The 57,671-nt window shown below is 42.7% G+C and carries 40 protein-coding genes (1 of these 40 cut by a window edge); 18 read left to right on the top strand and 22 right to left on the bottom strand.

The window, feature by feature from the left end:
• Positions 1–40: 40 nt before the first annotated feature.
• The 10 genes from BUC07_RS01140 to BUC07_RS01095 form a co-directional block, all read right to left on the bottom strand.
• The gene (locus tag BUC07_RS01140) at positions 41–2,173 is read right to left on the bottom strand and encodes a copper-translocating P-type ATPase (protein ID WP_073164270.1); all 2,133 of its coding nucleotides are present in this window, start codon (positions 2,171–2,173) and stop codon (positions 41–43) included.
• 31 nt (positions 2,174–2,204) lie between these two features.
• Positions 2,205–2,411, bottom strand: a complete 207-nt coding sequence (locus tag BUC07_RS01135) for a hypothetical protein (RefSeq protein WP_073164267.1) — start codon at positions 2,409–2,411, stop codon at positions 2,205–2,207.
• An 18-nt stretch (positions 2,412–2,429) separates the two neighbouring features.
• Complete coding sequence (locus BUC07_RS01130; RefSeq protein ID WP_073164264.1) at positions 2,430–4,205, bottom strand: efflux RND transporter periplasmic adaptor subunit; 1,776 nt, start codon at positions 4,203–4,205, stop codon at positions 2,430–2,432.
• Positions 4,192–5,439, bottom strand: coding sequence for a TolC family protein (locus tag BUC07_RS01125; protein WP_073164262.1), 1,248 nt, complete (start codon positions 5,437–5,439; stop codon positions 4,192–4,194). The genes BUC07_RS01130 and BUC07_RS01125 overlap by 14 nt, the downstream gene beginning before the upstream one ends.
• Positions 5,436–9,260: an efflux RND transporter permease subunit gene (locus BUC07_RS01120; RefSeq protein WP_073164259.1), complete on the bottom strand. Its 3,825-nt coding sequence runs from the start codon at positions 9,258–9,260 to the stop codon at positions 5,436–5,438. The genes BUC07_RS01125 and BUC07_RS01120 overlap by 4 nt, the downstream gene beginning before the upstream one ends.
• A gap of 83 nt (positions 9,261–9,343) precedes the next feature.
• Entirely contained in the window at positions 9,344–9,718 is a 375-nt protein-coding gene (locus tag BUC07_RS01115) for an HYC_CC_PP family protein (RefSeq protein WP_073164256.1), read from the bottom strand.
• A 62-nt stretch (positions 9,719–9,780) separates the two neighbouring features.
• On the bottom strand, positions 9,781–10,209 hold the full coding sequence (locus BUC07_RS01110) for an RrF2 family transcriptional regulator (RefSeq protein WP_073164253.1): 429 nt from the start codon (positions 10,207–10,209) through the stop codon (positions 9,781–9,783).
• Positions 10,210–10,211: 2 nt separating this feature from the next.
• The gene (locus BUC07_RS01105) at positions 10,212–10,817 is read right to left on the bottom strand and encodes a hypothetical protein (protein WP_139279429.1); all 606 of its coding nucleotides are present in this window, start codon (positions 10,815–10,817) and stop codon (positions 10,212–10,214) included.
• A 76-nt stretch (positions 10,818–10,893) separates the two neighbouring features.
• Positions 10,894–12,063, bottom strand: a complete 1,170-nt coding sequence (locus tag BUC07_RS01100; RefSeq protein WP_073164248.1) for a hypothetical protein — start codon at positions 12,061–12,063, stop codon at positions 10,894–10,896.
• 51 nt (positions 12,064–12,114) lie between these two features.
• Entirely contained in the window at positions 12,115–12,726 is a 612-nt protein-coding gene (locus BUC07_RS01095) for a YceI family protein (RefSeq protein WP_083578029.1), read from the bottom strand.
• Between the two features lie 414 nt (positions 12,727–13,140).
• Between BUC07_RS01095 and BUC07_RS01090 the strand changes: the two genes are divergently transcribed.
• The 12 genes from BUC07_RS01090 to BUC07_RS01035 all read left to right on the top strand — a co-directional run bounded on the left by BUC07_RS01090 (position 13,141) and on the right by BUC07_RS01035 (position 34,081).
• Positions 13,141–16,014, top strand: coding sequence for a triple tyrosine motif-containing protein (locus BUC07_RS01090; protein WP_073164243.1), 2,874 nt, complete (start codon positions 13,141–13,143; stop codon positions 16,012–16,014).
• A 248-nt stretch (positions 16,015–16,262) separates the two neighbouring features.
• Positions 16,263–19,427: a SusC/RagA family TonB-linked outer membrane protein gene (locus BUC07_RS01085; RefSeq protein WP_073164240.1), complete on the top strand. Its 3,165-nt coding sequence runs from the start codon at positions 16,263–16,265 to the stop codon at positions 19,425–19,427.
• A 21-nt stretch (positions 19,428–19,448) separates the two neighbouring features.
• Positions 19,449–20,975 (top strand): RagB/SusD family nutrient uptake outer membrane protein, encoded by a 1,527-nt coding sequence (locus BUC07_RS01080; protein WP_073164380.1) that lies wholly within the window; start codon positions 19,449–19,451, stop codon positions 20,973–20,975.
• Positions 20,976–21,002: 27 nt separating this feature from the next.
• On the top strand, positions 21,003–22,463 hold the full coding sequence (locus tag BUC07_RS01075) for a PKD domain-containing protein (RefSeq protein WP_073164238.1): 1,461 nt from the start codon (positions 21,003–21,005) through the stop codon (positions 22,461–22,463).
• 136 nt (positions 22,464–22,599) lie between these two features.
• Complete coding sequence (locus BUC07_RS01070; protein WP_245792596.1) at positions 22,600–24,867, top strand: glycoside hydrolase family 3 N-terminal domain-containing protein; 2,268 nt, start codon at positions 22,600–22,602, stop codon at positions 24,865–24,867.
• Positions 24,868–24,989: 122 nt separating this feature from the next.
• Positions 24,990–26,765, top strand: coding sequence for a family 16 glycosylhydrolase (locus tag BUC07_RS01065; RefSeq protein ID WP_073164233.1), 1,776 nt, complete (start codon positions 24,990–24,992; stop codon positions 26,763–26,765).
• A 194-nt stretch (positions 26,766–26,959) separates the two neighbouring features.
• The gene (locus BUC07_RS01060; RefSeq protein WP_083578028.1) at positions 26,960–27,694 is read left to right on the top strand and encodes a protein-L-isoaspartate(D-aspartate) O-methyltransferase; all 735 of its coding nucleotides are present in this window, start codon (positions 26,960–26,962) and stop codon (positions 27,692–27,694) included.
• A gap of 83 nt (positions 27,695–27,777) precedes the next feature.
• The gene (locus BUC07_RS01055) at positions 27,778–30,165 is read left to right on the top strand and encodes an efflux RND transporter permease subunit (RefSeq protein ID WP_073164230.1); all 2,388 of its coding nucleotides are present in this window, start codon (positions 27,778–27,780) and stop codon (positions 30,163–30,165) included.
• 10 nt (positions 30,166–30,175) lie between these two features.
• Positions 30,176–31,159: a polyprenyl synthetase family protein gene (locus BUC07_RS01050; protein ID WP_073164227.1), complete on the top strand. Its 984-nt coding sequence runs from the start codon at positions 30,176–30,178 to the stop codon at positions 31,157–31,159.
• 104 nt (positions 31,160–31,263) lie between these two features.
• Positions 31,264–32,769, top strand: a complete 1,506-nt coding sequence (gene atpD, locus BUC07_RS01045) for a F0F1 ATP synthase subunit beta (protein ID WP_073164224.1) — start codon at positions 31,264–31,266, stop codon at positions 32,767–32,769.
• A gap of 17 nt (positions 32,770–32,786) precedes the next feature.
• The gene (gene atpC / locus BUC07_RS01040) at positions 32,787–33,029 is read left to right on the top strand and encodes an ATP synthase F1 subunit epsilon (protein ID WP_073164222.1); all 243 of its coding nucleotides are present in this window, start codon (positions 32,787–32,789) and stop codon (positions 33,027–33,029) included.
• 62 nt (positions 33,030–33,091) lie between these two features.
• A complete protein-coding gene (locus BUC07_RS01035; RefSeq protein ID WP_073164219.1) occupies positions 33,092–34,081 on the top strand; it encodes a glycosyltransferase family 9 protein in 990 nt (329 codons plus the stop codon).
• On the opposite strand, the gene BUC07_RS01030 is transcribed toward BUC07_RS01035, so the two are convergent.
• Positions 34,078–34,362: an encapsulin-associated ferritin-like protein gene (locus tag BUC07_RS01030; RefSeq protein ID WP_073164216.1), complete on the bottom strand. Its 285-nt coding sequence runs from the start codon at positions 34,360–34,362 to the stop codon at positions 34,078–34,080. The two genes, BUC07_RS01035 and BUC07_RS01030, sit on opposite strands and share 4 nt — an antisense overlap.
• Positions 34,363–34,598: 236 nt before the next feature.
• On the opposite strand from BUC07_RS01030, the gene BUC07_RS01025 reads away from it, so the two are divergent.
• Entirely contained in the window at positions 34,599–35,417 is an 819-nt protein-coding gene (locus BUC07_RS01025; protein ID WP_073164375.1) for an SDR family NAD(P)-dependent oxidoreductase, read from the top strand.
• Between the two features lie 21 nt (positions 35,418–35,438).
• Entirely contained in the window at positions 35,439–36,425 is a 987-nt protein-coding gene (locus BUC07_RS01020) for an NAD-dependent epimerase/dehydratase family protein (RefSeq protein ID WP_073164213.1), read from the top strand.
• A gap of 4 nt (positions 36,426–36,429) precedes the next feature.
• Here the strand turns inward: BUC07_RS01020 and BUC07_RS01015 are convergent, their stop codons facing one another.
• Positions 36,430–37,605, bottom strand: a complete 1,176-nt coding sequence (locus BUC07_RS01015; protein WP_073164210.1) for a MalY/PatB family protein — start codon at positions 37,603–37,605, stop codon at positions 36,430–36,432.
• On the bottom strand, positions 37,605–38,321 hold the full coding sequence (locus BUC07_RS01010) for a 2-phosphosulfolactate phosphatase (RefSeq protein ID WP_073164207.1): 717 nt from the start codon (positions 38,319–38,321) through the stop codon (positions 37,605–37,607). Before BUC07_RS01010 ends, BUC07_RS01015 begins: the two co-directional genes overlap by 1 nt.
• A 255-nt stretch (positions 38,322–38,576) precedes the next feature.
• On the opposite strand from BUC07_RS01010, the gene BUC07_RS01005 reads away from it, so the two are divergent.
• Positions 38,577–39,161, top strand: a complete 585-nt coding sequence (locus BUC07_RS01005; RefSeq protein ID WP_073164204.1) for a T9SS type A sorting domain-containing protein — start codon at positions 38,577–38,579, stop codon at positions 39,159–39,161.
• 118 nt (positions 39,162–39,279) lie between these two features.
• Here the strand turns inward: BUC07_RS01005 and BUC07_RS01000 are convergent, their stop codons facing one another.
• Both BUC07_RS01000 and BUC07_RS00995 read right to left on the bottom strand, forming a co-directional pair.
• Entirely contained in the window at positions 39,280–39,777 is a 498-nt protein-coding gene (locus BUC07_RS01000) for a response regulator (protein ID WP_073164201.1), read from the bottom strand.
• A gap of 230 nt (positions 39,778–40,007) precedes the next feature.
• Positions 40,008–41,978, bottom strand: a complete 1,971-nt coding sequence (locus BUC07_RS00995; protein ID WP_073164198.1) for an Ig-like domain-containing protein — start codon at positions 41,976–41,978, stop codon at positions 40,008–40,010.
• A gap of 164 nt (positions 41,979–42,142) precedes the next feature.
• On the opposite strand from BUC07_RS00995, the gene rnr reads away from it, so the two are divergent.
• Together rnr and BUC07_RS00985 are read left to right on the top strand one after the other, a co-directional pair.
• Positions 42,143–44,320: a ribonuclease R gene (gene rnr / locus BUC07_RS00990; RefSeq protein WP_073164193.1), complete on the top strand. Its 2,178-nt coding sequence runs from the start codon at positions 42,143–42,145 to the stop codon at positions 44,318–44,320.
• A 142-nt stretch (positions 44,321–44,462) separates the two neighbouring features.
• Positions 44,463–45,065 (top strand): TetR/AcrR family transcriptional regulator, encoded by a 603-nt coding sequence (locus BUC07_RS00985; protein ID WP_073164190.1) that lies wholly within the window; start codon positions 44,463–44,465, stop codon positions 45,063–45,065.
• A 211-nt stretch (positions 45,066–45,276) separates the two neighbouring features.
• Here the strand turns inward: BUC07_RS00985 and BUC07_RS00980 are convergent, their stop codons facing one another.
• From BUC07_RS00980 to BUC07_RS00950, 7 genes are all read right to left on the bottom strand, one after another.
• Positions 45,277–46,494 (bottom strand): glycosyltransferase WbsX family protein, encoded by a 1,218-nt coding sequence (locus BUC07_RS00980; RefSeq protein ID WP_073164187.1) that lies wholly within the window; start codon positions 46,492–46,494, stop codon positions 45,277–45,279.
• Positions 46,495–46,496: 2 nt separating this feature from the next.
• Entirely contained in the window at positions 46,497–47,651 is a 1,155-nt protein-coding gene (locus tag BUC07_RS00975) for an ATP-binding protein (RefSeq protein WP_073164185.1), read from the bottom strand.
• Positions 47,652–47,776: 125 nt separating this feature from the next.
• Positions 47,777–49,621, bottom strand: a complete 1,845-nt coding sequence (locus BUC07_RS00970) for a glycoside hydrolase family 13 protein (protein ID WP_073164182.1) — start codon at positions 49,619–49,621, stop codon at positions 47,777–47,779.
• Position 49,622: 1 nt separating this feature from the next.
• The gene (locus BUC07_RS00965; protein WP_073164180.1) at positions 49,623–51,938 is read right to left on the bottom strand and encodes a family 65 glycosyl hydrolase domain-containing protein; all 2,316 of its coding nucleotides are present in this window, start codon (positions 51,936–51,938) and stop codon (positions 49,623–49,625) included.
• 54 nt (positions 51,939–51,992) lie between these two features.
• The gene (locus BUC07_RS00960; protein WP_073164177.1) at positions 51,993–53,507 is read right to left on the bottom strand and encodes an MFS transporter; all 1,515 of its coding nucleotides are present in this window, start codon (positions 53,505–53,507) and stop codon (positions 51,993–51,995) included.
• A 223-nt stretch (positions 53,508–53,730) separates the two neighbouring features.
• Positions 53,731–54,744: a LacI family DNA-binding transcriptional regulator gene (locus tag BUC07_RS00955; RefSeq protein ID WP_073164174.1), complete on the bottom strand. Its 1,014-nt coding sequence runs from the start codon at positions 54,742–54,744 to the stop codon at positions 53,731–53,733.
• 79 nt (positions 54,745–54,823) lie between these two features.
• Positions 54,824–55,777, bottom strand: a complete 954-nt coding sequence (locus BUC07_RS00950; RefSeq protein ID WP_073164171.1) for a DNA adenine methylase — start codon at positions 55,775–55,777, stop codon at positions 54,824–54,826.
• A gap of 312 nt (positions 55,778–56,089) precedes the next feature.
• Between BUC07_RS00950 and BUC07_RS00945 the strand changes: the two genes are divergently transcribed.
• Positions 56,090–57,671: the 5' portion of a SusC/RagA family TonB-linked outer membrane protein gene (locus BUC07_RS00945; protein ID WP_073164169.1), read on the top strand. 1,382 nt of this gene lie beyond the right edge of the window; only the first 1,582 of its 2,964 coding nucleotides appear in the window; it begins with the start codon at positions 56,090–56,092; its stop codon lies off the right edge, out of view.

The following is a 57,671-nucleotide window of genomic DNA, read 5'->3' as shown; positions in this document are numbered from 1 at the left end:
TAATACTTTAATTTGATAATTTTCTGTTTTGTTCACTATTTCAGGCTATTTTTCGTTTTAAAAGTTGTGCGTTAATGGCCACAATAATGGTACTCAGGCTCATTAAGATGGCGCCTACTGCAGGGCTGATGACAATTCCGGCACTGATTAAAACTCCGGCAGCAAGCGGAATGGCCACAATATTGTAACCTGTAGCCCAGATGAAATTCTGAATCATTTTTTGGTAGGTAGCTTTTCCAAATTTTACCAACGAAGCAATATCGCGCGGATTGCTGTTCACCAAAACAATGTCGGCCGTTTCGGCAGCCACATCGGTACCGCTTCCCACTGCAATTCCTACATTGGCTGTGGCAAGGGCAGGGGCATCGTTAATGCCGTCGCCGGTCATTGCAACAAACTCTCCCTGCTGCTGGAATTCCTTAATTTTCTCCAGCTTTTCATCGGGCAAAATGCCTGCAAAATACCCATCGAGGCCAAGTTCATCGCTCACGCTTTTCGCCACTTTTTCGTTGTCGCCGGTCATCATAAAAACTTTCATGCCGCTCTTTTTGAGCATTTTTACTGCATCGTAAGATTCTGGTCGAATTTCATCGGCCATAGCGATAAAACCTGCCAACATGTTGTCAACCAACACAAAAACAACGGTATCCTGCTGGTTGTCAAAAGCTTTTTCAGGAATATCGATTTTTTGCTCTTTCAGATACCCCGGGCTCACTACTTTCACATTTTTATTTTCAACTTCTGCTTCAATTCCTTTTCCGGTGATGGCATTGAAATTTTTAGCGTCAGGAATTTCAATCTTTTCATCTTTAATTTTTTCCATTATTCCAATCGCCAGTGGATGTTCTGATTTTGCTTCGAGCGCTCCGGCCAGCCTCAAAACCTGTTTTTTCTTGAAATCTTCATGAAGTGTTTCATAAAGCGAAACCCCGAAATTGCCTTTGGTCAGCGTTCCGGTTTTGTCGAAAGCAAACAAGGTGATTTTCCGGGCATTTTCGAAAGCGGTCCGGTTGCGGATAAGCAGCCCTTTTTGGGCAGAAACCGATGTGGAGATGGCCGCCACTAAAGGCACTGCAAGACCCAACGCGTGCGGGCAGGTAATTACCATTACAGTAGCCATACGCTCCAGCGCAAACACAAACGGTTTCCCCAAAACCAGCCAGGTGGCCAGCGTGCCAAATCCAATGGTCAGCGCTGTAATTGTCAACCAGAATGCAATGCGGTCGGCCAGGTTCTGGGTTTTCGATTTTTTGCCCTGGGCCTCGCGCACCATGTTAATTACTTTGCTCAGGTAAGCATCGTCGCCGATTTGTTTGACCACGATGGTAAGCGAGCCATTCCCGTTGATGGTTCCGCCAATCACCTTTTCGCCCTTGGTTTTTTGTACAGGTTTCGATTCGCCGGTTACCATCGACTCGTTTACGTTGCTTTTGCCATCAGTAATTTCCCCATCCACCGGAATTTTTTCGCCCGGACGCACCAAAACGGTATTGTCCTTCTGAAGTTTATCCACTTTTACATCGCTGGTTTCGCCATCTTTTAACAAATGGGCCTCTGACGGCATCATTTCCACCAGTTTTTGCAGCGATCGCGAAGCGCCCAAAACCGATTTCATTTCAATCCAGTGTCCCAGCAGCATGATGTCGATGAGGGTAACCAGTTCCCAGAAAAATGTACTGCCTTTTACGCCAAAGGTTGTTGCTGAGCTGTATCCCCAGGCAACGGAAATGGCCACGGCAATCAGGGTCATCATCCCCGGTTGTTTTTTCTTCAGCTCATCGGCCAGTCCGGTTAAAAATGGCCAGCCTCCGTAGAAAAATACTACCGTTGACAGACCAAACAGAATATACGGATCGTACTCAGGGAAAAGGGCGAATTCGAAACCCAGCAATTGCTGAATCATAGGCGACAACACCAGAACCGGCAAGGTGAGAACCAGTGAAATCCAGAACCGTTTCCGGAAATCTTGTATCATCATGGCATGGTGTTCTGAATGATCATGGGAACTGTGGTCGTGTTCATCATGATGATTTCCATGGTGTTGATTTTCATGTTTTTCATGATGGCTGTGCCCTTGATTTTCATGATGGTGTGAATCATGCCTTTCCTTTTTACCATCCCTTTCTGAATGGTTGTGCTGGTGTTCTTTATGATGTTTATTCTTATTATTCATTGTTTCAACTTTTGATTACATCCAAAATAGTTTACTTGATTGCCGTGTCTGCATCATAAACTGACGGAGATTCAGTTCCGCAATTGCAGCAGCTTCCCTCGTGTTCCGGGTCATTGTTTTCAGGATTACACGAGTGAACAGTGAATTTTGCATCTTTGTTGAACAGAAGTTTTATTCCTAGTGCCAGCATCACGATGGCAACCAAAACAATTGATATAAGAAGCAATTTAATAAACATGATTTCAATTTGTTTTAATTAATGATTGTGTCCTGCTGACTGTGTGTTTTGATTTTCAGCAGTTTTAAAAATTCGCTGCCCTTTGCGGTAAGTTTGTTTTACTTCGCCGCAACGCAGCATCATATCGCCGAAGTATGGGTTCAGCACTTCGTCTGATTCGCTCAGCCAGAACGCGCCTTCGTCGTCGAAAGCCATGGGGCAGAACTGCCGGTAAGTCCGGTCGATTTCGAGCCCGAACGATTCGGTTGTTTCGAGCATGGCTTCGGAAAGCGTGTTGAAATGCTCCCGCTGTTTTTCAATATCAGCAGTTTCTGAAATCATTTTAGAAGCATCTTCCAGTTGTTTTTGCAAAGCCATCCAGTGATGGTGCGCATCTCCTTCCAGTAAGTTCATTTCAACATTTTCAAGAGCTCCGGAAACTTTGCCGGCTGCTTTTTGGGCCGTTCCGGCATCGTCGTTCACAAGGGCATTTTTTACTTCGAAATAGGCATTGGCCACGGCGGTGATTTGTTCGCGGAACGCCTGCGGTGTTTCCATGGTTTTGCTTTCGGGCGGAGTCATCATGCTGGATTTTCCGGCCAGTTGAGCGGCTGCGTCGATGCTGAACGTTCCGCTCACTGCGATTTCTTCGCCTTCGTCCAGCCCGCTTTCAACCAGGTAGCTGTCGCCGAGCGCGGGGCCGAGGGTAACTTCGCGCATCATAAAGTTCACTCCCGTTTCAGTTTCTGCTTTTACATAGACCAGCGAGCGTTTTCCAGTCCACATCACTGCTGTTTTGGGCACTGAAATATTACCGGCTTTTGCCGGGAAACTGGCTTCAACAGTTCCCGAAGCAAACATTTCGGGTTTCAGCTTTAACCCGCTGTTTGCCACCTCTACACGAGCTTTGGCCACCCGGGTTTTAGGGTCGATGACCGGATCGAGAAAAGATATTCTCCCCTCAAACGTTTCGCCCGGAACGGATGCCACCGAAAAGCTTATTTTATCGCCTTTTTTTACCCACGGCATGTCCTGCTCATACACATCGAACAGCACCCACACCCGCGACAAATCGGCCATTTTGTAAATGGCCTGTCCGCGCGAAATGTAGTCGCCAACATTTACATTTCGGCTGGTTACATAACCTGAAATATCAGCTTGAATATCAAATAGTTCTTCAGGTTTGCCCGACTGTAAAATTTGTTCAATCTGGCTTTCTGTCAGTTTCCAGTTTTTCAGTTTTTCTTTTGCGGCATTGAAAAGTTGCGGCTGGGAATCCTTTATTTTTTCCGCTTCAAACAACTCTTCCTGGGCCGTGACCAAATCGGGCGAATACACCGAGGCAATTACTTGTCCTTTTTGAACAAATTCACCCGTGAAACTCACCATCAGTTCTTCAATCCGGCCTGGAATGTGTGACGACTGACTGGCAATCCGCCGCTCGTCGGTTTCCACCTTGCCGTTTAATCGCAGTGTTTTAACCGGCTCGGTTGCTTTCACTTTTTCTGTGCGTATGCTGGCCAGTTGCATGGCCGTTTTCGACATTTTTACCGCCATCGGGTCGGTGTCTTCGTCCTGTTCGTCATCCAGCGGAATCAAATCCATTCCGCAAATGGGGCAGTCGCCGGGTTCCGGTTGCCTGATTTGCGGGTGCATGGAGCAAGTCCAGGTTTCTGCCTCTCCCGCTACTTCTTCCGCATGGTCATGTCCTTCGTGGCTCTCTTCGGTTGAACCGCCGAAAACGAACCAGCCAATCAACAACCCAAATAAAAGGGTTGCCAGCGCGATTATAATTGTTGATTTATTTGTTTTCATTATTATATGTTTTTGCCGTTAAATAATTGATTTTTGCCTGGGCAATATGGAATTCAGCAGTTGCCGTGGCTTTTAGTTTTTCGTATTTCAGCAATTGTTGCTGAAGGCGCAAAACCTCTTCAAATTCTTCTCCCGAATTACTGTAGGAAGTAAAAAGCAGGTTGAGCGTTTGCCGGCTGGTTTCAATCTGTTGTTTGTATTTTTGAATGAGTTTTTGCGTTTGCCGGATGTTGAACCAAACGTTGTCGTATTCAGCCGACAATGTATTGATGTAGTCATTTTTCTGAAGCGCAAATTGTTCCTGTTCCAGTTGGGCCTGTTTTTGTGCAGCGTCGTATTTTTTCCTGAAAATCGGGATACTGACTGAAACCATCGGCATAACGATATCTTTTCCGTTATCCGGCAATGAAACATCGGGACGTTCACTCACCACTGCGTAATCGAGGCCAACTCCAAGGTTGGGCATTCCCTGTTTTTTTGCCACTTCTTCTGCCGCTTCACCGGCTTTAATTTTCGTGTCGAATGCATTCAATGCCGGATTGTTCGCCAGCAGTGAATCACTGCGGTATTGTTCCGGCAGTGGTGAAATTGTCAGCGAATCGGCAATTGCCACTTCGGCGTCTTCATCCCGGTTTAAAAGATGATTAAAAGCGGACAAAAGCGGCTTCTCTTTTTCGTTGAGAATTTCGAGGGTGGTTGTTGCATCATCGAGCATGATGTCCACGCGCAACACATTCGTCATGGCACCTTTGCCATTTTCAAAATTTTTCTCCGCAATGTTTTTATACGATTTCAAAATTTCGATATTCTCTCGTTCAGCTTTTTTCAGCCGGTTGAGTTCGTATAGCGGATAATACGCTGCAGCCACCTGATAAAATAGCTTGTTGCGCGCATCTAAAAATGCCTGGTATTTGGCTTCGGCCCGCAACGAAGCCGCATCATCTTTGGCTTTCAGGGTGCCGAACCACGGGAACATTTGTGTGAGCGAAAACTTTGCCCGCTGCGGCCCAACCCGCGTTTCCACCGGAGAAATAAATGCACCGAATGACAATGTGGGGTCGGGCAGTGCGTTCACCTGCGGAATTTCCTGCAGCGCAGCTTCAAACTCAATGTATCTGGCTTTCAGCCCGGTGTTGTTTTCGGCTGCCTCCCTGAAATAATCTTCCAGGGTTTGGGCATTTACCGACAACGTGCCCAGGAACAGAAGCAATATTATATTTATGAATTGTTTCATGATTTTCGGGTTTTAAATTTGCGTTCTTCCCGCAGCGAATAGAGCGTGGGAACGATAAAATAAGTAATGGCGGCGAACACCATTCCACCAAATGCCGGGATGGCCATGGGGATCATAATATCGGCACCGCGCCCGGTGGAAGTCAGGATAGGCAACAAGGCAATTATGGTAGTTGCCGAGGTCATCACGGCCGGTTTGATCCGGCGCTGGCCGGCTTCCACTACGGCATCGCGCACGCCTTTCAGGTCTTCGGGTTTATTCCGTTTGAAACTTTGGTCGAGGTAAGTTCCCATTACCACTCCGTCGTCGGTAGCCAGTCCGAACAGGGCAATGAACCCTACCCAAACGGCCACACTCAGGTTAACCGGATCCATCTGGAACAGGTCGCGCATGTTGGTGCCGAAAACTGAAAAGTCGGCAAACCAGCCTTGACCGTAGAACCAGAGCATGGCAAACCCACCGCTGAAAGCCATGGCAATTCCGCTGAAAATCATCAGCGAGGTTGTTACCGATTTGAACTGGAAATAGAGAATCAGAAAAACAATAACCAGCACCAGCGGAACAATAATGGAAAGGCGTTTTTCGGCCCTGACCTGGTTTTCGTAGTTCCCTGAAAAATTATAGCTGACACCTGCCGGAACGGTTAATTCGCCGGAATCGATTTGTGCCTGAATGGCTTCCTGTGCGTCATTCACCACATCAACTTCGGCAAAACCGTCGCGTTTGTCGAAAAGCACGTACCCCACCAAAAATGTTTCTTCGCTTTTTATGGCTTGCGGACCCCGTACATATTCAATATCTACCACCTGTTCAAGTGGAATCTGGGCGCCGGTTGGTGTTGGTATTAAAATTTTTGCCAGTGTTTCAGGATCATCGCGCAACTCTCGTGGGTACCTCACCCGCACCGGGAAACGTTCGCGGCCTTCCACCGTGGAGGTAATTCGCATACCGCCAATGGCTGTTTCAATGGTTTGCTGCACGTCTTCCACGTTGAGGCCGTAACGGGCAATTTCATCCCGGTCGATATTCAGGTGGATGTATGGTTTGCCCACAATACGGTCGGCAAAAACGGCTTCCTCTTTTACCGAAGGCACATTTTTCAGAATATCTTCCAGCTTCATTCCAAAATTTTCAATAGTGGCCAAATCGGGGCCGTAAACTTTCACGCCCATTGGCGCCCGCATTCCGGTTTGAAGCATCACCAGCCGTGTTTCAATGGGTTGCAGTTTTGGCGCCGATGTAATACCGGGTATTTTTGTCACCTTAACGATTTCATTCCAAATGTCATCGGGGGTTTTGATGTGTGAACGCCAGTTGCGGAAATAGCTTCCCCAGCGGTCAGGAATCAAATCCTCGCGTGAAATTCCCTGTTCAAGTGCCTCTTCGTTGGTGAGCGAATCGCCCGAAACAGTAATAAACCGATCTTCATTATCCACTTTGAAACGGACACGATGCCCGCGTTCGTCAAGCATGAATTCCGGTTTGTAGTTGATTACATTTTCGAACATGGAGATGGGCGCCGGATCCAGCGCAGATTCAACGCGACCCAGTTTCCCCACGGTCAGTTCCACTTCGGGGATGCTGGTAACCAGCATATCGAGCTGCCCCACAATTTTGCTGTTGTATTCCATTCCGGAATGTGGCATGGAAGTAGGCATCAGCAGGAAACTTCCTTCATCGAGCGAAGGCATGAATTCCTTTCCGATTCCCGGGAAAGCATGGGTTAATCCAGACCACACTTTCGTAGTGCGCACGTTCAAGTTCAGTTTATCGAATCCTTTTGCAGCAAAACCAAATATTGTGTTGAAACCCAGCCATATAACTGCCCCGAATAGAATCAAAAATGAAGGGATTGTCAGAAAAAGGGTTTTGTGACTGAGGCTCCAGTTCAGAATGAGTTTGTAATAGTATTCCAGTAATGTAAAAGCGCCCAGTATAAAGCTGACCAAAATAGCCACAAAAATGGTGTTCAGGAAAAGGCTTCTACCTGCACCGAGCGGCATCCAGTAATTTGCCAGCAGCCAGATTACCCCCAAAACGGCAATGATAAGCTCTGCATTTGCAAGCAAACGGTTGTACCATTTCTTTTTATTCTCCTCTTTTGTGGGAAACCAAATTTTCACTGAACCCACAATTCCGAATAACAGCAAAATGGCACCACCCCAGTACAAGCCTGCAAAAAGTGCGATTATTCCGATAATTACCAGTGCGCCATTCACCCATTTGGCAACCGGTTTGTTTTTGATTCTAAAACCAAAAAACCAGTGCGCCAGTGTGGGAAGTATTAACAACGACACCAGCAAAGCAGCAATCAGGGCAAAGGTTTTGGTGAATGCCAGCGGGCCAAAGAGTTTTCCTTCGGCAGCCTGCATGGTAAATACAGGGATGAAGCTCACTATGGTTGTGGAAACGGCAGTTAAAATTGCCGACGAAACTTCGGAAGCACCTTTGTAAATAGTGTCGATGAGTTTCTGCCCCGGCGCCGCTTCATCAAGGTGTTTAATAATATTTTCGGAAAGAATAATCCCCAAATCGACCATGGTTCCGATGGCGATGGCAATGCCCGACAACGCCACAATATTGGCATCAACTCCTGCGTAGCGCATGGCAATAAAAACCATGAGCACTGCAATGGGCAACAAGCTTGATATGAGGAATGAAGCACGGAGATTATATACCATTACAATAATTACCAGGATAGTAATCAGGACCTGCAGCGAGAGTGCCTCTTCCAGGGTTCCCAGTGTTTCGTAAATCAGTTCGGTACGGTCGTAAAATGGCACAATAGTGAGCTGGCTTTCGGTTCCGTCTGCCAACGTTTTTTTTGGCAGTCCGGGTGAAATTTCCTCAATTTTATCTTTTACATTGTTGATGACTTCCAGCGGATTAGCGCCGTAACGGGCAACCACAACTCCGCCAACCACTTCGGCACCATCTTTATCGAGCGCACCCCGGCGGATGGACGGTCCCAGGGATACTACGGCAACATCTTTAATGCGCACCGGAACATTGTCGGATACTGCGACTACGGCTTTTTCAATGTCCTCGGTACTTTTTATATATCCCAGGCCACGAACCAGGTATTCGGCCTGGTTGATTTCAATGGTTTTGGCACCCACATCGCGATTGGATTTCTGAACTGCCATCATCACTTTATGGAGTGGAATATCGTAGGCTTTGAGTGCATCCGGGTTTACATCAATCTGATACTCCTGCACAAATCCGCCAACCGATGCCACCTCAGAAACCCCTTCGGCTGCATTCAGTCCGTACTTTACGTAATAATCCTGCACGGTGCGTATTTCGTGCAAGTCCCAACCGCCGGTCGGGTTTCCTTCCGGGTCACGGCCTTCGATGGTGTACCAGTAAACCTGGCCGAGCGCGGTGGCATCGGGGCCGAGCGCCGGCTGAACCCCATCAGGCAGCAAGCCCGATGGCAGAGAATTCAGCTTTTCAAGAATCCGGGAACGCGACCAGTAAAATTCCACATCTTCTTCAAAAATGATGTAAATGCTGGAAAACCCGAAGATGGATGAACTCCGGATAGATTTCACACCGGGAATTCCGAGCAGGGATGTGGTGAGTGGATAGGAAATCTGGTCCTCGATGTCCTGGGGCGAGCGTCCCGGCCATTCAGTAAAAACAATTTGCTGGTTTTCGCCAATGTCGGGGATAGCATCTACCGGCACCGGGTCTTTGGGTAATATTCCGGTATCCCAGCCAAAAGGTGAGGTAATGATTCCCCAACTTATAAAAAGTACCAGTACCAAAAAGGTAACCAGTTTATTTTCAAGAAAAAAACGAATGATTCGATTTAACATGCAACTTCATTTATGATTTTTAAAATGATTAATAATACCGACAGCCCTGGATTTAGAGTGCCTTTTTGCTAATCATAATAAATTCACAAACGATATACCTGTATTAGTGAAAGTGCTTTGAGTGTAGTGAGTGGCGGTGGGGATTCAAATAAGATAAATGCCTTTTTAATAGCTGGTTTGGGAAGTTGCCAACTGGTATTAAATGAAAAGTTTTCAAAAACACTGAGCTGATTGAATGCCGGTATTTTTGAAATTAGTGGTGTCGAAAAATCTTCGTCCAACTGATAGAAGCTGGACTCGTTGTGGCAGCATTCACCGGAATCGCAGCAGGGGTCGGCTTCGCCGAAAAGCGAGGTAGAAACCAGAAAATCGCCACAGTAATGCTGAGATACAGCCATCCCTGTTGTTACAAGCAGCAACAAGAAACTAAAAAGTATGTGGCTTATTTTTCGTAGCATTACAATTATTTTTTCACAAATATCAACAACCGATGCAAAAGGAATGTTTAAAACCGGAAAATCTAAACGGCAATATCATCGAGTTTGACCTGTTCTTGCATTAAATTTTTAATGGTTGTCGATTTAAAATATTCGATAATCTGGTTGTTCAGTTGTCCCCAAAATCCTTTCAGTGCGCAGTTATTTTCGCGATTGCATTCAAAATCAGGGGCAATGCAGTCAATCACGCAAATGCCCGGTTCAAAAGCATTGTGTATGTCGTAAACTGTAATTTCAGATGGTTTTCGCGTTAATACATACCCACTTTTGCGGCCGTGTGCTTTTGTTACAATTCCTGTGGCTTTGAGTGAGCTTAAAATATGGTCGAGGTATTTGTATGAAATGTCCTGATTTTTTGCAATGTCTTTCTGGTAAATGCCTTTTTCATTGGCGTTTAATGCAATTTCAAGAACTGCTCTTATTCCATATCTTGTTTTTGTGCTAAATTTCAAAGCTACATTTTTTCAGTTAAAATTTCTTCGGTTTCGAAATTGAAAACAAAGTTAATAAAAACCTTATTCTTAACCTGTACCAGTCCCATAAGTTTCTGTGGCGGGTCAATTTCAAAATCGGTGAGTTTTAAAGAGAAACTTCCATCGAGCAGATATCCACCGTCAAGTTTTGATTCAACGCGGCAGGGGACAACGTATTTTTGCGCTACTCCGGCAATTGAAATTTTCGTTTTAAAATTGGTTAACCCGGTGGTTTCGTCGAAATCGGCCAGCTCTTTTTGTTCAATAAAAATAGTAATGAAAGGATAGTTGCCGGCATCCACCATCTCTTTAAAATCATCCACCATTCGGTCATTTGGTCCTGAAAAATCATCCACTGCTATCTGAATTTTCCGGAAAGTTCCACTGTTTGTGACAGCTTCAGATGCTTGGCTGATTGACGGACTGATATTTGTTAATTCAAACTCATTTACATTTGATGAACCCTTTATTGAAATGTAATTTTCATATTCGGTTTTCCCATCGGTATCAGTTCTGCCTGATGCAAAACTTGAGGATTGTATTGATGCAAAAATTGCAAGCAGGAAATAATATGTTATAAATTTCAATTTCAAAATAATTGTTCTGGTAAATTAAATGGGGTGCCCGTTGATTTTACGGGCAACCCTTCAATTTTTTATATTTTTAGAATGAGATGGCTGCTTCGAGTACCAACCCATTGAATTTTCCTCCGTCGATGTTGCCATGTGCAGCACCTTCGTATTCCTGGTTCACGTAATCGAGTTTCACCAACACATTATTTACCATGTACCAGCCGCCACCAATATTAAACCGGTTTACTGATGAATCGTTATTGTCTGATACCTTGTTGAGGCGTGTGCCAACATAAAAACTTCCCAATCTGTAGATAGCCTGCAGGGCTGTTTGGGTAAAGTGCTGGTCGTTTCCACCCCGAACTCCTTTCATGGTTTCGTAAATTCCAAATACTTCGAGCCCGTGGAATTGCAGAAATAAGTTGGCCATGTAACTGTTCATTTCGGTTTGTCCGCTTCCGGGTGACCATCTTCCAGAACGGAAATTGTCTCCCTCGGCATCTGCCGTTTGCATTACATTGTAATAGCGCGCACCGGCACGGTCGCCACCCCACAGGTATGAACCACTGTGGCCTTCGCCAACATGGTAGCCCGATAGTGTTGCTCTGAGCCTGAGGTTGTCGGTAACATAATCGTCATATCCCAGCTTCCAGTTAAATACCAGGTCTTCGCCAATGTCATTCCCGCGTCCGTAATTCATGCGCCCGTTGTTGGTGCCTACCAGTGCGAGAAAACCGTTTTTGCGAAACAGGATTTCGAGACCGGGGTTTGTTGTGTAAGAATCCATAATCCAGTTGCCTACAAACGGATTATTGATTACAAAAGCATTGTTGCTCCTGTAAAAGTGGGCATCGCCGTAGTTAGGCATCATCACTCCAGCTCTTATAGTAAAATCTTTCATCAGATTGTCGGCCGACGGTAAAAACGGAAATTTGTCGATGGTGAGGTAACCGCCCTCAACCCATGCTTCGTTGTGGTGTCGCGACGACATGTAGTTGTTCATAAACAGTTGAATACCTGGAGCCAAATCGGCAGTGATGTTTAAGTTGGCTGTGGGCAAATTGAAGTTGTTTTTCAAATCAATTAGCTCCACTGGTGCTTCGTGGTCGAGCATTTGCAGTTGCAATGCAAAGTCACCACCTACTTTTACCTTCAGTTTGTCAAATTCATGGTCATCTATTTGAGGTTGCTCAAATTGTTGTGCAAATGTGCCAAAGCCGAACAAAACAGCCAGGCTGAATAAAATCATTTTCCTTTTCATCTTTCTTTTTTTTGATTTTAGAGATTTGTACTAATTCAGTCTTTTAAAATTTTATTTGTTTGTTGCAGAAAGTTCATCTCTGCTTTTGTTGAATTTGAAGCTGTACTTTACAGTGATTTTATCGTCGGTTTCCACAGCCCCAAACATTGCTGATGGTGGTTCAATACCAAAGTCAGTCATTTTTAATGGTATTTCTCCGCTCACTATCAGTTTATTAGTCCCCTCTGGCTGGTAATTTGAGGTGATGTTTATTTTTTTCGATTTTCCGGCAATGGTTAGTGTCCCGGTTAAATCAATTTTATCATCCGATAGTTTCACGGCATCGCCCGAATTCAGCTTAAACTTAATTTCCGGATGTTTTTTTTCCTGTAATGCGTCGTGCGCTTTGTTGTTCATAATCCTTTTGTCGCTGGTAATGTCTGACACCACGCAGGTAAAATCTACCGACGAAACTTCTTCAATGGTTCCATCATTCATTTTAAGGCTTGTTTCACCACTAAATGTTTCAGCTTCCATTTCCCAGTCGTGAAGGTTTGATGTGCCCGAAACAGTCAATTTGCTGTTCTCTTTGTCTAAAACAAAATCTTGCTGAGCCGTTGCCACAACAGAAAATGTTGCTGCTAAAATGCTCAATGCGAGATATCTAAATACATGCTTTTTCATTTTTTTTAATTTTAATTATCAACTAGTCCTATGCGTCCTATTGCAATGGTAGGATAAAATAACAAAAATTATTCCACGCTTAATGAATTTTGTAAATGTTCTAAAACAGATTTATTAAACTATTAACATTGGAAATTTGTTATCGTTTTGTTTATCAAAGCCTTGTAAGGCAAAGCAATGTGTCTGGAGTTTAGTTCAATATAAATTACAAGGAATTTAGTTTCAAAAAAATAGAATAGAGATGAGCGAAATTCCGGGATTTTTGTTCAGACTATTGTATAGTTATCTTAGGTAAATTTAAGTTTGTATCTTTATTGTAGTCTGTTAATTTATAGCAGGCATTATGTGACACATTTTGATGGCACGGACTGTAATATTAAGAATTAATTAAGCGATAATAAAGAATAATTTTAGGTGCAGAGAGCAATTATAATACTATTTTTTTTTCTATCATTTAAAACGGTTGCCCAGGTAAAATCCACTGGCACACCCTACATTGTTAATTACAATAAAACTGAGTACAGCGCAGGTACCCAAAATTGGGGAATTGCGCAGGACGAAAATGGATTTATGTATTTTGCCAATAATGACGGCATTTTGCGTTTCGACGGGTTTCACTGGGATTTAATTGAAATTTCCCGGTCTGCCCCGGTAAGATCAATTGCTGTTGATAAAGCAAACCGCGTGTTTGCAGGCCTGAATAACGATTTTGGCGTATTGCAGCAAAACGGTACAAATCCGCCTTCTTTTCGAAGCCTCCGGCACTTGCTGCCCAACCCGGAAATTGAATTTGGAGAAATTTGGAAAATTCATGAAATTCCGCAAGGAATTGTCTTCCAATCTTTCGATTACCTGTTTTTACTCAACAATAATCAAATTGAAGTAATTGAACCCCAAAGCAGATTTCATTTTTCATTTAATGTCAACGATCGGCTTTTTTTACACGAACCAGAAATTGGTTTGTTTGAATACATAAACGGAAGTATCAATAAGGTACCATGGGCCGGCGAATTAAAAAATACGGAAGTCTGGTCGATTTTGGAAATTAAAGATAACCACCTTTTAATAGGAACAAGAAATAGCGGAATTTTCAGGTTTGAAAATGGGGTGCTTAGCAGATGGGATACCCCGGCCAATGATTTAATAACAAAAAACAAATTATTCAGCGCTGCGAAAATAATGGATCGCCAGTTTGTGTTTGGTACCATTTTGAACGGCATTGTTATAACCGATATTGATGGTAATATTTTGCAGCACATTAATAGCGGCAGAGGGCTGCAAAAAAACACGGTTCTTAGTGTATTTTCCGACCGGAAAAATAATGTATGGCTTGGGCTCGATAATGGAATTGATTATATTGAAATTAATTCGCCACTGAGTTTTATTACCGAAAATGAAGGCCTGGGAACTGGCTATTGCAGCCAGGTTTTTCAGGATAAGCTCTATTTGGGTACAAACCAGGGATTATATGTAAAGTCGTTTACTAATTTTTCGGAAAGTGAAGAAACTTTTAAATTGGTGGAAAATACTGCAGGACAGGTGTGGTCGCTCGATGTTTTTGACGGTCAGTTAATTTGTGGCCACAACTCAGGTACTTTTCTCATTCAAGACGACCGTGCTGTAAATATTAGTGAAGACGAAGGGGCATGGAAATACATCAGGCTAAAAGAAAACCCTGATTTGTTACTGGGAGGCCATTATAACGGGCTTGTGTTGCTGCAAAAAACATCAGATGGCTGGGCTTTTTACAAAAAAGTGAAAGGTTTTAATGAATCGAGCCGGTTTCTTTTCGAGGATGACAAGGGAAATATTTGGATCAGTCATGGCGGGAAAGGTGTATTCAAGGTTCGGCTGAATGAATCAACTGACAGTGTTATTCAATACAGCATTTATACCGAACCCGACGGCCTGCCATCAAACGAAAATAATATTTTATTTTCCCTGAATAATGAATTTTTCATTTCTGGTATTGATGGTATTTATAGCTACCAGGAATCTTCTGACTCTTTTAAAATATATGATCAGTTTAATGAGTTATCTTCCCTCGATGGTCAGTTGCTAACTTTAAAAACCGACGAATCGGAAAATATATGGTTTATCGCCCAGAATGAATCGGGTGTGCTGCGCCGCAACGAGGACCTGAATTATACTAAAATAACGGCTCCTTTTAAGCCGCTGAACGACAAATATGTGAACGGATTTGAGTTTGTATATCCGTATAGCAGCGACCATGTCTTTTGGGGGTTGGACAATGGATTTGCACACTACTCGTCAAAAATTTTTAAATCCTATTCCGAAGAATTTCAGTGCTTCATTACAAAAGTGGAAATGCCCTCAATCGATTCTACAATTTACTTTAATCCGAACCATCCTAACACCGGAATTGAAGTTCCTTTTAGAAGAAATGCATTCCGTTTTCATTATGCAGCTCCTTTTTATGAGAATTTGGACAACCTGCAATTCAGCTATTATCTCGACAATTATTCTGAAGAGTGGTCTGGCTGGACTTCAGACCACTACCGCGATTTTACCAACCTGCCCGAAGGAAATTATTCCCTGCGGGTAAAAGCCAAAAATATATATGGTATTGAAAGTGAGGTGGCAGTCTTTAATTTCACCATTTTGCCTCCATGGTACCGTTCGCAAATAGCCTGGTTTGCCTACTTGGTTCTTAGTGTTTTACTGATTTTTTTTATCGTTAAGTTCGTTCTGCACCGCATTGAATTGTCACGGAGGAGGGAAATCCTCAAACACGAAGCCGAGCTGAAGAAAAAGGAAGAAAAGTACCAGCATCAGGCATTGGTAGCCGAAAAAGAGATTATCAGGCTGCGAAATGAAAAGCTTAAGAGTGAAATGCTGCATCGCGACAAAGAACTGGCAAATCAAACCATGAATATCATTCATAAAAATAAGTCGTTTCTCCAAATCAAAGAAGAAATACAACATTTGTTAAAGAAAACGGATGACAACCAGCTTAAATCCAAACTCATATCATTGAACAGAAAGCTGAACAAAGAGATAGACAACAAACAACAAAATCAAATATTCGAAACCTATTTTGATGAGGTTCATGAAGATTTTTTCAAACAATTGAAACATAAGTTTCCCGGTATTTCACCACGTGAAATGAGGCTTTGCGCTTACATTAAAATGAATTTAACGTCTAAGGAAATCGCTGCTTTGTTAAACATTACCGCACGTGGGGTTGAAATCAGCCGTTATCGATTACGGAAAAAACTGAACCTTTCACGCGATACCAATCTATCAACCTTTTTATCAAATATTTGAAAATACTCATTTTATACTTGCACTAATCTGTTTGTTTATTTGCAGTATTTACTTTAGGCTTGCAGGTTGATTCAAATTGCTGTATATCAGAGTTTAAATATTTCAATGATGAGTTTTTGATGTATTTGCATTTGCGCATTGAAGTATTTTTGTAGCGCTGTTTTTTTCGGAATAAAGGATCTCAGGTTGCATTTTTGAACTTTATGAATTTAAAATGAGATATTAAAAAATGTAAAAATCGAGATCCTATGAAAAAAATTCTTTTTTTGTTTTTATGTTCACTTTTTACGCTCGGCGCATTTGCTCAGGAACTTACGCTTAAAGGCGTGGTTACCGCGGCAGATGACGGACAGCCTCTTCCGGGAGTGTCAGTGGTAGTTCAGGGAACTACAACCGGCACGGTTACCGATTTTGATGGGAACTATGAATTACAGGTTCCCTCTGATGCAGTAATCCAGTTTTCGTTTATTGGTATGGAAACCCAGGAAATACCAGTGGACGGACGTACTGAGATAAACGTAAGGCTGGAAAGCACAGCTTTCGATGTAGATGAAGTAGTTGTGATTGGTTACGGTGTTCAGAAGAAAAGTGTTGTTACGGCTGCAATTAGCAGCGTTGACTCTGAAGATCTGGAAAAAACGAATCCGTCACGTATTGAAGATGTCCTTAAAGGAAAGGTTTCAGGCGTCCAAATTACACAGAGTTCTGGTCAGCCAGGCTCCGATTCAAAAGTCCGAATCAGGGGTGTTGGTACAATTAACAATAGTGAACCACTATACATTGTGGACGGAATGGCTGTAGGAGGCGGTATTAGCTACCTCAATCCGTCAGATATTGAATCGATTGAAATACTGAAGGATGCTGCCTCCGCCGCTGTTTATGGTGCACGTGCTGCAAATGGTGTTATTCTTGTTACTACTAAAAGTGGTTCAGATGGTCCGGCAAATGTAAGCTACGATTTCTCATACGGGTGGCAAAACCCATGGAAAAAGAAATCGGTACTTGATGCTACCGAGTACATGGTTATCATGAACGAAGCTTTATTGAACGATGGTAATAATCCACGTTACACACAGGAACAAATTGCCAATGCAGGAGCAGGCACCGACTGGCAGGATGAGACATTCAACTATAACGCTCCGGTGGTAAATCATCAGGTAAGTATTGATGGTGGTAGTGAAAGAGGAAGTTACTTCCTTTCCTTTGGATACTACAACCAGGAAGGTATTGTTGGTGGTAACTTCGATAAATCAAATTATGAGCGCTATAGTATCCGTTTGAATAATACATATGAATTATTTGATTACGATCGCCTGCTGTTAAGCAATTTGCGAGTTGGAGTAAACGCAGGCTATTCGCGCGTACTGTCAACAGGAATTGAAACCAATACTGAGTATGGTTCGGTTTTAGGTAGTGCGCTTACTTTTAATCCTCTCGTTCCTGTATATTCCGAAAATCCTGATGCTGTTCTGGAAAATTATCCAACAGCTGTTACTGATAAAAATGGCAATGTATTCTCAATACCACCATCAGGATTCCAGGAAATTGCGAACCCGGTAGCAATGCTTCATGCCCCAACAAGCAATTTGAATAATGAAGATAAGTTTGTGTCATCATTCTGGGGTGAACTTGAAATCGTTGAAGGCCTTAAGTTTAAATCAAGCTACGGAGTTGACCTTGCTTTTTGGGGATCTGACGGTTATGAGTTCCCACATTTTCTTGCCACACAAGGCAAACATTTAACACGCAGCCATGTATATTCAAACATGCACCGTGGTTTCACCTGGCAGGTTGAAAATACGCTGACGTATAACAAAACATTTGACGATAAGCATAATTTGAACATATTACTTGGTCAATCGGCCGAGCAGTATAAACTGCGTGAATTGTATGGCGATGATTATGACTTATTGGAGTATAACCCTGACAAAGCGGTAATTAACTATGCCATTGCCGATCGTGACGATGAGCGTGTTGCTGGTGGAACCGGTGGTTTTTCATCACAAACACTGGCTTCATACTTTGGACGTGTTGATTATAACTATGATGAAAGATATATAATGCAGGCCACTGTTCGCCGGGATGGTGCTTCAAGTTTCGGACCTAATAACAAATGGGCAATCTTTCCGTCAGTTTCAGTTGGATGGAACGTAATGAACGAAGCATTTATGCAAGACGGTGCCGAATGGCTGGATTATCTTAAATTACGCGCCAGCTGGGGAATGAATGGTAACCACCGTATCGAATTATTTGGTTATACCAGTTTGATGGATGGAAACCAGAATTACTATTTTGGTTCTGGTGACAATTCAACTATGCAGTACGGAAGTAGTCCGGCCCGTATATCAAACCCCGACCTTAAATGGGAAGAATCAACTCAAATTAATATTGGATTAGATGCAGGATTTCTTGAAAATGCATTGATGTTTGGGTTTGATTACTTTAAAAAAGAAACCAACGGTATGTTGATGGCCCAGCCAATTCCTGCTTATGTGGGTAAAGGTGCACCATTGGCCAATGCCGGTGATATGGAAAACAGTGGGCTTGAATTCAGCTTAACTTACAGAGGAAATGCAGGTGATTTTAATTATAATGTATCTGCTAATGCTACATACTTGCAAAACGTGCTCATTAATATGGGAAACGAATCGGGTGAACAAATTTACGAAAGCGCAGGCGCCTCAGGTGTAGGGGATTTTGTAAAAGGTGAAAACGGTGAGGTATTCCCCTACTTCTTCGGTCATAAAACGGATGGAATTATTCAAAACCAGGCCGAAGCTGATGAATACAACTCAACCTATGGCGAGAGAGCACAGCCCGGCGATGTCCGGTTTGTTGATATTGCCGGTGCAACTGATGAAAATGGCAATGAAATAGGTGACGGGAAAATTAATGATGCCGACCGTACTAAAATTGGTAAGGGAATGCCCGACTGGACTTACGGTTTGACACTGGGTGCCGACTGGAAAGGGTTCGACCTCAACGTTTTCTTCCAGGGAAGCTTTGGAAATGATATTTTTGACTTTTCGCAACGTGGCGACATTCCATCAATGAATCGTCCCTCCTGGATACTTGACCGTTGGATTGGTGAAGGCACATCAAACCAAATTCCACGTGTTACAAACCAAAATGTTAATCGTAACTGGAGATCATCTGATTTGTACATCAAAGATGGTTCATACGTGCGCCTGAAAAATATGCAGTTAGGATACACGTTGCCGTCTAAAGTTATCAGCAAAAAATATATTAAGCGCTTGCGTGTGTTTGTCTCAGGTGAAAACCTGTTAACATTTACCAAGTACGATGGCTTTGACCCTGAAATTGCTTCAGGTGGATACACTACAATTGGAATCGACCGTGGTATTTATCCTCAGGCACGTACCGTATCAGTTGGTGCTAACATCACATTTTAATCAATAAAAATGAACAACATTATGAATAAATACATCAAAATATTGTTAATCGCTACACTCTTTTCCGCTTCTTCATGTAGCGACGATTTTCTGACAATATACCCGACTTCATCGCAGGAAGCAGGAGGTGAAGCAACCGAGGGCGCTATTTTGGCAAACCTTGGTTCATGTTACCAGATTTTACTATTCGACAGTTATGCCGATTATCAGTATAACAGTGTCGTTCTGATGTCCGACCTTCGTTCGGATGATATTTTCAAAGGTGGCCAGAATGCTGGTGACCAGGCATTCCTTTACCGCTTATCGCAGCTTGATGCAAACGCAGAAGAACTGCCCGAAGGACTATGGAATATTTACTACAGTGGTTTAAGCCGGACCAATAACGCTATTTCAGCTTGTGAAAATGCCATTGGTGTTTCAGAGGAAAAAGTAAATCAATATTCTGCCGAAGCTCATTTTCTGAGGGCATACTATGTACACTGGCTTTGGAAATTCTGGGGCAATATCCCTTATTTTGAGGAAGATCTTCCAGAACCATATATGTCTGAACAGTACACTGCCGATGAAATTTATACTCAAATAATTGAAGACCTCGATTATGCCATTGAAGGCGACAAATTGCCAATGCAAACCACACCTCAAAACGATGGTCGTGCTACAAAAGCTGCTGCTATGATGTTGAAAGCACGCGTGGTTATGTATCAACAGGATCAGTCTCGTTATAATGAAGTAATGGCCGATATGGCTGAGATTATCAGCAGCGGTGATTTTGAATTGGCTGACTACGCATCAATTTGGACCCGTGACGGTGAATTTGGCTCCGGCTCTATTTTTGAAGCCAACCACTTACCCGAAGGTAAAGACTGGGGTGCTGCATGGCAGGGATACGGTACTAACTTACCGGCTTTTATTTCTCCTAACGAGTTATTAAGTGGTGTTGATCAATTAAGTGGTGTTGCCAATTATATAGGTGGCTGGGGATTTGGCCCTGTTCGCGAACAAACTGTTGAAATATTTGAAGATGGTGACGCACGCCTTCCGGCTTCAATTAATTATTTTGAAGAAGGTACTTATACTCCACGTTTCCAGAATACCGGTTACTTCATGGCTAAATATGCAGCTCGTGCCGGATACAACGAGGCTCCTTACACGCAGGATTTGAACTACGAAAACAATGTTCGTATTTTCCGCTATGCCGAGACATTGCTAAATGCTGCTGAATTGATTGTAATTCATGGTGTTGCACCGGTAGATGGTGTTTCTGCCCAGAATTGCCTCGATATGGTACGTAACCGTGCCGGGCTCGAATCAATACCGGCAACTGCTGAAAATATTAAGCTTGAGCGTCGCCGTGAATTTGTGGGTGAAGGAATGCGTTTTTGGGATGTTGTTCGTTGGGGAGACACGCAACAACTCAATGATAACCTTCCTGAGTTTTCATCGGTTCGCACATGGGAACCTTACATGAAATATTTGCCAATTCCACAGTCGGAAATTGATAAAACCGAAGGGGAGTTTAAGTTGCAGCAAAACGAAGGTTATAACTAGTAGTCACCATTAAAAAAGGAAATTATTATGAAGAATATATTTAAAACAGGAATGTTTGCCGTATTAGCAATAATACTAATAACAGCTTGTGAACCACAGGTAATTGATGATTATGAGCTGGGAACTGCGCCCACTGCTGAAGATCTGAATTTCAGTATGGAACCCACTGCTGAATCAAATAATATCATCGCATTTACGAATACTTCTGAAATGCCAGGAGTGGCAGTTTGGGATTTTGGGAATGGTTCAACTTCAAAAGGACAGGTAGTTGAAGCGCAGTATCCATTGAAAGGTGCTTACGAGGTTACTTTGACCCTGGCAACAAGCGGTGGCTCTGCTACATTAACCAAAACAATTGATATTGCAGAAAATGACATGGCTTTGCTCGACCATCCGCTATATACGCAGTTAACGGGCGGCGTTGAAGCTCTCGAAGGTAAAACCTGGGTATTCGATCAGTATCATGCAGGGCATTTTGGTGTTGGCCCGGTAGAATCGAATTCTGCTGACTGGTGGAATGCCGCGCCAAATGATAAGCTTGAATGTTCGCTTTACCACAATACTTTTACATTTAAGCAAGTAGGTGTTGAATTTATTTGGGAAAACAACGGTATGGTTTATACAAACCAGGCTGGTGTTGATGCACTTGCTGCCGAAGGTTATACCAATGCTACTGTTCCTCCGGCAGGTGATTTTGACGTGGAATATACTCCGGCCGATAGCTATAGTTTTACGCTTAATACATCGGATTCAACCATTGTTTTGAGTGATGGAGCTTTTATGGGACATTATGCCGGAACGTCAACCTACAAAATCTTGTCTATTTCAGATAATGAAATGTACTTAAAGGCAGCAAGTACTGTTGAGCCGGGCAATGCGTGGTTTTATCGTTTTGTTCCTGAGGAACTTAACGTTGAACCACAAAAGCCTGAATTACCTTTGGAGGCAGAACCATTATCAGAAGATTTTGAAGATGAAAGTTTTGATGTTGTTTTCGACGGACAGGAAATGGGCGATTTAACCAGTTATTCTTATTCAAACCCTGCCCCTGTAGGTGCTAATTCTTCATCAAAAGTGGCCTTGTACCAAAAACAAGCCGGCACTTTCTATTCAAATATGTTTTTTGTTGCCGATGGTTACAAGTTCGACCTGGGTACACAAAACAAAATAACCATGAAAGTATATATCCCTTCTTACAACGATTATGAAACAGAAAATAATGTTGCAGGAAGTTGGATTACCAATACTAAATTGTTACCTGCCCTGGCCGTGAAATTACAGAACAGCGAAAAAGGTGACATGGCATGGGAAACTCAAACCGAAATTATCGAGAACGATATTGTGATGGATAAATGGATTGAATTAACATTTGATTTTAGTAGTGTTGCCGATCGTGAAGACTACGACAAGATTGTTGTTCAGTTCGGCATGGAAGGACATGATGGCGGTGGTGTTTTCTTCTTCGACGATTTCCGTTTTCACGAGTAATAATTGTTAACCATTTTGGATTAAATATTATGGGTTTGTTCGTTTAGTTAAGGCAATCAGGCTGTTCTAACGGGCAAACCCTTTTTATCCTCTCATCGTTTTACTACTTTATAAAAATAGATTTTATATATTCCGAATGATACAACGATATGTAATGTTTAAAAAAACTTTTTTGATTGTTGGGGGGTTGATGATATTTTTGGGCGGATGTTTGCCTAAATCAACCCAAAAATCGAATAACAATATTGAAGCTAAGGTAGATGCCCTGGTCGAAAAGATGACCCTCGACGAAAAAATCGGACAGATGTTTCAGGCATCCGACTTTCATTTTTCAAGCGATGAAGATTTAAAAAATGCAGTGAAAGAAGGCCGGGTCGGTTCATTCTTAAACATTCAGGGCACTGAAAAGGTAGCTGAAATACAGCGCATTGCAATAGAAGAAAGCCGGCTGGGAATTCCGTTGCTTTTTGGGCGCGATGTCATTCACGGTTACCGCACTGTTTTTCCCATCCCGCTGGGAATGGCCTCTTCGTGGGACACCACCCTGGTTAAGCGAGCCATGCGTATTTCTGCGGTTGAAGCGGCTTCCATGGGTGTTAACTGGACGTTCGCCCCGATGATCGATATCACCTGGGATCCGCGTTGGGGCAGGATTGCCGAAACTACCGGCGAAGACCCGTTTCTTACTTCGCAGTTTGCCAAAGCAATGGTGGAAGGAATACAGGGAGATTTAAACAGTCCGTCGGCAGTTGCCGCTTGCGCCAAACATTTTGTGGGTTACGGCATGTCGGAGGCAGGCCGGGATTACAACACCACTTACATTCCAGAACCACTTTTACGGAATGTTCATTTAAAACCATTCAAAGCTGCCCAAAACGCCGGGGTGCTGACTTTTATGTCGGCTTTCAACGATTTAAATGGCGTGCCTACTTCCGGAAATGAATTTACGCTGAAAACAATTTTACGCGATGAGTGGAATTACAAGGGAATGGTGGTTAGTGACTGGGCTTCCATTGAAGAAATGATTCCTCATGGCTACGCTGCCGACAAAAAACACGCCGCTGAAATCGCGGTAAAGGCCGGTGTCGATATGGAAATGGCAACCACGGCATATATTGAAAACCTGAAAAAACTGATTGAAGAAGGGAAAATCAGTGAAGAGTTGATAGATGAGCGGGTGGCAAATATTTTACGTGTAAAATTTCAACTGGGCCTTTTTGATAAACCCGTTGAAAATGCAGCATTGAGCAGCGATACCATCCTGGCAGGTTCGCACCTGGCACATGCCCGCGAACTGGCGCGCAACAGCATGGTTCTGCTGAAAAACAGCAATCACGTTCTTCCGCTTTCCAAAGAAAATGGTTCGTTGGCAGTTATCGGCCCGCTGGCTGATGCGCCGCACGACCAAATGGGAACCTGGGTGTTTGACGGGAACGAAGAAGATTCGGAAACACCAAAAACTACCTTTCAGAATTTATTGGGGAACAGACTGCATTATGCCGCCGGATTGGAATACAGCCGCGACAAATCCCAAAAAGGTTTTGCGGCAGCGCTGGCTGCTGCAAAAAGTTCAGAAGCTATCCTCTTTTTTGCTGGCGAAGAAGCAATTCTTTCCGGTGAAGCCAACTCCAGGGGAATCATTGATTTGCCCGGCATTCAAACGGAGTTGATCCGGAAATTAAAGAAGACCGGAAAACCGCTGATTCTTATTATTATGGCTGGCCGGCCACTGGACATTCAGCAGGAACTGGAAATGGCCGATGCCGTTTTGTACGCCTGGCACCCGGGAACAATGGCCGGACCTGCCATTGCCGATTTGGTTTTTGGCGATTATTCTCCTACAGGTAAACTTCCGGTTACGTTTGTAAAAGGAGCCGGGCAAATTCCACTTTACCATTACCACAAAAACACCGGAAGACCGGCATCAAAATCAGATGTGATTCATATTGACGATATTCCGAGAAATTCCAAACAATTATCGCTTGGATTTAAATCCATGCATTTGGACTACGGTATTGATCCCTTGTTTCCTTTCGGATTTGGCTTGTCGTACACCAAATTTCAGTATTCCAATTTAAAACTTTCAAATAAGGTTTTAAACTCAAACAGTAACATTTCTGTTTCAGCCGATGTACAAAATATTGGTAATTTTGAAACTGATGAAATCGTGCAACTGTATATTCGCGACAGGGTGGGAAGTCTTACACGCCCGGTAAAAGAGCTGAAAGGATTCAAAAAAATCAGATTAACGCCGGGGGAATCCAAAAACGTTCAGTTTGAAATTGCACCTGCCGATTTGGAATTTTTTAATGGCGAAGAGTTTGCGACTGAACCGGGCGATTTCGATGTGTGGATTGGTCCCAATTCTGTGGATGGATTAAAAGGTGAATTTGCCTTTGAATAATCAGGAAATAAAAATTGATATGAAACGAACATGAATTTTCATTCTTCAAATTCACAACCAAGAAGAATTAAAATTCATTGAGAGTTACATCGAATACAAATGAAATAAACAATTTTAGTGAGATGAATAAAATTAGTTTTTTGATCATCATTCTTGTGTTAATCAGGTTCCCTGCGGGAGCCCAGGATTCCTGTTCATACCTGGTTTGGTCCGATAATTTTGAATATACCGGCGCACCCGACAGTGAAAAATGGGGCTACGATATTGGCGGCGACGGCTGGGGTAACAATGAACTTCAATATTATACTGACTCGAGGACCAACTCCTTTGTGCATGATGGAAAACTCACCATCAAAGCCGTAAAATCAAGCGGGAGTTGGACTTCTGCAAGGCTGGTTACCAAAGGGAAAGGTGACTGGCTTTACGGCCGCATTGAAGTAAAAGCCAAACTACCCGAAGGCGTTGGTACCTGGCCGGCCATCTGGATGTTGCCCACCGACTGGGAATACGGCGGATGGCCCGCGAGCGGCGAAATCGATATTATGGAACACGTGGGCTACGATTTTGGTACTGTTCACGGAACAATCCACACCGAAGCATTTAATCATTCTATTGGAACACAGCTGGGAAAATCGGTGGAAGTGGAAAATGTTTCCACCCAATTTCATGTATATACCATTGACTGGACTGAGTATGAAATTATATGGTATGTGGACGGGGATGAATATTACCGGATTGAAAATCCCAAAAAAACTTATAAGGAATGGCCGTTCGACAAACGTTTTCATCTCCTACTGAATATTGCCATTGGCGGTGACTGGGGCGGAGCACAAGGAGTCGATCCCAACTTGGATGAGGCAACCATGGAAATTGATTACGTGAAAGTGTTTCAGAAGGAGTTGCCGAAACCCGTGATAGACGGAAAAAAAAACGCTGAACCAAACGAGGAATTAATTTTCTCAACGCTTGAAATTCAGGGTGTTGAGTATGATTGGAGTTTTCCTGAAGGTACAGAAGTGACAGATGGCGAAGGTTCGGCACAAGTTACAGTAAAATGGGGGAATACTGGCGGAAATGTTCAGCTCGAACTGCAGTCGGATTGCGATACTATTGCTGCCGATCCTTTTTTTGTGACTACCGTGCAAAAACCTTCGGGAGAAAGCTTTGAGGTGCCGCTGTTCGACGACCAGAACAACAATCTTTGGCAGGCAGTTCCGGGCAATTCAAACCAGCTTGAATTGGCCGGAACGGCTTCCTTAATTGCCGGGTACGAAATAAACGCTCCCGGTGAAAATCCGCACATATTATATGAATTTCCCGATCCGGTTGATCTGACCGGTTTCAGTAAAATGGAATTTTCACTTAAAACCCCGGCACCTGTTCCCGGCTCTTTTCGAATAGATTTGGTAGATGCAAACGGCAAAGTAAACCTGAATGACCTGTTTAAAATTAACTCATTTGAAAGTGATGGAGATTTTCATACTTACACCTACACATTTGGCCAAAATCCCGACGGGATATACCAACTTGATTTAATTAAGTGGATAAAAGTGTATATCAATTACGGAATTTTTGGGAAAGAAGGAACAGGGCAGGTTGAAATTGAATCCATAAAATTGAAAAATTCCGCCACTTTTACACACGAAAATCAGTTTTCGAGCAACCTGAAAGTATGGCCCAATCCGTTTTACGACAACATCCAGGTTTATTCCCCGAACCTGCTGAGGAGCATTGAAATTTTTGACATGTCTGGAAAATTATTGCTGTCGAAACTAATGAGAAACCTTCACACTGCCGATTTAAAACTCAATGAAATCCCTTCGACATTTATTTTAAATGCCACTTTCCAAAATGGAGCTAGCCAAAGTGTAGTGCTTGTTAAAAGCCAGCAATACTAATCCATTCAGCATTACTATTTATTCAACCTGATTTTTCCCAATTTGAGTAACTCATTTGCTAAGGGTATAAATCAATGATGCGAACCGATTGGGTTTATAGGGGATATGTTGGGGAATTTTAAAAGTAATTCTTTATATTCTGAAGTAACCTTCATTTTTCTGTTTCGTTGATATCAGAAAAGGAAGGTTCAGCTATGAAAACTGGTAAAAAGGAATTAAGTCATTCAAAAGTTGTATTCACTTTAGCGCTGCTGTTTTTTTCCTTCTCAGCATGCGTTGGCCAGGAGGGAAACTTCAGCGGATTGCGCGAACAAATGGTAAAAACACAACTGGAGGCCCGTGGAATTGAGGATGAACAGGTGCTGAAAGCTTTCAGAAAAGTGGAACGCCACAAGTTTGTTTTGCCGCGCTATATTTCAATGGCCTATCAGGACTCGCCGCTACCAATAGACGAAGGCCAAACCATTTCGCAGCCCTACATTGTAGCTTACATGACAGAAGCGCTAAATCTTGAACAAGACGATAAAGTACTCGAAATCGGAACCGGTTCGGGTTATCAGGCGGCCATTTTAGCCGAAATTGTGGATTCGGTTTATACCATCGAAATTTTTGAAAACCTGGGAAATAAAGCGAAAAGTTTATTCGATGAACTGGGGTACACAAATATTTACACTAAAATTGGCGATGGTTACAAAGGCTGGCCCGAGCATGCCCCGTTTGATGCCATTATTGTAACCTGTGCACCAACTGATGTCCCCGAACCACTTAAAAACCAGTTGGCCGAAGGCGGAAGAATGGTTATTCCCGTTGGGGGAGATGCAGTTCAGCAGCTTGTTCTTCTCATAAAAAACCGGGATAAACTGAAGCAAAAAAGTATTTTACCCGTGCGTTTTGTTCCGATGCTCGATACCGATGGGAAAAAACGTTGATCACCTTATGTTTACAGAAACCCTATTCCTTTTTATAATTCGATTATTTCTCTTATTTTCGCGGCGTTTTTTTATATCAAATTATGTGGTTGAAGGTTTCGGGCATTATCCTCAGAAATAAAATACTTTTACTTGGCATTTTATTGGTTATTACTGGTTTTTTAGGCTATCATGCCCAAAAGGTGGAAATGTCTTATGAATATGCCTCGCTACTCCCGTCGAAAGATCCTGCTTATAAAGATTACCAGCAGTTTGTGGAAAAATTTGGGGAAGAGGGTAACCTCATAATTATTGGCATTCAGGATTCTGACTTTTTCAAGTTGCAACATTTTCAGGAATGGAAAAAACTGGGCGATAAGCTTTCGCAAGTGGAAGGGGTTGAAGATTTGCTCACGGTGACCAACACGTATGATCTGAAGAAAAACACTGAAGAACGGACTTTTGAAATTAAGCAGATTTTCCCGGATGCCATTTCATCCCAGGCGCAACTGGATAGCCTTGCCGCTGAATTTAAAAGCCTGCCTTTTTACCGGAAAACAGTTTACAATGCCGAAACAAATACTTACCTGCTTGCCATTACTGTGAATAAAGACAAAATGATGACCAAGGAGCGTGAGCAGATGGTCAAATCTATTCAGTCTGTTTGTCGGAATTTTGAGGAAAAGCAGGATGTTAAATTACGATATTCAGGATTGCCGTATATCCGGGTTGTAAATGCCATAAAAATCAGAAATGAGCTTTATCTTTTCAGTGTGCTGGCTCTTGCTATTTGTATTGTTGTTCTGTTTCTTTTCTTCCGCTCGTTCAAAGCCGTTTTTGTTCCGGTGCTTATTGTTGTAACCGGGGTTGTTTGGGCGTTGGGAATGCTTTCGCTTTTTGGTTATAAAATTACGCTGCTTTCCGGGATGATACCTCCGCTGCTTATTGTAATAGGGATTCCCAACAGTATTTACATGCTCAATAAATTTCATCATGAATATGTGAGCCACGGCAATAAAATAAAAGCATTGCAGCGTGTAATCATAAAAATTGGCAATGCTACTTTCTTAACCAACCTCACCACTGCCTCCGGGTTTGCTACATTTGTAATTGTAAAAAGCGATATTCTGAAGGAGTTTGGAATTGTGGCATCGCTTAATATTATGGGGCTGTTTTTGCTTTCGTTGTTGCTGATACCCATTATTTTCAGTTTTATCGGTCCGCCCTCTTCAAAGCATGTGAATCATCTGAATAACAGGTTTGTAAAAGGCATTATCCGAAAACTGGTTCACATAACCGGGTATAACCGAAAAACAGTTTATGCCGTTGCGGTTGCTGTGCTGGCAATTGGAGTTTACGGAATTACACTGATGAAAAGTTCCGGCTACATGGTTGATGATATTCAGGAGAGTGATCCCATTTACAAAGATTTGAAATTTTTTGAATCCAATTTCGATGGGCTCATGCCGCTTGAAATTATGGTTGATACAAAAAAAACCGGTGGAGTGATGCAGCTTTCCACTTTTCGCAAAATTGATCAGCTTGAGCAGCGGCTGGCTCACTATTCTGAACTCTCACCACCGCTTTCGTTGCTTAACCTGCTTAAGTTTTCGAAACAGGCTTTTTACAACGGAAATGAAAACTATTACAGTTTACCGAATAACCGCGAAAAGAATTTTATTTTACAATATGCCGATATTGGCGAGGAAGATTCAGGATTACTTCATTCGTTTATCGACAGTGCGGAGCAGGTAACACGCATTAGCATTAGGATGAAGGACGTAGGAACTAAACGGATGGAGGAATTGTATGCAGATTTTAATGCCGATATCGACTCCGTGTTTTCATCTGACAATTATGATGTAACCGTAACCGGCTCCAGTATTACATCTTTTAAAGGGACCCAGTATTTGCTGAAAAATCTGTTTACAAGTCTAGGTCTGGCAATTTTGCTGATTTCATTTTTCATGGCCATTATGTTTTCATCGTGGCGAATGGTGCTTATGTCATTAACGCCCAATGTAATACCACTTATTTTTACAGCAGCTATTATGGGGTTTGCAGCTATTCCCATTAAGGCTTCCACAATTCTTGTTTTCAGTATTGCTTTCGGAATTTCGGTTGATAATACCATTCATTTTCTTGCCAAATACCGGCAGGAACTTATGATTACAAACTGGGATATCCGTCGGTCGGTTGTTATGGCTTTAAAAGAAACCGGGGTGAGTATGCTTTACACATCTGTGGTTTTGTTTTTCGGATTTGGTATATTTGCGTTGTCGGGCTTTGGAGGCACGGTAGCTATGGGGGTTCTGGTTTCGTTAACATTGCTGGTTGCTGTTACATCAAACTTAATTCTGCTTCCTTCGCTGCTCACAGGGCTCGAAAGGCTTACCACAACCGAATCGTTTAAAAAGCCGCTGCTTCATATTTACGATGAAGATGAAGATATTGAGATGGAAGAATTAAAAATTACCGATAACAACAAATAACATTGATAGGATGTTTTCAACCGAGAAGCTGCTGAAACTAATTAATAATGAGCTTGTTGTGCAAACAAGTGAGCTGGCCGGGCAAAAACCCGGCAGGTTATACGAACCGGTGAAATATTCACTCGAAATGGGAGGCAAAAGACTGCGCCCGGTGTTGTTGCTTATGGCAAATAACATGTTTACTGATGATATTAAAGATGCGCTGCCTGCAGCTGTTGCAGTTGAAATTTTTCACAATTTCACCCTCTTGCACGACGATATTATGGACAATGCCGAAGTGCGCCGCAACAACCCAACCGTACACATGCAATTTAGCGAAAACAATGCAATCCTCTCGGGTGATGCAATGGCCTTTTTGTCCTACCGCTATTTGTTAAAATGCAGTTCAGCCCGGCTTTTTGATGTGGTTCATTTATTTACAAACACTGCCCTCGAGGTGTGCGAAGGGCAGCAATACGATATGGATTTTGAAGATCGCCAGGATGTTTCAGAAAAGGAATATATTGAAATGATCAGGCTAAAAACCGCAGTGTTAATTGCAAGCAGTCTGAAAGCAGGAGCTATACTTGCCGGTGCCGGGAACGAAATCTCCTCTTCCGTTTACGATTTCGGAATTAACCTTGGTCTTGCTTTTCAGTTACAGGATGATTTGCTTGACACTTTTGGAAAACAGAACACATTTGGGAAGAAAATTGGCGGGGATATTTTGGCCAACAAAAAAACATATCTGCTGATAAAAGCTTTGGAAAACGCATCGGGTGAACAGCGCAAAAAGCTTGAAAAATGGATGGTGCCAAAAGCATTTGATCCCAACGAAAAAATTGAAGCTGTTTTAGACATTTTCAACCAGTTGAAAATAAAAGATCTTGCTGAACAAAAAATTGACTCCTATTTCTCATTGGCCTCCGAAATACTCGATGCAATGCCTGTTGAAGATAAAAGGAAACAACCGCTGAAAGAATTAAGCAATAAGATGCTGGGGCGTAATCATTAAATAATTCAGGTTAATTCGTTTACAATTAATTCAAAACAATATTAACTTTGCTCAACTAAATAAAAACGGTATCTTTTGGGCCGCTTAAAAAATACTGAAAATAAATGGATCAAGTCAAAGGAAAAATTATCCAGGTCATTGGGCCGGTAGTCGATGTTAGTTTTGAAAAGGAAGGCCATGATCTTCCATCTATTTATGATGCACTGGAAATTACCCGCCTAGGGAAAGACAATCTGATTATTGAATGCCAGCAACACATTGGAGAAAATACAATCCGGTGTATTGCAATGGACTCAACTGATGGGTTAACCCGCGGAATGGAAGTGGTGTCCACAGGGAAGCCAATTATTATGCCTAAGGGTGAAGCAGCTCTTGGCAGGCTTTTAAATGTTGTGGGTAACTCAATCGATGGAATGGAATCGCTACCAAAAGAGGGGCAAACCATCCACAACGAACCGCCAAAATATGAAGATCTCCTGACAGAGTCTGAAATTTTGTACACGGGTATTAAGGTAATCGACCTGATTGAACCCTACGCAAAAGGGGGGAAAATTGGGTTATTTGGCGGAGCCGGTGTTGGGAAAACGGTACTTATTCAGGAATTGATAAATAATATTGCGCTTGCCCACAGCGGACTTTCGGTTTTTGCCGGGGTTGGCGAACGTACCCGCGAAGGAAACGACCTGCTGCGCGAAATGATTGAAGCCAACATAGTTGATTACGGCGAAGATTTTAAAAAGTCGATGGAGGAAGGCAGCTGGGATTTATCGAAAGTGGACAAGGAAAAGCTGAAAAAATCGAAACTTGCAATGGTTTTCGGTCAAATGAACGAACCGCCCGGTGCGCGCGCCAGAGTGGCACTTTCGGGTCTTTCCATTGCCGAGAGTTTGCGCGATGCCGGAACTTCGCAAAGCGGAGGCCGCGATATCCTGTTTTTCATCGACAACGTATTTCGCTTTACCCAGGCGGGTTCCGAAGTGTCGGCACTCCTTGGCAGAATGCCGTCGGCAGTTGGGTACCAACCCACGCTGGCTACCGAAATGGGCTTGATGCAGGAACGGATTACTTCTACCAAAGATGGATCCATCACTTCAGTGCAGGCCGTTTACGTGCCGGCTGATGACCTTACCGACCCCGCTCCCGCAACAACTTTTTCACACCTGGATGCCACAACGGTTCTGAGCCGGAAAATTGTGGAGCTGGGGATTTACCCGGCGGTTGATCCGCTCGATTCTTCTTCACGGATTCTTACGCCTGAAATTGTTGGCGACGAGCATTACAATTGTGCGCAAAATGTCATCCAGTTGTTGCAACGCTACAACGAACTCCAGGATATTATTGCAATTCTGGGAATGGAAGAACTCTCGGAAGAAGACAAACTGGTAGTTCACAGGGCGCGCCGCGCACAGCGGTTTTTATCACAACCGTTTTTTGTGGCATCGCAGTTTACCGGCCTCGAAGGAAAGCTGGTTTCAATTGAAGATACCATTAAAGGGTTCAATATGATTTTGAATGGCGAAGTGGATAAATATCCGGAAGCTGCTTTTAACCTGGTTGGTACCATTGAAGAGGCCATTGAAAAAGGAGAAAAATTGCTGGCCGATAAATAACATATAATCTTTTTCCTATGTTTCTCGAAATAATTACACCCGATAAAAAAATATTTGAAGGAGAAGCTAAACGAATCAGGCTTCCGGGAAGCAACGGCTTGTTTGAAATTTTAACTAACCACGCCCCAATTATTTCTACCCTTGCAAAAGGAACCATTAGGGTAATTGACACGGATAATAAAAAGCATAAATTTGAAGTAGAAGGTGGGGTAGTGGAGAATAAAAGAAATAAAATTATTGTGTTGCTTGAATCGGTTTAAATTACAATAACTTTTACGCACAGCCCCGGTGATAGGATTCCCCGGGGTTTTTGTTTAAGCGCATGAAGATAAAATACCTGGTCATACGGTTTAGTTCAATTGGCGATATTGTTTTAACATCGCCGGTTGTCCGTTGCCTTAAACAACAGGTTGAGGGTGCCGAAATCCATTTTGTAACCAAAAAAAAACATGCTGCTCTTGTAGCTTCCAACCCCTATATTCATAAAGTGCACACTTTTTCAGGCAATATTAACCAACTGATTAATGAGCTTGAAAAGGAGCAGTTTGATTACGTTATCGATCTTCATCAGAATCTCAGGAGCAACCGCATAAAAAGCCGGCTTAAAATTCCTGCGTTTTCATTTAATAAACTGAACTTTCAAAAATTCGTACTGGTTCAGTTTAAAGTTAACAGGTTGCCCCAAAAGCATATTGTCGATCGCTATCTTGAAACCCTTTCGGTTTTCGATGTAAAAAATGATGGGAAGGGGCTCGATTTTTTTATTCCTGAAAATGAGGGGTTTGATAAATCTCAATTGCCGCCTGCATTTAAAAATGGGTACGTGGCTTTTGTAATTGCCGGAACGTATGCCACCAAAAAGCTCCCGGCCGATAAAATTACTGAGATTTGTAACCACGCAAACTTTCCGATAGTTTTATTGGGCGGTAAAAGCGAAACGGAAGCAGGCGAAAAAATTATGAGGGAAACCAATGGAAATGTTCATAACCTGACCGGCAAAATAAGCCTGAATCAATCGGCCAGCCTGGTCCGCGATGCGAAGTTGGTTTTAACCAACGATACCGGGCTCATGCACATTGCTGCAGCCTTTGGTAAAAAAATTCTTTCTTTCTGGGGCAACACAGTTCCTGAATTTGGCATGGTGCCGTACCAGCCTCATCCGACATCAAAAATTATGGAAATTAAAAACCTGAGATGCAGACCTTGTTCCAAGCTCGGGTACAAAAAATGTCCCCGGAAACATTTCAGGTGCATGAGAGAGCAGGATGTGGATAGTGCCGTGAACTGGATTGTCCGCAATTTCAATAGTTAGTGCGAAATCTCTTTTTTAGTAAACAGGTAATCCTTCATTTCTTCTTCAAATTTCGGGTCTTTCCTGCGTATCCATTCCATTAACATGGCAGCATGTTCTTTCTCTTCGTCGCGGTTGTGTTCAAGAATTGCTTTTAGCTCTTCGTCTTTACACACATCAACGCGCTGGTTGTACCAGTCAACTGCCTCAATTTCTTCCATCAAGGAGACCAATGCACGGTGCATGGTTTTTGTTTCTTCGCTTAATTCCGAAATCTTTTCGTGATAGCCTTCATTTGCCATATTACTTGTTTCTTTAATTATATGTAAATAACATTAGTTCGTTTATTTCTAATATACGCAAAAATAATTTGTGTGGTGCACCCTGTGCTGCTTTTTTCATATTAGCGATGGATAAAGGAGCTTATAAGAAGAAATATGTAAATTGTTTTATGTGGTTCCGGGTAACATTCATTGAATAATAAACGTTTTAGAGAAAAAAATTTGCTCATTTGTTTCATAACACTATAATGATTTTTATGGAAGATAAAGGTGAAAAGCAATATGTGCTGATAACCGGAGCTAGTTGCGGTTTGGGAAAAGAATTGGCAAAAGAATGCGCCAAACGCCGCATGGACCTTCTGCTCACTGCACTCCCCAATGAAGAAATCAGTACTCTTGGCGAGGAGTTTTCACAAAAATATGGTGTGGAAGTGAATACTTTTGAAGCTGATCTTACAAAACCGGAAGAGTTGAAAAAACTCGCTGCTTCCATTTCAGAAAAATATGAGGTTAAAATTCTTATTAATAATGCCGGCCTTGGCGGGGCAAAAACATTCTTGGATGCCACAACTGAATATATTGAGCAAATTGTTCTGCTAAATATGAATGCACTTGTTTTGTTAACAAGGTTGATGCTTCCCAATCTGAAACGGCAAAAAAACGCATACATACTGAATATTGCCAGTATGGCTTCCTTTAGTCCAATGCCCTTCAAAACAGTTTATCCGGCTTCAAAAGCTTTTGTCTATTCGTTTTCGCGGGGATTGGATGCCGAGCTGAAAGGAACCGGGGTATCGGTAAGTGTAGCCCATCCGGGGGGAATGAGAACTAATGCCGAGGTTACGCACAGTATTGAAAACTATAACTTTTTAATCCGTTCAACCACCCTCTCAGTTGAAAAAGTGGCTCAAATTTGTATTAAATCTTTACTGAAACGGAAACGAACGATCATCCCCGGGGTGATTAATAAATTAAGCTGGGTGCTGCTTAAAATAACACCTTTATGGATGCGGCTGAAAATGATGCGTGCTTCTATCAGCAAGGATATTGAACAGCAAAACAATTTTCAGAAATAACCAGGTAGTTCATGAAATGATATGGAAAAAGTACTTGTAACAGGAGCAAACGGATTACTGGGGGCGCATGTTGTCAGGGAATTGTTAAGCAGGAGATACTTCGTGCGGGCAATGGTGCGCGAACAAAGCAATTTAAAGGCTTTAAACGGGCTCGATATCGAATTTTATTTCGGACAGGTTACTGAAATAGGTGATGTTGCTGAAGCATCACAAGATTGTAGTTTTATTATTCACGCTGCAGCGCGCACAGCACAAAAGCCATCCGGGCTGGAGTCCTACAGACTGCCAAATATTACAAGCACCACTAATTGTATTAATGTGTGCCGGAATCAACCTGTAAAAAGGCTGGTTTATGTTAGTACTGCGAATTGTTTTGGCAACGGGACCATTGAAAACCCGGGCAACGAGCAACGTCCTTTTAATCAGTGGATGAAAAAATCGGGATATGCATACAGTAAATATCTTGCCCAGCAAAAAGTGTTGGAAGCAGTAAAAAACAAAAATCTCGATGCGGTTGTGGTGAATCCTACATTTATTATTGGAACCAATGATGTAAAGCCAGGCAGCGGTCAGATTTTCTCCCACATTCTGAATAAGAAAATTGCATTGTATCCGCCCGGGGGTAAAAATTTTGTGGATGCGGAATCGGCAGCCACCGGTGTTGTAAATGCCATGGAAAAGGGGAGGGCAGGGGAGTGCTATTTGCTGGCAGGCGAAAACATGACCTATAAAAATTTTTTCAAAATGGCTGCTGAAATTGCCGGCGAAAATCCGATACTTGTTCCCGTTCCCCGTTTTTTAATTCGGGGTTTGGGCGTTTGGGGCGATTTTTCTGAAAAAGTACTGAACAGGCCATTGCAAATTAACAGTGTTAACGCGCGGATGTTATGCATGGATAATTATTATACACGAGCCAAAGCGATAAAGGAATTAGATCTGCCAATTACTTCCGTTCGCAAAGCCGCAGAAAAAGCCATTGGGTGGTTCCGCCAAAATGAATATTTCTGAACGGTTAAAGTTTGCCGAAAGCTTTTTCCAGCCGGTTCAGGCCTTCTTCGAGAATACTACGCGGACAACCAATGTTGATGCGCAGCCATCCGTTGCCGCCTGTCCCGAATTTGGCTCCGTTGTTTAATCCCACTTTAGCCTCATTAATTGTGAATTTGAAAAGTTCACTGTCGTTCATCCCGTATTCATTGAAATCTAGCCAGATAAGATACGTAGATTCGGGTTTCATCACCTTCACTTTTGGCAGTTTTTCGCTCATGAATTTTTCAAGAAAAAGGTAGTTGTCCCAGATGTAGTCCAGCATCTGTGCCAGCCATTCATCTCCATGATTATAAGCCGCTTCGAGAGCCACAGTCCCAAAAATATTTCCCATGCCCAAATGCCCGACACCCAGTGCCCGTTCGTAACGGGCAAAATTTGTTTTGTCGGGTATAATTGCTACCGATGATGAAAGTCCGGCCACATTGAATGTTTTGCTGGGAGCCATGAAAACAACTGAGTTGCTGGCGGCTTCTTCTGAAATGGAAGCGAATGGAATGTGCTTATGCCCTTCAAAAACCAGATCGGAATGGATTTCGTCGGAAATAACCATGATGTTGTTTTTCAGGCAAATCGATGAAAGTTCATGCAGCTCTTCTTTTGTCCAAACCATGCCACCCGGGTTTTGCGGATTGCAGAGCATTAGCAGTTTGGTGTTGCCGGTGATTTTCGATTTCAAATCATCAAAATCAAAAGTGTATCTCCCGTTTTCTAGTTTAAGCGGGTTTTTAACCAGTTTTCGCCTGGTTCCTTTCACACAATCAAAAAACGGGAAATAAACAGGTGGTTGTACCACTACTTCATCTCCGGGGTTCGAGAAAGTTTCAATGGCAAGAGTTAATCCGGCCACCACACCCGGGCTGAATGAAATCCATTCTTTTTGAACATTCCAGTTGTGCCGGCGCTGCATCCAGCCAATTATGGATTTGAAATAGGATTCGGGTTTAAATGTGTAGCCGAATATTTCGTGCTCGGCACGTTTCTTTATGGCTTTAACAATAAAATCGGGTGTGCGGAAATCCATGTCGGCCACCCAAAGCGGCAGTACATCGTTGGTTTTAAAAATCCATTCACGGCCGTCGTATTTTATGCAGTTGGTTCCTTCGCGAGGAATTATTTCATCAAAATCGTATCTTTTCATTATTGTGTAATTGTATTTGTTTTTTCGGCAACTCTCACTTTTTGCAGATAATTAATGGAGCCCTCGTTTTTAACTTTCAATATAAAATCAAAAATATCTCTTTGCAGGCAAAGTTCAAAATCGTTGCTGGGTGCCCATTCCTGGTTTTCCGGTTCAAAAAAACGTTTCCCTGAACCCCGGCGGATAATTTTTTTCATGCGGGCGAAATCATTGTCATGCCCCAGCAGTTCATTTTTAATGTATTCGGCACATAACGTATCTTCATCGGTCGGATATTCGCAGGCATATCCCATGCAAACCAACGAAACTGTTTCGGGGTTTTGGTTTCTTATATATTGAACAATGGCAGAAGCATTGACAAAACTTCCGGTTATAACTTCATCCGCACGGAGGGCAGCTTCAATGCCCTGCGTTCCCGAACTTGTGGTATGCACAATGGTTTTGCCTGAAAGATTGGCAGAAGAAAGAAGTGAAGGTGAATTTCCGAAATCGAAGCCAGTTGGTTTTTTTTCTTCACGCTCTCCCATTAAAATAAATTTCGGATTTTCTTTTTTGAGTTGGTAGGCTTTTTCAATATTTCCTACCGGGATTATTTTGGCAGCATCCTTTCCGTAGGCATAGCAGGCTGTGGAAAAAGCGCGAAATACGTCGATGATTACAGTCAGGCCTCTTGCATCTCTTGCTCCCTCAAGAAGTTGCAGTATTTGTACATCCATATTTAAAATTTGCCCGAAATTAAATAAAATTAATTTAACACGTTAATTGAGTTAAGGCACGGTTTTTGATAGTGCTGTGCTTTTATTTTTAATTTGCTGTGCATGAGTTTGTTAATGATTTATTTAGATACGAAACAATTATTAAAAGTTAATTTCACATTTATTTGATGTATTATTAACGTATGTTTTACAGCATAATGCTGAAAAACATATATGTTTGCAGTGAAGTTCATGTTAAACTTAAAATAGAAAGTTATGAAAACAATTAAATTAGTATTTACAGTTATGGCATTAGCGGTTGCCACTATAACCACCGCCGTAGAGAAACCAAAAGTGAGTGTAACTCCTATTACAGCCGACAGGGCAGTAGTATCTATTTTAAACGAAAACCCGGCAGTGTTTGAAGTGAGCATTGAAGACAAAACCGGTGCAGTTGTTTATTATAAACAAACCAACAATGCAATAACCGATTACCGTAAAGTTTTCGATTTTGCTGGGTTGGAATCAGGAGAGTACGTTTTTAACCTGAGAGTTAACGACACAAAAGTATCGAACAACTTCGAAGTTTCGGGCAATGGTATTGTTGTAGGAGAATCAAAAATGCATTTTGATCCTTATTTCAATTACACCAACGATGTGCTTCAGTTATCTTACCTGAATTTTGATCAGGAAAAACTGAAACTGAAATTTTTTGATGATAGCAGACTGGTTTATCAAACCGAGCTGGGTACAGATTTTAACGTTGCTACAGGCTACGATCTTTCCAAGCTGGAAAAAGGAACCTACCGTGTAGTGTTAAGCTCAAACAACAGCCAGTACACCTATGATTTAGTAAAATAGATTAGAGGATACGTTTGTGTCATTTTTTTAAATGACGAATTGAATTAACAGTAATATTAAAGCCGGAGAGGGCAACTTCTCCGGCTTTTTTGTTTCATTTTTTTGGAGCCTGGATTTTTTAAAGGTTGAAATCTTCAAGGAATATTGTCATCAGAATAATAATCATGATGAGCAGAAACATCATGATAAAGAAGCCGATTACGCCAATTTGAAAGCCTTTTTTTACTTTTTCGCTTTTGGTTGCCGAAATTAAATATTCAACGGAATGCAAAAGGTGTTGCGGTGCCTGATCGTTTTTCACAATATAATCGGCTGCTCCTTTTTTCATGATGCTTACAGCAACTTCCACATCATTTTGTCCACTCAAAAATACAAAATCAATTTCCGGATGATCGACATGTACTTTCCGCATAAGTTCCAATCCTGAAATGCCTTCGAATGTATAATCCAAAACAACAATATCGGGTTTCAGGTGGATTGACCTGAGGCACTCTTCTCCGCTTTGGAAGGTTTTAATGTTGGAAAAACCTTTTGAATCTAAATAACCAAGAATAAGGTTTTTGTAAACCGTGCTGTCATTTACGATAAAGATGAGCGGATTTTTAGTATTTTGCATAGCACAACCGAATTTTAAAAGGACTTTTTAAAAATACCACAAATTTTTCCAGTAATCAAATTATCCGGACAACATAAAGGTATTCACAATTTTTGTTATAACGTTCATTTTACGCTGTTTAGTTTTTACAACATAAAATAATTATGATTAAGGAGGGTTGATCTGTTGAAAAATCAGGTGAAAAGCAAAGCATAGCCAGATATGCTGCTTTCAGAATTATTATTCAGAAATTACCTTCCGGATGGGCGCAGAGAACCCGGCGAAATTCCACCACCCGGGCCAAACATATTATTTTGCTGCTGTCTTTGATTGGTGCCCTGCTCTGATTCGCGCCTTGCGTCTTCCTCGGCTTCTTTTCGTTGTTGTTCTTCCAGTTCTTTATCCCTGATATTTTTAATGAAGGTGGGATCGGGTGTCAGGTCCCAAACATGTTTCCATTCCCAGTTGGAGCGTACTTTAATTACTTCATTGATGTAACTGACCAGCTCGGGTTGGAACTTATCCTGGTAACTTCCGGGGTCCCACTTCCCGTTGCCGTTTCGGTCGTAAATAACTTTTACTTTGTATTTGTCGGGTGCAAGAAAATCGAAAACAACAGTTCCGTCTTCGTCTGTCTTTATTTCTCTGATAACCTCTTCCTGGTCGGCGTTTTCAAGCAGCTGAACCAAAACATCACCAGGTACATTGTTCAGATCGAGGTTGATGGAGCCGTAGTAATCTTCGGCCCTGGTTTTAAACGAGCTTTCAAGCGCCTTGCTGGTTATGCCGTAAATATTTATGCAGGCTGCCGAGTCGATTACCAGCGTGTAACTGGTTTCCGGCTCCCAGTTGTAGGCAATCCGGTAGGTTCTCCAGGCTGCTGTGTCTTTTGTAAAATTGAAATTTAAAGGTGTTTGCAGCGTGTCTTGCTTCAGGTAAAGTAACATCGCCGAAGTATCGATTCCTGCCAGTGGCTGTGGGGCAGTCAGCACAATATCGTTATTCAATTCAAAGTTCGACGAGCTGAGGTTGGTCGTCCAGTTAAACTGCGGAACTGGTTCGGGACCTTCTTCCTCTTCATCATCTTCATTTCTGCCTCTTCTGCCACGTCTTGATTCTTCTTTCTTCTCCGTAAAAACCAACTCCACTGTGTCGGTTTGCAGGTAGAACTGCTCCAGTGAGTCGAGTTGAAAATAGGACATTTCAACCGGAATAGTATCGTTGGCAGCCAGCGTGGTGTCTGCTATCCAAACAGTAAGCGAGTCGAACTCTTCATTGGGCTCCAGAATGTACCAGTCTTTGGTTTCTGCATTGAGCGGCCTGATGCCGAACGAGTCAATAACCGTTTCGTTAAAAACAAAGGTGCTTTTATATTTTGTTTCACGTTCAGCTTTTTTGACGTATTGCTCATATATGTTTTCAGTAAAGTTGCGCATGAAAAAAGGCTCGGGTGAAAAATGGGTGTGCCCTTCAATGAGCATTGAGTCAAGTCCTTGTGTTAATGTGTCGGCTTCAGCATGAAATTCGGCATCGGGGACAATGAGTGTATCTGCAAAAGCAATCTTTTCTGCCCCTTCATTATAACGCAAATCGTTATTCAAATCGTTTATAGAAAAAAGGTGGTACTCCCCGGGGGCAATGTTCGAAATCAGGAAGTTGCCCTCTTTGTCGGTTTTTGCAATATAGTTGGGCAGAAGTGTATAAACTGCTGAATCGTGCAGGTTTTTGTGCAACATCACCAGCGACTCTTCTTCAGGTTCAAGGTTAAACCCGTTAATTATTTTACCGGCAACCCGCAGTGAGTCATGCACATCGCCGGTGCTGAATGAGAAGCGCAGGCCTTCCAGTTCGTTTCGTTCATTATTGTCAACAACCGAGTTTTTAAAATCGAGTGAGTAAGTAGAACTGTCTTTTAACTCTTCGTTGAACCGGATAATCAATGTTTTTGATTTGGTCAGAATTGACGGGCGGCTTTCAAGCGGGGGCGAAATCACGAGCTTTTCTGAAATAGCATCCGGAATAATAAATTCATTAAACGTTAGCTGGACTTCTTCTCCGCTAAAGTTTAACGCTTTGTATTCGGGCTGCGTACTCATAAGCACCGGGGGAATGCTGTCGCGCGGCCCGCCGGTGGGCATGCCCTGGTTGGCACACGACGAAACGATTGCAACCCAGGCAAAAGCAGCCACAATGAAATATGGTAATTTGTCAAGTATTTTCATTATTCAAAAAAACGAACCACAAACATACAAATTCCTGCAAACATTGAATATTAAGGGTTGTTAAATATGCAGGTTTGTTTTGCTAAAAAAATGGAATGAATAATTCAAAAAACTGGTAGGAATCAGATAAAAAATTTAACTTGCCTTATATAAAACAAAAATAAATGGCCAAAAAGAAGAAAAAACAAAAACGGAAGTTCAAAAAATCAGTCACTTTCAATAAAAAGAAACTCAAAAGTATCATCCTTTCCATGCTATACGAAGAAACCGGCAAGACGGTAAACTACAAGCAAATTTCTTCGTGGCTGGGAATTAAGGATAACGAAACACGGCAGTTGGTAAATATAGTTTTGCAGGAATTAAAAGACGACGAGTACCTCGATGAGGTTTCGCGCGGGAAATACAAGCTGAAAGCCAAAACCGGCACGATTTGCGGAGTAGTTGAACTTCAACCGCAGGGTTTTGCCTATATTATCAGCGAAGAGATGGACCGGCCGGTACTGGTCTCGTCGCGTAATCTCAACCACGCCATGGAGGGCGATAAAGTAAAAGTCCGGCTGTATGCCCGCCGCAAAAAACACGACCTGGAAGGGGAGGTTATTGAAATAGTTGAACGCGAAAAAACGCATTTTGTAGGAACCGTAGAAATGTCGCGCAACTTTGCATTCCTTGCGCCATCAGGGAAAGTGAGCTTCGATATTTTTATTCCGAAAGAAAAACTGAAAGGAGCAAAAGACGGGCAGAAAGCCATTGCCGAAATTGTAGAATGGCCGCCCAAAGCGCGCAGCCCAATTGGTCATATTGTTGAAGTGCTGGGCAACACCGGTGATAACGATGCCGAAATGCATGCCATTCTTGCCGAATATGAACTGCCGCACATTTTTCCCGAAAAAGTGGATAAAGCAGCGGAGAAAATTTCGTTGGAAATTCCAAAAGAAGAATACAAAAAACGCCGCGATTTTCGGGATGTCACCACATTTACCATCGACCCGGCCGATGCCAAAGATTTTGACGATGCGCTCTCGCTACGGAAACTCGACAACGGAAATTGGGAAGTGGGCATCCACATTGCCGATGTGACACATTACGTAACTCCCAACACCATAATTGAAGATGAAGCCAGAGACCGTGCAACGTCTGTTTACCTGGTTGACAGAGTTGTTCCAATGCTCCCCGAAAGACTTTCAAACGGGGTTTGTTCACTGCGGCCGAATGAAGATAAACTTTGTTTTTCGGCTGTTTTTGAAATGAATGAAGAAGCAGGTATTAAAAAAGAGTGGTTTGGAAAAACGGTAATTCACTCCAACCGGAGGTTTGCTTACGAAGATGCCCAGGAAATAATTGAAAAAGGAGAAGGAGAACTGGCTGAAGAATTGCTGACTTTGAACGATTTGGCTATTAAACTTCGAAATGAGCGTTTCAAAAAAGGTTCCATCGCGTTCGACCGCATCGAAATAAAATTTAATATCGATGAAAAAGGCAAACCACTGTCGGTTTATTTTAAACAGGCAGAGGAAGCCAACGAGTTGATTGAAGAATTCATGCTGCTGGCCAACAAACGCGTAGCTGAATTCATCGGCAAAAAAGGGAAAAATAAATCGGCAAAAACTTTTGTGTATCGTATTCATGATAAACCGGATGCTGAGAAACTGGAATCGTTTAATTCATTTATTCATCGTTTTGGTTATGGCATTCAAATGACTACACCCCGGACGATTTCCAAATCGCTCAACAACCTGATGCAGAATGTGAAAGGGAAAAAAGAACAGAACCTTGTGGAAACACTGGCAATCAGAACCATGGCCAAAGCTGTTTATTCCACACGAAATATTGGCCACTACGGTCTTGCGTTCGATTATTATACGCATTTTACTTCGCCTATTCGTCGTTACCCAGACATGATGGTCCATCGCCTGCTCGAAAAATACCTGGATGGCGGCAGCTCGGCCAGCGAAAAAAAATATGAAGATTTATGCCGCCATGCTTCCGACATGGAAGCGCGTGCTGTGAATGCCGAGCGGGCCTCTATTAAATACAAACAGGTGGAATTTATGCAGGACCACGTGGGTGAAATTCATGCCGGTGTAATTTCAGGAGTTACCGATTTTGGAATTTTTGTTGAATTGGAAAATAAAATTGAAGGCATGGTTCCCATCCGTGAGCTGGACGACGATTTCTATGTTTTTGACGAAAAAAATTATGCACTGGTAGGGCGCCACAAAAACAAATCATACCAGTTGGGAGCCGACATAAAAGTGAAAATATGGCGTACAAATCTTGAACGAAAACAACTTGATTTTCAGCTTGTGGAAGACGAGAATGAACCTCATTTCGAATATTGAGGTTTGTGTATTCAGGAATTTGCAGGCAGTGGCGATTAATCTGCAGCCATTCGTCTGTAAAAGTAAAAAGTTCCAATGAGTTTAGCAGGTAAAATATTTAATTATATTTGCTTCCTGTATTAATGCAGCAAAACAAACTAAGATGCAAACCATTTCTGAAAACGGCAGCAAGAGAGATCTGAACAGAGAGAACATTCTTAAAATTGCGCGCGAAATTTTTAGCAAATACGGCTACAAAAAAACCACACTCGACGATATTGCCAATGCGGTGCGAAAAGGGAAAAGCTCGCTTTACTACTATTTTAAAAGTAAAGAAGATCTTTTTCAGGCTGTAATTATGAAAGAGGTTGAGATTTTGGCCCGTGAACTGGAAATTGTAATCAACAGAAACACCGACCCGGTTGACAAACTACGCGATTACGTGCTTACCAAACTGACCACTTTCAGGAGCCTGGCCAATTTTTACCATGCCATTGAGAATGATGTTACTGCCGTTGAGTTTATTGAAGATATTAAACACCGCTACGAACAGGATGAGATAAGAATGATAAAACGAATTCTTATTGAAGGTGTCCGCAAAAATGAGTTTGAAATTTACGATTTTAACCTGGCTGCTATAGGTATTACCACTGCCATTAAAGGCCTTGAAATGCCGCTTTCGGCCGGGCACTACGGTGAAGTGAATCTGGAACGCAGCGTGGATACTATCCTGAAAATTGTGTGCTACGGAATTATGAAGCGGTAGTTTCCAACATTTGGATAAAAAGAAAGGCCGGTTCAATAACCAGCCTTTTCTCAATCAACCTAAACCTAAACTAAACCAAAAACCAAACCATCTGAATGGTGGGTTAACTAATTTCTTTCAACTACTTAAACAGAATTTTTCGAAAAAGGTTTACTTTTCCAACGACTTTTTTTATTTTTTTTGATGCTTTAAATATTTCGGCAGCAGGAAATTATTGGTTTCTTTTTGAAGGGTAGGGATTGTATTCTCCTTCCATCACCCTTTTCACAGCCTCCAGATGATCAAAGCCGTATTTCATGTCAGGCAGCAGGTAGCCGCCTTCAATCCATTCGTTCCACGAAAAAATAGTGATTAATTTTGGTTGCTCCGGATGTTCATCGCAATATTCTTTGGCTTTTTGCATGTGGGCTGCAAAACCTTCGGGCGATTTGTTGTAATGCACCACATCCTCTTTTCCCTTGTGCGGAAAGCGTGGCGAATCGTCCCAACCAATGGAAACATTGGGGAAATAAGGAATTTCAGCCGCTTCGTCCCATTGCTTCCGGCGCTCCATCGATTCGGTTCCCCACTGGATGTAATCTTCCGGATGCGGGCCGCCCCAGTTGTATTTTGTTATACTGTTCACCCCAATTGCTTCCAGGTTTTGTTGCAATTGCTGGTTGGGCGATTCAAAAACAATTAGCTGCAGGTGAAGGTCAGGAAATCCGGCTTCTTTTGTTTTCTCCCTGAAATAGTCGATGGCCTCCCGGGTTTCTTCTACCGAGCCAAAACTTTTAATCAGGTTGTAAATGCTGAAAACCGAATAAACCGGGCATCCGTCGATTTTAAAATAGTTGGGCTGACTGAAATAATCTTGAATGACCCGGTTCACAATAATTTCGAAGTTTTCCCGGTCCACGGCGCCTTCCCACATGATGGAGGAATCGTCGCTAAATTTATGGACATTCCAGTAGTTGCGGCGCACATCGTGGTTGGCCCACATAAGGTAAAACTGCATTTTGTCCCTGTTCTTGGCTTTCAGAAAACCGTTGTTCAGCGAGCTTTCCAGAAACGGGCCTTCATCGAACCAGTACCAGTCGAAAATGAAAACGTTTACACCATGGTCGGTGGCCGCGTCAATCCACTTCTCCATCACTTGCGGGTCATCGTCCGGCTCGTATCCCCACAATGGAACTTTGGGTTGGTAATGCCCCTCGAACCGGGGAGTTCCTTTTTTTATGATTTCCCACTCGCCCGTTCCTTCGGGCCACAGCATATCGCCAAATCGTTCGTCGTGGTGGCACGATGGCCAAACGTAAGCAGCAACGTTATAGTCGTCTTTTTTAGTGGATTCGTCGTTTTGTTTTTCCGCCGGAGAATTGCATGAAAACAATGCAAGTGCAAAGGCCAAAATAATTAGTTGCAGAAAGTTGAAATTAGTTTTGTTCATTTTTAAATTATTTTTTCATCTTGTTTCAGCCACTGCATAAAATTTTCAGTGTTAATGCATGAGAAAGAGGACGCTTTATAGTTTTCAGTCCAGGAAACTGGTGCTTTTGAATTTTTACTCCCCCATTTAAACTCATAACCGGTAATCCGGCCATCTTTTTCTTCTACCAAATCAAGTTCTGCACCGGAATAAGTACGCCAAAAATAGCTGTTTACAAACGTTTCATTATACGCATTAACTTTCATTCGCTCAGATAAAATAAAATTTTCCCAAAGTTGTCCTTTATCATTTCTAAACTGAAGCGAATTAAAATCATTTATCAGGGTATTTCTCACGCCGGTATCATAAAAATAAATTTTATCCATTTTAACTACTTCTTTTCGTAAGTTCCTGTTAAGCCCGGATAACCTGAAAATTACAAAGCTTTTCTCGAGTAAATTAATATAATTGGTGAGTGCATCCCTGTGTATTTGCAGGGTAGTGGCCAGTTCCTGCAACGAAACCAATTGCCCGGTCTGGTATGCGAGTAATTTTAACAACTGGTTCAACTTTTCCGGATATTTAATATTAGCGAGGGAAAGAATATCTTTGTATAAATATGAATTGCATAAATCTTCCAGGTATTTTCTTTTTTGGTTGAAATTTTGCCAGGAAAATATTTCAGGGTACATTCCGTAAAGAATTAATTCTTCAAGCTGCCGGTTGATTTCAAAATTGTTTAATCCGGTAAAATTTTGCCATTCCAAAATCGAAATTGGGTAAAGGTTATTTGTAATGATTCTTCCTGTAAGTGGCTCATTCACACGGTTCGCCAAATCAAGTGAAGATGATCCGGTTACAATAATTTTCAATTCGGGAAGGTTGTCGTATAAAATTTTCAGGTTAATTCCAATGTCCGTAACCCGTTGGGCTTCATCAATAAAAAGTAAGTCGTAGCCCTCTGTGAGTCCTTTTAATTTTGAAAAATCACGTGAAGAAAGCACATCGTTATAAAGTTGTTCATCGGCATTTATTTTTAATACTTTTCCACGAAAATCACTGATAACAGAATTTATAAGCGTAGTTTTCCCAACCTGCCTGGGGCCGTATAGCACAATTATTTTCCGTTTACCTTGAAGTTGCTGTTTGATATTTTCTTCAATAGTTCTTTTAATCATTACTTTTTAAATTCAAAGTTAATGATTTTTGAAACAATACCGTAGAAATTCGCTTGAATTCCTCTGGTCGATCGTAGGAATTAGCGCTAATTCCTGCGGTCGATCAAAGAAAATAATTGGTTTTTCTACTTCAGTTCGATAATCATTGCCGCTTTTGCCGGAACTTTTAATTCAGAAAGATCAGAAATAGATTCCGACGTAATTATTTCTTTTCCCGAAGAATAGCCTTCAATAATTTCGCTGAAGCGCTCTGTTGGAAACGTTTTTCCCTCCCGGTTTTTGTTCAGTACTACCATTACAACTTCATTTTCATTATAGCGGAAATAGGTGTAAATTCCGTTTTCGGGTACAAAATGCATCAATTTTCCGTGGTGGATAACCGCTTTGTTTTTCCGCCAGTTTTGGATGGTGGAAATATAGTTCTGCACCTCTTTTTGATCGGACGTCAACCCTTCGCCGGTAAACGCATTTATGTCGTGATCGGCCCAACCGCCTGGAAATTCAGCACGAATATCGCCATGGTGGTCGCCGGGATGCGACATCAGAACTTCTGTTCCGTAGTACAATTGCGGAATTCCGCGTGTTGTAAGAAAATAGGCAATCCCCATTTTCAGTAACTCCACGTCTTCGCCCATTTGCACAAAAAAGCGTGACATATCGTGGTTGTCAGGGAAAACAACCAGATTTTCCGGATTGGGGTACAAAAAATCGTTGGCCAGCATTTCGTACAGGGTTACAAGCCCCGAGCCCCAGTCTTCATTTTCGCGAAGTGCGCGGCTGACAGCATCCTGCAGCGGAAAATCCATCAGGCTGGGCAGGTGGCATTCGTAGCCGTCGAAGTTTCTCTGGCCTTTTTGCCAGTACGAAACAATGGCCGGGTTCAGGCTCCACTCCTCGCCTACAATGTTGAAATCCGGATATTCTTCCAAAACCCGGTGTGTCCATTCGGTCATCATCTGTTTGTCTGGGTAAGGCCACGTGTCCTGCCTGATTCCTTCCAGCCCGACAAATTCAATCCACCAGATGCTGTTTTGGATGAGGTAATTTTTCATGAACTCATTTTCCTGGTTCAGGTCGGGCATGGTGGGCACAAACCAGCCGTCCACCATGGCTTTGTAATCGGCCTGTGAAGCGTGCGGGTCCTGATTAACGGTGCGCCGGTGCGAGGTGATTTTGTATTCCGGATAATTGTTTATCCAATCGTTCATCGGCAAATCTTCCATCCACCAGTGTTCCGATCCGCAATGGTTGAAAATCATGTCCATAATCAGCTTCATGCCGCGCTTGTCGAGTTCATCGTTGAGTTCGCGGTACTCTTCGTTGGAGCCGTAGCGCGGGTCAACTTTGTAAAAATCGGTGGTGGAGTAGCCGTGGTACGAAACCTGCGTCATGTTGTTTTCCAGCACCGGGTTGAGCCAGATGGCGGTAAATCCCATGTCCTGCAGGTAATCCAGCGAATTAATGATTCCGCGGATGTCGCCGCCATGTCGTCCGTCGCGGTCGGTGCGGTCGGGTAATTCTTTCATGCTTTCCACCGCGTCGTTGTCCGGGTTTCCGTTCACAAAACGGTCGGGCGTAATCAGGTAAATCACATCACTCTGGTCGAAACCTTTGCGGCTGGCCGAGCCTTTTTCACGGGCTTTCAATTCATACTTATACGTTTCCACCGTTTCATTTTCTTTTTGAAAAAGAAGTACGAAACTACCCGGTTTTACAGTTTCCGAAAGTTTTAAATCAATAAAAAGATAATTTGGGTTTTGGACTTTAGCGACCGAAACCAGTTCAACGCCGGGGTATTCAAGCGAAACGTCGGTTTCCGAAATGTTTTCGCCATAAACCATCAGTTGTAGGTCGGGCGATTTCATTCCGGCCCACCAAAACATAGGTTCCACTCTCTCGAGTTGAATCTGGCCCGATGCCAAATTCAGGGTGATGAGGATAATGATAACAGAAAAAACAGTGCGTTTCATATTATTTTGAGTTTTTAAATTTTACGTGTTTATTGCCTTCAATATCAGCTTGTTTGTTCCAAACCTGAATGGAGGTTTTTTGATTGGAATGATTCACTACGGTGAATCCGTTTCGTTCCATTTTTACTTCGAGATGAGCGTCCCTGAAATTGATACGGAAAGAATAGGCTTTCCATTTTTTTGGCAGAAACGGATTGAAAACGAGCCGGTTGTTTTTCACGCGCACACCTCCAAATCCCATCACAAAAGCCATCCAGGTACCGCCCATGCTAGTAATGTGCAGACCGTCGTCGGTGTCGTTGTTGTAGTTGTCCAGATCGAGACGGGCAGTGCGCAAATACATTTCGTACGATTTTTTCTCGTACCCGATTTTAGCTGCTAAAATGGAGTGCACGCACGGCGAAAGCGACGATTCATGCACCGTGAGCGGTTCATAAAAATCGAAGTGCCGTTTAATTTGGTCATCCGAAAAATCGTCTTCGAACCAGAAAATGCTTTGCAGTGTATCGGCCTGTTTGATATAACACGAACGCAGAATCCGGTCCCACGACCACTTTTGATTGATGGGCCGTTCTTTTACCGGAAGTTCAGCGGCCGGAATCAGCTTTTTGTCCTTAAACCCGTCTTGCTGAAGAAACACCTGGTTTTCATCATCGAATGGGAAATACATGTTTTCAATGATTTCTTTCCAAACGGTGGTTTCCGAAATTTCGTTGAATTTCCATTTTTTAATTAGTTCCTCGAAAAGAAACGGGAACTCTTTTTTCAGAAAGTCGATGACTTCGAGTGTGTATTTCAGCGTCCACACCGCCATGTAGCTGGTGTGAAAATTATTGTTGATATTGTTTTCGTATTCGTTGGGACCCGTCACGCCGAGCATCACATATTTTTGCTTTTCGGCCGACCAGTTTACCCGCTGGCTCCAAAACCGGCTAATGGCCAAAAGTACCTCGAAACCGTGAGGAGCGAGGTATTCTTTATCGCCGGTGTTGTTGATGTAATTGTATATGGCATAAGCGATTGCACCGTTGCGGTGAATTTCTTCGAAGGTAATTTCCCATTCGTTATGGCACTCTTCTCCGTTAATAGTCACCATTGGGTAAAGAGCAGCCTGGCAGTTAAAGCCTAATTTTTTGGCATTTTCAATGGCCTTGCTTAAATGTTTGTGGCGGTAGAGCAGTAAATTTTTTGCCACTTCGAGGGGCGCGGTACTCATAAAAAATGGAAGACAGTAGGCCTCTGTATCCCAGTAGGTAACGCCGCCATATTTTTCGCCGGTAAATCCTTTGGGGCCAATGTTCAGCCGTTCGTCTTCGCCGGTATAAGTTTGGTTTAGCTGAAAAATGTTGTAGCGGATTCCCTGCTGAGCGGCAATGTCGCCTTCAATTTTTATATCGCTGGTTTCCCATTTTTTCAGCCAGCAGTTTTTATGGTTGGCAAAAAGTTTATCGAATCCCGCTGTGGCAGCTCTTTTTACAGCTTTTTTTGCTTGTAAAACAAGTTGTTTTTTGGGGTGGTTTAACGACGAAACAGTAGCTGTGAGTTTTTCAACCGTGAGTTCATCTCCTTTTTCAACCTGTATTTTTTGCGATGCGCCAATGTACTTTTCACGGATGGCATTCTCGGGTTTTCCATCCACTTTGTTTGTGTTTTTCAGAACGCTGAACCACATTCCGGTGGTAACCTGGAAACGGGTTTTCAGGGTTTCGAGTGTAAGGTAACCTTCTTCAGCCTTTATTTCTTTCGAGATTTCGGTCCAGAATTTTTCATCGTAATTGGCATCTTCATTTTTTACGTCGCCGTCGAGGTAGGGAGTAACCGTAATTTCGCCCGAAAAGTTCAGTGCTTTTACCGAGTAACGAATGGCCCCGATTTCGGAATCGTCGATGCTGACGAAGCGCGTGGATTTTACTTCCACTTTTTGTCCGCCGGGCATTGTGGCCACAAAATTGCGTGAAAGCACTCCCGTTTTCATGTCGAGTACACGACGGAATTTTTCAATTTTTGTTTTGGCCAAATCGAGTGTTTCCCCGGCAATCTGAATGTCGATCCCAATCCAGTTGGCAGAGTTAATAATTTTGGCAACGTACTCCGGGTATCCGTTTTTCCACCAGCCCACACGGGTTTTGTCGGGGTAGTAAATCCCGGCAATGTAGGTGCCCTGCAACGAATCGTCCGAATACTGCTCCTCGAAGTTGGCACGCTGTCCCATTTTCCCGTTCCCGATGCTGAAAATACTTTCAGAAATCCGGTTATTTTCAGGATTGAAACCTTCCTCTATAATTTTCCATTCGTCGTGAATGATGTTATTCTTCATTTTTTTCTCTTATGAGTGTAAAAAAATACCAGTCAAAATTCCGGTTGCTGTGAATCATTTTTCGCCGGCGGCCACATCCTTTACAAAAAGCACGGTTATGGCTGCAATCATCATGGAAGCACCTCCAAAAACCAGCGCCAGAATTGGCCTTCCTTTAAAAATGTCTTCTACCAGAAATCCTAAAATTGTGGCGGCCAATATTTGCGGTATCACAATAAAAAAATTGAATATTCCCATGTAAATTCCCATTTTGTGCGAGGGCAGTGAGCCGGTTAAAATGGCATAAGGCATCGACAAAATACTTGCCCAGGCAATGCCGATTCCAATCATGGGAATGATTAGCAAATCAGGATTATTGAATAAAAACATGGATGCCATTCCAATTCCACCAAGCATGAGACAAATAAAATGCGTGGTTTTGCGGCTGGTGTGTTTTGCCAGCACGGGCAGTGAAAATGCCACGAGCGCCGCCACGCCGTTGTAAACGGCAAAAAGCACGTTTACCCAGTCGGCACCGGTGTTGTACTCCAGCGAAGTGGGATCGGTTGTCAGGTAAATATGGCTGGTAACGCCGGCAGTGGAATAAATCCACAAAGCAAACAGCGCCATCCACGAAAAAAACTGCACTACCGCCAACTGTTTCATGGTGGCCGGCATGCGAATTAAATCCGAAAAAATTTCAATCAGTCCGTTTTTCTCCCGGTTTTTTGTTTTCAGGAACCACGCCAGAAGCATCAGTACAAAAAAGGCAATCATCAGTCCGCCCAAAATGTAAAGCTCTTTTTTCAGCCCAAAGAAGTATGCCAGCAACACAATTGCCAGTCCGATTATTCCAAAAATACCTCCCAGCGAAATGAATTTTTGCTTTGGAACAGGATCCTCGTTATAATCTACTCCCACCCGGTTGGTTTCTCTTTCTTCCTTCTCGTATTCCCGCATTTTTTCGGGTGGGTATTCTTTGGTTGAAATAATGGTCCAGAGAATGGCGAGAAAAAATGCAAGCGCTCCAATGTAAAACGACCAACGTACCGAAGGCGGAATAACCCCCTCGGGGGCAGTGTTGGGGATGTTGAGCCAGTTGGTCATTATGTAAGGAAGCAGTGACCCAACTACGGCACCTGTCCCAATAAAAAAACTTTGCATGGCAAAACCGCGGGTGCGCTGTTCGTTGGGCAGCATGTCGCCCACAAATGCACGAAACGGTTCCATGGAAATATTGAGGGAGGCATCCATTATCCAAAGCATCCCGGCAGCTACCCACAACGCTGGAGAGTTGGGCATTACAATCAGCGCCAGCGAGGCGAGCAGGGCTCCCACCAGAAAATAGGGACGGCGGCGCCCCAGGCGGGTCCAGGTTTTATCGCTCATGTGGCCAACTATGGGTTGAATAACCAGCCCGGTTACCGGTGCGGCAATCCACAAAATGGGGATATTCTCCACTTCGGCCCCCAGTGTTTCGAAAATACGGCTGACGTTGGCATTTTGCAATGCAAAACCAAACTGAATGCCCAGAAAACCGAAACTCATATTCCAGATCTGCCAAAAACTGAGCGTAGGTTTCTTACTCATAATTCAATATTTAAGTTAAATAGTTGTAATGTAAAAAATTACATTTTGGGAGATTTGCTGCGTTGCAGATAAGAAGTATAATGTGATAAGCCAAATCAAATATACGGCATAAATTTTAAAAAAAACAAATATTTTAGATTTTACAACAGGCTGAAAATGGTAGCTTTGTAGCTTGATTAGCTGTTTCAAACGTTTGCGGAGAAGCAAAAAATAATTTCATTTTTTAAATTTCTGATGATTCCCTGACAATGAGATTGGCATTCAGAATTCTTGTTTCAGCCGGGTAATCTTTTTGGGAAGTGATTCTTCGCAGAAGCATTTCGGTAGCAGCAGAGCCCATTTCGTAACCGTGCTGATCGACCGAAGTTAATGATGGATCAGTAATTCCTGAAAGCCTCCCGTCGGAAAAACCTACAATTGCAACGTCCTGAGGGATTTTTACGCCATGTTTTAAAAGGGTTTTCATGGCTCCGATGGCCGTAAGATCGTTAACGGCAAAAAGACCGTCAATTTCAGTCTTTTTGTTCAGGATGTCTAAAATTGTCAGGTGGGCTTTTTCAAAACTATCGGTATTGAAAATCAGTTCATCACCGGTTGTTAATCCTGCTTCGGAAATAGCTTTCTGGTAGCCTGCTTTTCGCTGACGTCCGAGCAGCAGGTTTTGCGGCCCTGCAAAATGGGCAATTTTTTTTCTTCCTGTGTCGGTCAGGTGTTTTGTGGCCTGGTAGGCGGCTTCAAAGTCATCGATAATCACCTGGTCGGTAACAAATCCCGGAATGATGCGGTCGTAAAAAACAAGGGGAACCTGGTTTTGGCGAATATATTCCAGATGCCGGAAATCCTCCGTCTCTTTCGAAACTGACATCAGAATTCCATCTACCTGGTTGGCCAGCAGCGTTTTTACATTGGCCACCTCGCGGTCGTATCTTTCGTTCGACTGGCAAATGATAACATTTATTCCGGCATCGTAAGCCACATCTTCAATACCACTGATAACCGATGAAAAAAAGTAGTGTACAATTTCCGGAATGATAACGCCGATGGTGTTGCTTTTTTGGTATTTTAGGCTGATTGCCAATGCATTGGGCTGGTAGTTCATTTTTCTGGCGAGTTCGTTCACGGCACGCTTGGTCTCCTTACTGATGTCGGGATGATCTTTAAGCGCTCTCGATACGGTTGAGGGTGAGACCTTTAGCTCCCGAGCAATATCTTTTATGGTGGCAAGCGGTCTTTTCATTATAAAAAAAGATAGATTTCCGTTTCTAAAGCTACCAAATTCAAATGAAAGTAACAGGAGTTTTTCTAAAAATCTGTAGTTAAACCGGGTAACTGGTTACAATGATTTCGTTAATGGCATTTCTTTTTAAGCCATTGGAATTGATGGACCTTCGTGCCGGAACACGCGATATATAAAATCCGGAATAGAGTTCGTCGAAGAAACGGTCTTCAGGGTTATGGTTTTTGGGGTCGGAATTGCTCAGCATTTGTTTTACTCTTTTCTGGCTTAGTTCAGAAAAAAGCGCAGCTAAAGCTATTTGGTCGGGGTCGCCAAACGCATTTTTGCTGTAAGCAGTAAAGCTCGAAGTTTGGTTCAGCGGCCGGTAGGGCGGATCGTAATAAACAAAGGTGTTTTCGGTTACCCAACCCTTAATTTCTCTGAAATCGGCCTTTCGGATTTCTGCAATAGAAAGCAGTTTTGAAATTTTTAGCAAATTTTCGGCATCCAGAATTTTCGGATTTTTATACCTGCCCTGCGGAACATTAAATTCACCCCTGGAGTTGAACCGGAACAATCCGTTGAAACAGGTGCGGTTCAGAAAAATAATTTGTGCGGCCCGTTTGGTCCATTTCACTGATAACCTGTTGAAGTTTACCGATTTCCTTTGCTTGTTGAATTGCTCACGCACTTTGTAGTAATAGGCTGTGCGTTTTTCGTCGTTCAGCTTCAGGTACTGGTGCTGGAGCCGGTTCAGCTGGTCAATTAAGGGTTGTACCTCGTTTTGAATAACAAGGTAAGTCAAAACCAAGTCTTCGTTATTGTCGCACAAAAGAGCCGATTTTAGAGGATAATTTTGCACGATATCGAAAAAAACGGCGCCGCCGCCAACAAAAGGCTCGCAGTAGTTTTCAATTTTTCCCCCCGAAAGTTCTTTGGGGTAAAATTTTTGAAAAGCTGCAAGCAACTGACCTTTTCCACCCGCCCATTTCAAAAATGGTTTACCTGGAGATTTTGCAGTTTTTATTGTATTTATGGATTTATGTCCGGTCATCTTTTACAATTTGGCGGTAAAAATACCAAAACAAATTTCAGTTTGAAAGCTCAAAATCATTTTCCCTGATATATACAACTATACCAACCAGCCCCTACCTGTTTTATAACATAATTGATGCAAACGTAACCGCAAACGATTGCATTGTTGCGGGAGGTGTAAAAAAAATAACATCTGTTAAGAATTGGGTAGTTTTGCAACGAGGATTTTTGCTTTGCTCGTGCAGTTAACAGTCGTATAATGTTGATTTTAGCCGTTTCAAAAAAGTTAACTCGACAAAGTGAAATTTTACTAATTAATAATTTAATTACGATGAATATTATTCGAAAAAACCTAAAATTACTATTGTTTTTGGTTGCTTTTCTAACCTTTTTAACGGGTTACGCACAGCAAAAAACAATAACAGGTGAAGTAGCCGATGCTGAAACCGGCGAACCTTTACCTGGAGTTACAATTGTGGTTAAAGGAACCACACGAGGAACAATTACAAATGTTGACGGGCAATTTTCGGTAGATGTGGAACCTGGCCAAACGCTTGGTTTTTCATTTATTGGCTACACACCGCAGGAGGTAGTTGTGGGAACCGAAGATGTGTTGAGTGTTCAACTCACGCAGTCGATTGAAGCACTTGGTGAAGTGGTGGTGATAGGCTACGGCCAGGTGAAAAAAGAAGACGCCACCGGCTCGGTACAGGCCGTTAACACCGATGATTTCAACCCGGGGGCCATTACCTCGCCCCAGGAACTGGTTTCAGGTAAAATTGCAGGGGTGCAAATTACCACAGGCGGCGGTTCACCAGGCGAAGGTGCAACTATCCGTATCCGCGGAGGCTCTTCACTCTCGGCCAGTAACGATCCGTTGATTGTAATCGACGGCGTTCCGGTTGACAACGACGGAATTTCGGGAATGAAAAACCCGCTGAACTCCATTCACCCAAGCGATATTGAAACTTTTACCGTTTTAAAAGACGCTTCGGCAACCGCTATTTACGGTTCGCGTGCATCCAACGGAGTAATTATTATTACCACCAAAAAAGGAAGGAAAGGAACTCCGTTGAGCGTGAGCTACAACCAATACTTCTCTGTTAGTGCAAAATATAATGAAGTTCCGTCGTTATCGGCCGATGAGTTCAGGAGCCTGGTTCAGGAACGTTATGCAAACAACCCGAATGCGATTAACCTGCTCGGAAATACCGAAACCAACTGGCAGGACGAAGTGTACAAAACTGCCCTGGGGCAGGATCACAACCTGAGCCTGACAGGAAACATAAAAGAACTTCCATTCAGGGCTTCGGTAGGTTATTCCAACCAGGAAGGTATTCTCAAAACCGACCGCATGGAAAGGGTTACCGGTTCGCTGGGCATCAACCCGTCGTTTTTCGATGATCATCTCCGGATGAATTTGAATGTGAAGGGAATGCTTGTGAATAATATTTTTGCCAACAGGGGAGCCATCGGCTCAGCCGCCAGTTTCGACCCCACACAAGAAGTTTACAACGGAAGTCCTTATGGCGGATATTTCACCTGGGTGCAGCAAAACGGAGATCCTATCCCGATTGCCAATATGAACCCGGTGGCGCAGCTCAATATGCGCGACGATCAGTCAACCGTCAGAAGAAGCATTGGAAATGCTGAAATTGATTACCGTTTTCATTTTTTCCCCGATTTAAGGGCTAACCTGAATATGGGATATGATATTTCCGACAGTGAAGGCACAATTTTGGTTCCTGAGAATGCACCGTGGGCTTACGATAAGTTAAAAGGCGGTGGTGAAAATACCGAATACACACAGGACAAGCGGAATTCACTGCTTGATTTTTATCTGAATTACGTGAAAGATGTGGATGCCATCGACAGTCGTTTCGATATTATGGGTGGTTACTCGTGGCAGCATT

The organism is Tangfeifania diversioriginum (assembly GCF_900141875.1).
GTDB classification, from domain to species: Bacteria; Bacteroidota; Bacteroidia; order Bacteroidales; family Prolixibacteraceae; genus Tangfeifania; species Tangfeifania diversioriginum.
This window is presented reverse-complemented; position numbering and strand designations above follow the sequence as displayed.

Excerpts from the sequence above, each read along its gene's own strand:
- BUC07_RS01005 (WP_073164204.1), top strand. The coding sequence starts at position 38,577 with ATGAAAACAATTAAATTAGTATTTACAGTTATGGCATTAGCGGTTGCC.
- BUC07_RS01140 (WP_073164270.1), bottom strand. The coding sequence starts at position 2,173 with ATGAATAATAAGAATAAACATCATAAAGAACACCAGCACAACCATTCA.
- BUC07_RS00955 (WP_073164174.1), bottom strand. The coding sequence starts at position 54,744 with ATGAAAAGACCGCTTGCCACCATAAAAGATATTGCTCGGGAGCTAAAG.
- BUC07_RS01085 (WP_073164240.1), top strand. The coding sequence starts at position 16,263 with ATGAAAAAAATTCTTTTTTTGTTTTTATGTTCACTTTTTACGCTCGGC.
- BUC07_RS01080 (WP_073164380.1), top strand. The coding sequence starts at position 19,449 with ATGAATAAATACATCAAAATATTGTTAATCGCTACACTCTTTTCCGCT.
- BUC07_RS01095 (WP_083578029.1), bottom strand. The coding sequence starts at position 12,726 with ATGAAAAAGCATGTATTTAGATATCTCGCATTGAGCATTTTAGCAGCA.
- BUC07_RS00950 (WP_073164171.1), bottom strand. The coding sequence starts at position 55,777 with ATGACCGGACATAAATCCATAAATACAATAAAAACTGCAAAATCTCCA.
- BUC07_RS01065 (WP_073164233.1), top strand. The coding sequence starts at position 24,990 with ATGAATAAAATTAGTTTTTTGATCATCATTCTTGTGTTAATCAGGTTC.
- BUC07_RS01030 (WP_073164216.1), bottom strand. The coding sequence starts at position 34,362 with ATGGCAAATGAAGGCTATCACGAAAAGATTTCGGAATTAAGCGAAGAA.
- rnr (WP_073164193.1), top strand. The coding sequence starts at position 42,143 with ATGGCCAAAAAGAAGAAAAAACAAAAACGGAAGTTCAAAAAATCAGTC.
- BUC07_RS00960 (WP_073164177.1), bottom strand. The coding sequence starts at position 53,507 with ATGAGTAAGAAACCTACGCTCAGTTTTTGGCAGATCTGGAATATGAGT.
- BUC07_RS00995 (WP_073164198.1), bottom strand. The coding sequence starts at position 41,978 with ATGAAAATACTTGACAAATTACCATATTTCATTGTGGCTGCTTTTGCC.
- BUC07_RS01130 (WP_073164264.1), bottom strand. The coding sequence starts at position 4,205 with ATGAAAACAAATAAATCAACAATTATAATCGCGCTGGCAACCCTTTTA.
- atpC (WP_073164222.1), top strand. The coding sequence starts at position 32,787 with ATGTTTCTCGAAATAATTACACCCGATAAAAAAATATTTGAAGGAGAA.
- BUC07_RS01115 (WP_073164256.1), bottom strand. The coding sequence starts at position 9,718 with ATGCTACGAAAAATAAGCCACATACTTTTTAGTTTCTTGTTGCTGCTT.
- BUC07_RS00965 (WP_073164180.1), bottom strand. The coding sequence starts at position 51,938 with ATGAAGAATAACATCATTCACGACGAATGGAAAATTATAGAGGAAGGT.
- BUC07_RS01055 (WP_073164230.1), top strand. The coding sequence starts at position 27,778 with ATGTGGTTGAAGGTTTCGGGCATTATCCTCAGAAATAAAATACTTTTA.
- BUC07_RS01010 (WP_073164207.1), bottom strand. The coding sequence starts at position 38,321 with ATGGATGTACAAATACTGCAACTTCTTGAGGGAGCAAGAGATGCAAGA.
- BUC07_RS01100 (WP_073164248.1), bottom strand. The coding sequence starts at position 12,063 with ATGAAAAGGAAAATGATTTTATTCAGCCTGGCTGTTTTGTTCGGCTTT.
- BUC07_RS00975 (WP_073164185.1), bottom strand. The coding sequence starts at position 47,651 with ATGATTAAAAGAACTATTGAAGAAAATATCAAACAGCAACTTCAAGGT.
- BUC07_RS01020 (WP_073164213.1), top strand. The coding sequence starts at position 35,439 with ATGGAAAAAGTACTTGTAACAGGAGCAAACGGATTACTGGGGGCGCAT.
- atpD (WP_073164224.1), top strand. The coding sequence starts at position 31,264 with ATGGATCAAGTCAAAGGAAAAATTATCCAGGTCATTGGGCCGGTAGTC.
- BUC07_RS01070 (WP_245792596.1), top strand. The coding sequence starts at position 22,600 with ATGATACAACGATATGTAATGTTTAAAAAAACTTTTTTGATTGTTGGG.
- BUC07_RS01120 (WP_073164259.1), bottom strand. The coding sequence starts at position 9,260 with ATGTTAAATCGAATCATTCGTTTTTTTCTTGAAAATAAACTGGTTACC.
- BUC07_RS01050 (WP_073164227.1), top strand. The coding sequence starts at position 30,176 with ATGTTTTCAACCGAGAAGCTGCTGAAACTAATTAATAATGAGCTTGTT.
- BUC07_RS01015 (WP_073164210.1), bottom strand. The coding sequence starts at position 37,605 with ATGAAAAGATACGATTTTGATGAAATAATTCCTCGCGAAGGAACCAAC.
- BUC07_RS01060 (WP_083578028.1), top strand. The coding sequence starts at position 26,960 with ATGAAAACTGGTAAAAAGGAATTAAGTCATTCAAAAGTTGTATTCACT.
- BUC07_RS01025 (WP_073164375.1), top strand. The coding sequence starts at position 34,599 with ATGGAAGATAAAGGTGAAAAGCAATATGTGCTGATAACCGGAGCTAGT.
- BUC07_RS01035 (WP_073164219.1), top strand. The coding sequence starts at position 33,092 with ATGAAGATAAAATACCTGGTCATACGGTTTAGTTCAATTGGCGATATT.
- BUC07_RS00985 (WP_073164190.1), top strand. The coding sequence starts at position 44,463 with ATGCAAACCATTTCTGAAAACGGCAGCAAGAGAGATCTGAACAGAGAG.
- BUC07_RS01125 (WP_073164262.1), bottom strand. The coding sequence starts at position 5,439 with ATGAAACAATTCATAAATATAATATTGCTTCTGTTCCTGGGCACGTTG.
- BUC07_RS00970 (WP_073164182.1), bottom strand. The coding sequence starts at position 49,621 with ATGAAACGCACTGTTTTTTCTGTTATCATTATCCTCATCACCCTGAAT.
- BUC07_RS01135 (WP_073164267.1), bottom strand. The coding sequence starts at position 2,411 with ATGTTTATTAAATTGCTTCTTATATCAATTGTTTTGGTTGCCATCGTG.
- BUC07_RS01000 (WP_073164201.1), bottom strand. The coding sequence starts at position 39,777 with ATGCAAAATACTAAAAATCCGCTCATCTTTATCGTAAATGACAGCACG.
- BUC07_RS00980 (WP_073164187.1), bottom strand. The coding sequence starts at position 46,494 with ATGAACAAAACTAATTTCAACTTTCTGCAACTAATTATTTTGGCCTTT.
- BUC07_RS01075 (WP_073164238.1), top strand. The coding sequence starts at position 21,003 with ATGAAGAATATATTTAAAACAGGAATGTTTGCCGTATTAGCAATAATA.